The sequence below is a fragment of the Rhizobium sp. BK196 genome (assembly GCF_014193255.1).
GTDB lineage: Bacteria > Pseudomonadota > Alphaproteobacteria > Rhizobiales > Rhizobiaceae > Rhizobium.
In genome coordinates this window covers 1-57,671 of record NZ_JACHZB010000004.1, presented here as the reverse complement: position 1 = coordinate 57,671, position 57,671 = coordinate 1, and the positions used below count along the sequence as shown (strand labels likewise).

The 57,671-nt window shown below is 59.1% G+C and carries 48 protein-coding genes and 1 tRNA gene (1 of these 49 running past the window's edge); 23 read left to right on the top strand and 26 right to left on the bottom strand.

What is annotated here, in order from left to right:
• From FHT78_RS15440 to FHT78_RS15425, 4 genes are all read left to right on the top strand, one after another.
• On the top strand, nucleotides 1-412 hold the final stretch of the coding sequence (locus tag FHT78_RS15440) for an alpha/beta hydrolase (protein ID WP_183745509.1). It extends 440 nt beyond the left edge of the window; the window shows 412 of its 852 coding nt (coding positions 441-852); its start codon lies beyond the left edge, outside the window; it ends in the stop codon at nucleotides 410-412.
• Between the two features lie 151 nt (nucleotides 413-563).
• The gene (rpsO, locus tag FHT78_RS15435; protein ID WP_183745507.1) at nucleotides 564-833 is read left to right on the top strand and encodes a 30S ribosomal protein S15; all 270 of its coding nucleotides are present in this window, start codon (nucleotides 564-566) and stop codon (nucleotides 831-833) included.
• Nucleotides 834-1,164: 331 nt separating this feature from the next.
• Nucleotides 1,165-3,315 (top strand): polyribonucleotide nucleotidyltransferase, encoded by a 2,151-nt coding sequence (gene pnp, locus FHT78_RS15430; RefSeq protein ID WP_183745505.1) that lies wholly within the window; start codon nucleotides 1,165-1,167, stop codon nucleotides 3,313-3,315.
• A gap of 134 nt (nucleotides 3,316-3,449) precedes the next feature.
• Nucleotides 3,450-4,466 (top strand): class I SAM-dependent methyltransferase, encoded by a 1,017-nt coding sequence (locus tag FHT78_RS15425; RefSeq protein ID WP_183745502.1) that lies wholly within the window; start codon nucleotides 3,450-3,452, stop codon nucleotides 4,464-4,466.
• A gap of 45 nt (nucleotides 4,467-4,511) precedes the next feature.
• Here FHT78_RS15425 and fabI read toward each other — a convergent pair whose 3' ends face one another.
• Genes fabI through fabA form a run of 3 tightly spaced genes read right to left on the bottom strand, consistent with a single transcriptional unit; the run spans nucleotide 4,512 to nucleotide 7,118 of the window.
• A complete protein-coding gene (gene fabI / locus FHT78_RS15420; protein WP_183727439.1) occupies nucleotides 4,512-5,318 on the bottom strand; it encodes an enoyl-ACP reductase FabI in 807 nt (268 codons plus the stop codon).
• A gap of 5 nt (nucleotides 5,319-5,323) precedes the next feature.
• The gene (fabB, locus tag FHT78_RS15415) at nucleotides 5,324-6,556 is read right to left on the bottom strand and encodes a beta-ketoacyl-ACP synthase I (RefSeq protein WP_183745499.1); all 1,233 of its coding nucleotides are present in this window, start codon (nucleotides 6,554-6,556) and stop codon (nucleotides 5,324-5,326) included.
• Between the two features lie 46 nt (nucleotides 6,557-6,602).
• On the bottom strand, nucleotides 6,603-7,118 hold the full coding sequence (gene fabA, locus FHT78_RS15410; protein ID WP_007814145.1) for a 3-hydroxyacyl-[acyl-carrier-protein] dehydratase FabA: 516 nt from the start codon (nucleotides 7,116-7,118) through the stop codon (nucleotides 6,603-6,605).
• A 303-nt stretch (nucleotides 7,119-7,421) separates the two neighbouring features.
• Between fabA and irrA the strand changes: the two genes are divergently transcribed.
• Nucleotides 7,422-7,841: an iron response transcriptional regulator IrrA gene (gene irrA / locus FHT78_RS15405; RefSeq protein ID WP_183745497.1), complete on the top strand. Its 420-nt coding sequence runs from the start codon at nucleotides 7,422-7,424 to the stop codon at nucleotides 7,839-7,841.
• A gap of 2 nt (nucleotides 7,842-7,843) precedes the next feature.
• Here irrA and FHT78_RS15400 read toward each other — a convergent pair whose 3' ends face one another.
• Entirely contained in the window at nucleotides 7,844-8,479 is a 636-nt protein-coding gene (locus FHT78_RS15400; protein ID WP_183745495.1) for a trimeric intracellular cation channel family protein, read from the bottom strand.
• Nucleotides 8,480-8,592: 113 nt separating this feature from the next.
• Between FHT78_RS15400 and FHT78_RS15395 the strand changes: the two genes are divergently transcribed.
• Nucleotides 8,593-9,066: a hypothetical protein gene (locus FHT78_RS15395; protein WP_183745492.1), complete on the top strand. Its 474-nt coding sequence runs from the start codon at nucleotides 8,593-8,595 to the stop codon at nucleotides 9,064-9,066.
• A gap of 122 nt (nucleotides 9,067-9,188) precedes the next feature.
• On the opposite strand, the gene FHT78_RS15390 is transcribed toward FHT78_RS15395, so the two are convergent.
• The 3 genes from FHT78_RS15390 to FHT78_RS15380 form a co-directional block, all read right to left on the bottom strand.
• Complete coding sequence (locus FHT78_RS15390; RefSeq protein WP_183745489.1) at nucleotides 9,189-9,911, bottom strand: YoaK family protein; 723 nt, start codon at nucleotides 9,909-9,911, stop codon at nucleotides 9,189-9,191.
• Nucleotides 9,912-10,060: 149 nt separating this feature from the next.
• Nucleotides 10,061-10,136: transfer RNA gene (locus FHT78_RS15385), tRNA-Ala, on the bottom strand.
• A 149-nt stretch (nucleotides 10,137-10,285) separates the two neighbouring features.
• Entirely contained in the window at nucleotides 10,286-10,666 is a 381-nt protein-coding gene (locus FHT78_RS15380) for a TIGR02300 family protein (RefSeq protein ID WP_183745486.1), read from the bottom strand.
• A gap of 274 nt (nucleotides 10,667-10,940) precedes the next feature.
• Between FHT78_RS15380 and aroA the strand changes: the two genes are divergently transcribed.
• The 3 genes from aroA (at nucleotide 10,941) to rpsA (ending at nucleotide 15,025) form a co-directional block, all read left to right on the top strand.
• Nucleotides 10,941-12,293, top strand: a complete 1,353-nt coding sequence (gene aroA, locus FHT78_RS15375; RefSeq protein ID WP_183745483.1) for a 3-phosphoshikimate 1-carboxyvinyltransferase — start codon at nucleotides 10,941-10,943, stop codon at nucleotides 12,291-12,293.
• 207 nt (nucleotides 12,294-12,500) lie between these two features.
• Nucleotides 12,501-13,145, top strand: a complete 645-nt coding sequence (cmk, locus tag FHT78_RS15370; protein WP_183745480.1) for a (d)CMP kinase — start codon at nucleotides 12,501-12,503, stop codon at nucleotides 13,143-13,145.
• A gap of 176 nt (nucleotides 13,146-13,321) precedes the next feature.
• Complete coding sequence (rpsA, locus tag FHT78_RS15365) at nucleotides 13,322-15,025, top strand: 30S ribosomal protein S1 (RefSeq protein ID WP_037100373.1); 1,704 nt, start codon at nucleotides 13,322-13,324, stop codon at nucleotides 15,023-15,025.
• An 88-nt stretch (nucleotides 15,026-15,113) separates the two neighbouring features.
• On the opposite strand, the gene FHT78_RS15360 is transcribed toward rpsA, so the two are convergent.
• The 3 genes from FHT78_RS15360 to FHT78_RS15350 all read right to left on the bottom strand — a co-directional run bounded on the left by FHT78_RS15360 (nucleotide 15,114) and on the right by FHT78_RS15350 (nucleotide 17,800).
• Nucleotides 15,114-16,640, bottom strand: coding sequence for a hypothetical protein (locus FHT78_RS15360; RefSeq protein ID WP_183745477.1), 1,527 nt, complete (start codon nucleotides 16,638-16,640; stop codon nucleotides 15,114-15,116).
• Between the two features lie 222 nt (nucleotides 16,641-16,862).
• Nucleotides 16,863-17,489 carry a ribonuclease D gene (locus FHT78_RS15355; RefSeq protein ID WP_183745474.1) on the bottom strand — a complete coding sequence of 209 codons (627 nt, stop codon included), beginning with the start codon at nucleotides 17,487-17,489 and terminating at the stop codon, nucleotides 16,863-16,865.
• Between the two features lie 101 nt (nucleotides 17,490-17,590).
• Nucleotides 17,591-17,800: a SlyX family protein gene (locus tag FHT78_RS15350; RefSeq protein ID WP_183745471.1), complete on the bottom strand. Its 210-nt coding sequence runs from the start codon at nucleotides 17,798-17,800 to the stop codon at nucleotides 17,591-17,593.
• Between the two features lie 169 nt (nucleotides 17,801-17,969).
• Between FHT78_RS15350 and uxaC the strand changes: the two genes are divergently transcribed.
• On the top strand, nucleotides 17,970-19,385 hold the full coding sequence (gene uxaC, locus FHT78_RS15345) for a glucuronate isomerase (RefSeq protein WP_183745468.1): 1,416 nt from the start codon (nucleotides 17,970-17,972) through the stop codon (nucleotides 19,383-19,385).
• Complete coding sequence (locus FHT78_RS15340) at nucleotides 19,382-20,839, top strand: mannitol dehydrogenase family protein (RefSeq protein WP_183745465.1); 1,458 nt, start codon at nucleotides 19,382-19,384, stop codon at nucleotides 20,837-20,839. The genes uxaC and FHT78_RS15340 overlap by 4 nt, the downstream gene beginning before the upstream one ends.
• An 81-nt stretch (nucleotides 20,840-20,920) precedes the next feature.
• Here the strand turns inward: FHT78_RS15340 and FHT78_RS15335 are convergent, their stop codons facing one another.
• The 7 genes from FHT78_RS15335 to FHT78_RS15305 form a co-directional block, all read right to left on the bottom strand.
• Nucleotides 20,921-23,371, bottom strand: a complete 2,451-nt coding sequence (locus FHT78_RS15335) for an FAD-dependent oxidoreductase (RefSeq protein ID WP_183745462.1) — start codon at nucleotides 23,369-23,371, stop codon at nucleotides 20,921-20,923.
• Entirely contained in the window at nucleotides 23,372-24,247 is an 876-nt protein-coding gene (locus FHT78_RS15330; RefSeq protein ID WP_183745459.1) for a choline kinase family protein, read from the bottom strand.
• Nucleotides 24,248-24,317: 70 nt separating this feature from the next.
• Complete coding sequence (gene ugpC / locus FHT78_RS15325) at nucleotides 24,318-25,394, bottom strand: sn-glycerol-3-phosphate ABC transporter ATP-binding protein UgpC (protein WP_183745456.1); 1,077 nt, start codon at nucleotides 25,392-25,394, stop codon at nucleotides 24,318-24,320.
• 16 nt (nucleotides 25,395-25,410) lie between these two features.
• On the bottom strand, nucleotides 25,411-26,484 hold the full coding sequence (locus FHT78_RS15320) for a Gfo/Idh/MocA family oxidoreductase (RefSeq protein WP_183745454.1): 1,074 nt from the start codon (nucleotides 26,482-26,484) through the stop codon (nucleotides 25,411-25,413).
• Nucleotides 26,485-26,520: 36 nt separating this feature from the next.
• Nucleotides 26,521-27,408 carry a carbohydrate ABC transporter permease gene (locus tag FHT78_RS15315; RefSeq protein ID WP_183745451.1) on the bottom strand — a complete coding sequence of 296 codons (888 nt, stop codon included), beginning with the start codon at nucleotides 27,406-27,408 and terminating at the stop codon, nucleotides 26,521-26,523.
• Nucleotides 27,401-28,360, bottom strand: coding sequence for a sugar ABC transporter permease (locus FHT78_RS15310; RefSeq protein WP_183727402.1), 960 nt, complete (start codon nucleotides 28,358-28,360; stop codon nucleotides 27,401-27,403). Before FHT78_RS15310 ends, FHT78_RS15315 begins: the two co-directional genes overlap by 8 nt.
• Nucleotides 28,361-28,366: 6 nt before the next feature.
• A complete protein-coding gene (locus FHT78_RS15305) occupies nucleotides 28,367-29,653 on the bottom strand; it encodes an ABC transporter substrate-binding protein (RefSeq protein WP_183745448.1) in 1,287 nt (428 codons plus the stop codon).
• Between the two features lie 206 nt (nucleotides 29,654-29,859).
• Between FHT78_RS15305 and FHT78_RS15300 the strand changes: the two genes are divergently transcribed.
• From FHT78_RS15300 to FHT78_RS15280, 5 genes are all read left to right on the top strand, one after another.
• Entirely contained in the window at nucleotides 29,860-30,534 is a 675-nt protein-coding gene (locus FHT78_RS15300; protein WP_183745445.1) for a TetR/AcrR family transcriptional regulator, read from the top strand.
• 133 nt (nucleotides 30,535-30,667) lie between these two features.
• Nucleotides 30,668-31,816, top strand: a complete 1,149-nt coding sequence (locus FHT78_RS15295; RefSeq protein ID WP_029616427.1) for a Gfo/Idh/MocA family oxidoreductase — start codon at nucleotides 30,668-30,670, stop codon at nucleotides 31,814-31,816.
• Nucleotides 31,817-31,819: 3 nt separating this feature from the next.
• Nucleotides 31,820-32,983, top strand: coding sequence for a dihydrodipicolinate synthase family protein (locus tag FHT78_RS15290; RefSeq protein ID WP_183745443.1), 1,164 nt, complete (start codon nucleotides 31,820-31,822; stop codon nucleotides 32,981-32,983).
• 30 nt (nucleotides 32,984-33,013) lie between these two features.
• A complete protein-coding gene (locus FHT78_RS15285) occupies nucleotides 33,014-33,844 on the top strand; it encodes a sugar phosphate isomerase/epimerase family protein (RefSeq protein WP_183745441.1) in 831 nt (276 codons plus the stop codon).
• Between the two features lie 46 nt (nucleotides 33,845-33,890).
• Nucleotides 33,891-35,165, top strand: a complete 1,275-nt coding sequence (locus FHT78_RS15280; protein ID WP_183745438.1) for a Gfo/Idh/MocA family oxidoreductase — start codon at nucleotides 33,891-33,893, stop codon at nucleotides 35,163-35,165.
• Nucleotides 35,166-35,169: 4 nt separating this feature from the next.
• On the opposite strand, the gene FHT78_RS15275 is transcribed toward FHT78_RS15280, so the two are convergent.
• From FHT78_RS15275 to FHT78_RS15265, 3 genes are read right to left on the bottom strand one after another with little or no spacing between them, the layout of a single operon-like run.
• On the bottom strand, nucleotides 35,170-36,180 hold the full coding sequence (locus tag FHT78_RS15275; protein ID WP_183745435.1) for a hydroxyacid dehydrogenase: 1,011 nt from the start codon (nucleotides 36,178-36,180) through the stop codon (nucleotides 35,170-35,172).
• The gene (locus FHT78_RS15270) at nucleotides 36,177-38,033 is read right to left on the bottom strand and encodes a DUF2264 domain-containing protein (protein WP_183745432.1); all 1,857 of its coding nucleotides are present in this window, start codon (nucleotides 38,031-38,033) and stop codon (nucleotides 36,177-36,179) included. Before FHT78_RS15270 ends, FHT78_RS15275 begins: the two co-directional genes overlap by 4 nt.
• 9 nt (nucleotides 38,034-38,042) lie before the next feature.
• Nucleotides 38,043-39,071, bottom strand: coding sequence for a LacI family DNA-binding transcriptional regulator (locus FHT78_RS15265; RefSeq protein WP_183745429.1), 1,029 nt, complete (start codon nucleotides 39,069-39,071; stop codon nucleotides 38,043-38,045).
• A 156-nt stretch (nucleotides 39,072-39,227) separates the two neighbouring features.
• On the opposite strand from FHT78_RS15265, the gene FHT78_RS15260 reads away from it, so the two are divergent.
• Nucleotides 39,228-40,514, top strand: coding sequence for an ABC transporter substrate-binding protein (locus FHT78_RS15260; protein ID WP_183746473.1), 1,287 nt, complete (start codon nucleotides 39,228-39,230; stop codon nucleotides 40,512-40,514).
• 65 nt (nucleotides 40,515-40,579) lie between these two features.
• Here FHT78_RS15260 and FHT78_RS15255 read toward each other — a convergent pair whose 3' ends face one another.
• From FHT78_RS15255 to FHT78_RS15230, 6 genes are all read right to left on the bottom strand, one after another.
• Nucleotides 40,580-41,542: a glycosyl hydrolase gene (locus tag FHT78_RS15255; RefSeq protein WP_183745426.1), complete on the bottom strand. Its 963-nt coding sequence runs from the start codon at nucleotides 41,540-41,542 to the stop codon at nucleotides 40,580-40,582.
• Between the two features lie 20 nt (nucleotides 41,543-41,562).
• Nucleotides 41,563-42,072 (bottom strand): DUF995 domain-containing protein, encoded by a 510-nt coding sequence (locus FHT78_RS15250; protein ID WP_183746471.1) that lies wholly within the window; start codon nucleotides 42,070-42,072, stop codon nucleotides 41,563-41,565.
• Nucleotides 42,073-42,082: 10 nt separating this feature from the next.
• Nucleotides 42,083-43,966, bottom strand: coding sequence for a glycosyltransferase family 2 protein (locus FHT78_RS15245; protein ID WP_183745423.1), 1,884 nt, complete (start codon nucleotides 43,964-43,966; stop codon nucleotides 42,083-42,085).
• A complete protein-coding gene (galE, locus tag FHT78_RS15240; protein WP_183745420.1) occupies nucleotides 43,963-44,946 on the bottom strand; it encodes a UDP-glucose 4-epimerase GalE in 984 nt (327 codons plus the stop codon). The genes FHT78_RS15245 and galE overlap by 4 nt, the downstream gene beginning before the upstream one ends.
• Before the next feature lies 1 nt (nucleotide 44,947).
• Complete coding sequence (locus FHT78_RS15235; RefSeq protein WP_183745417.1) at nucleotides 44,948-45,970, bottom strand: UDP-glucuronic acid decarboxylase family protein; 1,023 nt, start codon at nucleotides 45,968-45,970, stop codon at nucleotides 44,948-44,950.
• Between the two features lie 701 nt (nucleotides 45,971-46,671).
• Nucleotides 46,672-47,454, bottom strand: a complete 783-nt coding sequence (locus FHT78_RS15230; RefSeq protein ID WP_183745414.1) for a response regulator transcription factor — start codon at nucleotides 47,452-47,454, stop codon at nucleotides 46,672-46,674.
• An 870-nt stretch (nucleotides 47,455-48,324) separates the two neighbouring features.
• On the opposite strand from FHT78_RS15230, the gene FHT78_RS15225 reads away from it, so the two are divergent.
• The 6 genes from FHT78_RS15225 (at nucleotide 48,325) to FHT78_RS15200 (ending at nucleotide 57,479) form a co-directional block, all read left to right on the top strand.
• Nucleotides 48,325-49,269 carry a fibrinogen-binding protein gene (locus FHT78_RS15225; protein ID WP_183745411.1) on the top strand — a complete coding sequence of 315 codons (945 nt, stop codon included), beginning with the start codon at nucleotides 48,325-48,327 and terminating at the stop codon, nucleotides 49,267-49,269.
• A gap of 137 nt (nucleotides 49,270-49,406) precedes the next feature.
• Entirely contained in the window at nucleotides 49,407-51,467 is a 2,061-nt protein-coding gene (locus FHT78_RS15220) for a hypothetical protein (RefSeq protein WP_183745408.1), read from the top strand.
• Between the two features lie 25 nt (nucleotides 51,468-51,492).
• On the top strand, nucleotides 51,493-53,772 hold the full coding sequence (locus FHT78_RS15215) for a type I secretion system permease/ATPase (RefSeq protein ID WP_183745405.1): 2,280 nt from the start codon (nucleotides 51,493-51,495) through the stop codon (nucleotides 53,770-53,772).
• Between the two features lie 5 nt (nucleotides 53,773-53,777).
• Entirely contained in the window at nucleotides 53,778-55,127 is a 1,350-nt protein-coding gene (locus FHT78_RS15210; RefSeq protein ID WP_183745402.1) for an HlyD family type I secretion periplasmic adaptor subunit, read from the top strand.
• Nucleotides 55,128-55,207: 80 nt separating this feature from the next.
• On the top strand, nucleotides 55,208-55,696 hold the full coding sequence (locus tag FHT78_RS15205; RefSeq protein ID WP_183745400.1) for a hypothetical protein: 489 nt from the start codon (nucleotides 55,208-55,210) through the stop codon (nucleotides 55,694-55,696).
• A gap of 136 nt (nucleotides 55,697-55,832) precedes the next feature.
• Nucleotides 55,833-57,479 carry a GNAT family N-acetyltransferase gene (locus FHT78_RS15200; RefSeq protein WP_183745397.1) on the top strand — a complete coding sequence of 549 codons (1,647 nt, stop codon included), beginning with the start codon at nucleotides 55,833-55,835 and terminating at the stop codon, nucleotides 57,477-57,479.
• The last annotated feature ends 192 nt before the right edge of the window (nucleotides 57,480-57,671 follow it).

Sequence of the window (57,671 nt, the reverse complement as noted above, 5' to 3'; positions counted from 1 at the left end):
TCCGGAGAAGCTTACGCGCGTCATCGCCCAAGCAGCAAATGTCACGACCGACGGCGTGAAAGCCGACGTGATGAACAACAAGACTTTCAACGACTATATCAATGTCGCCGGCGAATATTACAAGAAGCTGTCGCCGACGCCGAACGAATACGACGCCTTCGTCACCCAGATCTCCGAAATGTGGGCGACACAGCCTGCCTGGACGGCGGCGGATCTCGGAAAGATCACGATACCCATCACACTGGCCATCGGCGATCATGACGAAGCGGTAAAGCTCGATCATACGGAAATGATGGCGAAGGAAATTCCAGGCGCAAAACTCGTCATCTTGAAGGATGCCAGCCATTTCGCCATGCTGCAGGATCCACAGGGATACGATGCGATGATCCGGGACGCTATGGCGGGGCGCTGAAACCGCGGCGGGTGCCCCCTCTTTCCATCGCTGCTTATTTGGTTTATAGGCAGCGCCAGCATCAGGGTATTCCCGATTGCATTCGCGGCCAAGGCTGGACGACATCCCGGCTTTTGGCGACTTAAGCTCCTCTCAACGAAAGGATTGTCCGATGTCGATCACTGCTGAGCGCAAGGCTGCGCTGATCAAGGAATATGCGACCGCCGAAGGCGACACCGGTTCGCCGGAAGTACAGGTTGCGATCCTCACCGAGCGCATCAACAACCTGACGGAACACTTCAAGGACCACAAGAAGGACAACCATTCCCGCCGTGGTCTGCTGACGCTCGTTTCCAGCCGCCGCTCGCTTCTTGACTATCTCAAGAAGAAGGACGAAGGCCGCTACACCAAGCTGATCAACGGCCTGGGTATCCGCCGCTAATGATTTTTCGGCGGGCGAAGCTTTTCGCCCGCCGAATGTTTTTCGGGAGTGCGTCTCCCGGTGACATTTTCCAGGTGCGCGCTATCTGCGTGAATGGAAAGACGGCAGGCCCGGATGGGCCGGATCTGCCAGACCAACCGCTGACCTGTCATGGGGCAGGATTGCCGGATGCTTTCGGCCAAAGTTTCGCAGGAGCTTTGGCCCGATTTCCCAAGGAAATCGTCCGCTCAAAGCTTCCCGTTGTCTTGCCCGTGATACGTCGCACTGATTGCGGTCGACCCTGCGCTGCTCCTGATGGACGAGGCGCGCCGGCCGCATTGAAGGACAGGACATGTTCGATACACATAAAGTAGAAATCGAGTGGGCAGGCCGCCCGCTCAAGCTTGAGACCGGCAAGATCGCCCGCCAGGCTGACGGCGCCGTACTCGCCACCTACGGCGAAACCGTCGTTCTCGCGACGGTCGTTTCCGCCAAGGCGCCGAAGCCTGGCCAGGACTTCTTTCCGCTGACGGTTAACTATCAAGAAAAGACCTATGCGGCCGGCAAGATCCCCGGCGGCTACTTCAAGCGCGAAGGTCGCCCGAGCGAAAACGAAACCCTCGTTTCCCGTCTCATCGACCGCCCGATCCGCCCGCTCTTCCCGGAAGGCTACAAGAACGACACGCAGGTCGTCGTCACCGTCATCCAGCACGATCTCGAGAACAACCCGGACATCCTGTCCATGGTTGCGACCTCGGCTGCGCTGACGCTATCAGGCGTTCCCTTCATGGGGCCGGTCGGCGGCGCACGCGTCGGCTACATCAACGGCGAATACGTTCTCAACCCGCATCTCGACGAGATGGATGAATCGAGCCTCGACCTCGTCGTTGCCGGCACCTACGATGCCGTCCTGATGGTCGAATCCGAAGCCAAGGAGCTTCCGGAAGACGTCATGCTCGGCGCCGTCATGTTCGGCCACAAGGGCTTCCAGCCGGTTCTCGACGCGATTATCAAGCTCGCCGAAGTTGCCGCCAAGGAGCCGCGTGACTTCCAGCCGGAAGACTATTCCGCTCTCGAAACCGAAATGCTCGGCATTGCCGAAGGTGAGCTTCGCGAAGCCTATAAGATCACCCAGAAAGCCGATCGCTACGCCGCCGTCGACGCTGTCAAGGCGAAGGTGAAGGCGCACTTCCTCCCCGAGGAAGGCGAAGCCCGGTACACGGCTGAGGAAGTCGGCGCGATCTTCAAGCATCTGCAGGCCAAGATCGTCCGCTGGAACATTCTCGACACCAAGAGCCGCATCGACGGCCGCGACCTCGAAACCGTTCGTCCGATCGTATCGGAAGTCGGCCTTCTGCCGCGCACGCATGGTTCGGCGCTCTTCACCCGCGGTGAAACGCAGGCGATCGTGGTTGCCACCCTCGGCACCGGCGAAGACGAGCAGTATGTCGATAGCCTGACGGGCATGTACAAGGAGCGCTTCCTGCTCCATTACAACTTCCCTCCCTACTCGGTTGGCGAAACCGGCCGCATGGGCTCCCCGGGCCGTCGTGAAATCGGTCATGGCAAGCTTGCATGGCGTGCAATTCGCCCGATGCTGCCGTCCGCCGAACAATTCCCCTACACGCTGCGCGTCGTCTCCGAGATCACCGAGTCGAATGGCTCGTCCTCGATGGCCACCGTCTGCGGTACCTCGCTTGCTCTGATGGACGCGGGCGTACCGCTCGCAAAGCCGGTGGCCGGTATCGCCATGGGTCTGATCCTGGAAGGCGATCGCTTCGCCGTCCTCTCCGACATTCTCGGTGACGAAGATCACCTCGGCGACATGGATTTCAAGGTCGCAGGTACTGCCGACGGCATCACCTCGCTGCAGATGGACATCAAGATCGCCGGTATCACCGAAGAGATAATGAGGGTCGCTCTTGCCCAGGCCCAGGGTGGTCGCGCTCACATTCTCGGCGAAATGGCGAAGGCCATCACCGAAAGCCGTGGCCAGCTCGGGGAATTTGCTCCGCGCATCGAAGTCATGAACATTCCGGTCGACAAGATCCGCGAAGTCATCGGCTCCGGCGGCAAGGTCATCCGCGAAATCGTCGAGAAGACCGGCGCCAAGATCAACATCGAAGACGACGGCACCGTCAAGATCGCCTCTTCCTCGGGCAAGGAAATCGAAGCGGCCCGCAAGTGGATCCACTCGATCGTCGCCGAGCCGGAAGTCGGCCAGATCTACGAAGGCACTGTTGTCAAGACCGCCGACTTCGGGGCTTTCGTCAACTTCTTCGGCGCCCGTGATGGCCTCGTTCACATTTCGCAGCTCGCTTCCGAGCGCGTCGCAAAGACCCAGGATATCGTCAAGGAAGGCGACAAGGTCTGGGTCAAGCTGCTCGGCTTCGACGAGCGCGGCAAGGTTCGCCTCTCCATGAAGGTTGTCGATCAGGCCACCGGCCAGGAAATCCCGGCCGCAGAAAAGGGCGACAAGAAGAAGGATGAAGCGGCCGAATAAGCCGCGCCTTCTGAACTGATATCCGGGCGCGGGACTGTTTCCGCGCCCTTTTTGTATTCGACCTTTGCGCAATCGCGGACGAAAAAACCGCTGCGCACTTTTTCTGGAATTGCTCCAGACGACGGGACCAGACCATGAGCCGCGAAACGCTAAAAACTCTCTTCCACCCCTTTGTCAGCGAAACAGTAGCATCGCCCGGCGAAGGCGAGCGTGTGCTCTTTCTTGGGGCAGAGGCGGGCTTTGGGTTGCCTGCGGGTTTTACCGCGTCGCTTGCGGCCGTGCAGGGCTTCAAACCGCTCTACAGGCAGCTTCTGGCACAACGTATCGAAGCCAATCCGGAGATCCACGGTGAAGACTACGATGCGGGCCTGGTGCTCTGCACCAAACACAAGGGTGAAAACGAATCCAATATCGCCGCCGCCCTTTCCCGCGTGAAGGCAGGTGGGCTGATCGTCGTTGCCGGCGGCAAGGAAGACGGTATCCAGCCACTGCGCAAACGTGTGGAAAGTTTCGGCCTCGATACCGAACATATGCCGAAATATCATGGCGTCGCCTTCTGGTTCGGCCGGCCGGCCGATGTCAGCGAAATCGTTTCGAAGTTCGGCAAGTCGCCGGTGCGCGTCGACGGCCGCTTCATCGCCTCGCCCGGCATGTTCTCGCATGACAGGCTCGACGCAGGTTCGCAGCTTCTCGCCTCGCGCCTGCCCACCGATTTCATTGGCGATGCGGCCGATTTCGGTGCCGGCTGGGGCTATCTCTCCATCGAACTGGCGCAGAAGTCTCCGAACCTTGCCCGCCTTGACCTCTACGAAGCCAACTACGAGGCCCTGGAGGCCGCCAAGGCCAATCTGGCGGAGAACTGCCCGAACGCGCCTGCGCGCTTCTTCTGGCACGATCTGGCGGGCGAGCCGGTGCGGGATAAGTACGATCTCGTCATTATGAATCCGCCCTTCCATGAGGGCCATGCCGCTGAACCTTCACTTGGACAAGCGATGATCAAGACGGCCGCCTCTTCGCTGCGCGGCGGTGGACGCCTGATGCTTGTGGCCAATCGCGGCCTGCCGTATGAGCCGGTGCTCGCGGAGCATTTCAAGGATAGCGGCGAGACCTGCCGCAATGCCCGCTTCAAGGTGTTGTGGGCACGGAAATGAAAAAAGGCGGCCGGTGTCGCCTTTTCTTTTTAAGCCTGTCCGGCCCTACTCGACGTCTGCCTTGCGCAGCGTCTCCAGTGTCGGCATGGACGTGATGTTGTAGCCCGCATCGACGAAGTGGATTTCGCCGGTCACGCCCGTCGAGAGATCTGAAAGCAGGTAGAGCGCGGAACTGCCGACCTGATCGATGGTGACGGTCTTGCGCAGCGGGGCATTGCGCTGGTTCCACGACAGGATGGCGCGGGCATCGGAAATGCCGGCGCCGGCGAGCGTGCGGATCGGGCCGGCGGAAATGGCGTTGACGCGGATGCCGCGCGGGCCGTAATCGGCCGCCAGATAGCGCACGGAGGCTTCCAGAGCGGCCTTGGCGACGCCCATGACGTTGTAGTTCGGAATGACGCGCGTCGAGCCGTTATAGGTCAGCGTCAGCATGGTGCCGCCATCCTCCATCAGCGGCGCACAGCGCTTGGCGATCTCCGTGAAGGAGAAACAGGAGATGACCATAGTACGGCTGAAATTCTCGCGCGTCGTATCGGCGTAGAGGCCCTTCAGCTCGTTCTTGTCGGAAAAGCCGATGGCATGGACGATGAAATCCAGTTTGCCCCAGCGCTCCTTGATCGTGTCGATGACCGTATCGACCGAAGCGATATCCTCGACATCGCAGGGGAGCAGAAAATCGGAGCCGAGTTCGGCTGCAAGTGGCTTGACGCGCTTTCCAAGTGCATCGCCCTGGAAGGTGAAAGCGAGTTCTGCGCCCTGTGCAGCGAGCGCCTTCGAGATTCCCCACGCGATCGAGTGGTTGTTTGCGACGCCCATGATGAGGCCGCGCTTACCCTGCATGATTCCGGTCATTGTTATTATCCGTTGAAGCGCTGGAACACGAGCGTGGCGTTCGTGCCGCCGAAGCCGAAAGAATTGGAAAGAGCAATATCGATCTTGGCGTTGTCGATGCGCTTGCGGACGATCGGCACACCTTCGAATTCCGGATCGAGTTCCCTAATGTGCGCGCTTTCGCCGATGAAACCTTCCTGCATCATCAGCAGGGAATAGATCGATTCCTGCACACCGGCTGCGCCGAGCGAATGGCCCGTCAGCGACTTGGTAGACTGGATATGCGGCAGCTTTTCGCCGAAAACGTCGCGGATGGCGCCGATTTCCTTGCTGTCGCCGACCGGTGTCGAAGTGCCGTGCGTGTTGATGTAGTCGACATCACCCTTCACGGTCGCCAGCGCCTGGCGCATGCAACGGATAGCACCTTCGCCCGAGGGAGCGACCATGTCATAGCCATCGGAGGTTGCGCCGTAGCCGATGATTTCGGCGTAGATCTTGGCGCCGCGCGCCTTGGCATGTTCCAGCTCCTCGAGGACGAGCACGCCAGCGCCGCCGGCGATGACGAAGCCATCACGGCTGACGTCATAGGCGCGAGAAGCCGATTCCGGCGTGTCGTTATACTTGGAGGACATGGCCCCCATGGCGTCGAAGAGGTTCGACATGGTCCAGTCGAGATCTTCGTGGCCGCCGGCAAACATCATGTCCTGCTTGCCCCACTGAATCATCTCGACGGCATTGCCGATGCAATGCGCTGACGTGGAGCAGGCCGAAGAGATCGAGTAATTGACACCGTGGATCTTGAACCAGGTGGCGAGCGTTGCTGACGCGGTGGACGACATGGCCTTCGGCACGGCGAAGGGACCGATGCGCTTCGGGCTGTTGTTCTTGACAGTGATCTCGGCTGCTTCGATGAGCGTGCGCGTGGACGGACCGCCGGAACCCATGATGATGCCGACGCGTTCGTTTTCGCTGTATTCCTTCTCTTCCAGACCAGAATCGGCGATCGCCTGTTTCATGGCGACATGGTTCCAGGCGCCGCCCTGCGAGAGGAAGCGCATGGCCCGGCGGTCGACCAGTTCGGCGAGCTTGTCGGCGCCGAGTTTGGGGCTTCCCCAGACCTGGCACTTGAAGCCGTGTTCGGCAAAATCGCTGGAGAAGGAAATACCGGACTTTGCCTGGCGCAAGGATTCGGTAACTTCGGCCGCGTCGTTTCCGATCGAAGACACGACACCTAGACCCGTGACAACTACCCGTCTCATCTGATCAAACCCTTGTTGTTTTCGTGAGCCGCTTGAAATGCGGTTTTCAGGCCGTCTTGTCTTTCGAGAGACCGACGCGAAGATCGGTCGCTTGATAAATGGTTTCGCCATCCGCCTTCAGCCAGCCATCGGCAGTGCCGAGCACCAGACGGCCGCGCATGACGCGCTTGAAATCGATACCATATTCAATCAGCTTCGTGTGCGGACGGACCATGCCCTTGAACTTCACTTCGCCGGTCGAGAGCGCCATGCCGCGGCCTTGTTCGCCGAGCCAACCCAGATAGAAGCCGGTCAGCTGCCACATGCCGTCAAGGCCGAGGCAGCCGGGCATGATCGGGTTGCCTTCGAAATGGCAGGGGAAATACCAGTCGTCAGGGCGAACATCGTATTCGGCCCGCAGGTAGCCCTTGTCGAAGGCGCCGCCCGTTTCAGAGATATCCGTGATCCGATGAACCATCAGCATAGGCGGCAAAGGCAGTTGCGCATTGCCAGGCCCGAACAGCTCGCCATGTGCGCAGGCGATGAGTTCTTCATAGGAGTAGCTGGACTGTCTGGTCGTCATAAATCTCTGTTTCCCCCCGCGTTCTTGGCGATGGATGTGTGTCTTTAGTCCAAGTTCTTCAGAAAATGAAGCGCAAGCGTGGCGGCTTCATTTTTTGGTTCCGGACTGGGCCTGAGCCAGTATTTGGTGGTCGCATACAGGAAGGCCAGGGCCGGGACCAGACCTAATTGCTTCAGAAGCCCGTTTTTGCGGCCTTTCGAAGGCTCTTGTCCCCATTGAACTATTGAAAGGCTTTTGCGCAAAAGTTATATCGCTTGGAACAAACATGATTGCTTTTCGCCAGAATAACCGGAGTTGGTGTTAATGACGGGTGAAACCCCGATCGCCATTGAGGTCAGGCTGCGCAGCGCAGGCCTGCGTCCCACACGCCAGCGCGTCGCGCTTGGCGACCTCCTGTTTGCGAAGGGCGACCGGCACTTGACCGTCGAGGAACTGCACGAGGAAGCGGTTGCCGCTGGTGTACCGGTGTCGCTCGCGACGGTCTACAACACGCTGCATCAGTTCACGGAAGCTGGTCTGATCCGCGTTCTCGCCGTCGAGAGCGCCAAGACCTATTTCGACACCAATGTCTCCGATCACCATCACTTTTTCGTCGAAGGCGAAAACGAAGTGCTCGATATTCCGATCAGCAAACTGACGATCGACAATCTGCCGCCGCCGCCCGAGGGCATGGAAATTGCCCACGTCGATGTCGTCATCCGCCTGCGGCACAAGCAGATCTGACATCACATCACGTCGTCGGGGTGCCGGCCAGGCATGTGCTTGTAGGTCGGGAATGTCCAGCCGAACCACAGGGCGCCGCCACGTACTGCGAAGGCTGCCGCGACACCGCAGGCCGATGCGATGTAGAGCTCGGCGCCAAGCGCATTGGCACCGGTAAAGACGCCAGATCCCACCAGGGCCGCCGTCACGTAGATTTCCGGGCGCAACAGCACGGATGGTTCGTTTGCCAGGAGATCGCGCAGGATGCCGCCGAAGGTCGCCGTCAACGCGCCGGTCACGATGGCGATCGTCGGCGAGCCGGTCGCGGCCAATCCCTTGGCGGCGCCGAGCACGCAATAGGCGGCAAGACCGACCGCATCGAGCCAGATCAGCAGGCGATAGCGCGATTCCAGGAGATGGGCCGTAAAGAAAACGACAATGCCCGCGATGCAGCAGATGACAATATAGAACGGGTTCAACACCCAGAAGACCGGCACGCGGCCGAGGATGATGTCGCGCACGGTACCACCGCCCGTCCCCGTCACGATCGCGAAAAACAGAAAGCCTATCAGGTCGAGCTGCTTGCGCGAGGCGGCCAGCGCGCCGGTTGCGGCAAAGAGGGCAATGCCGGCATAATCGAGATAGACGAGCAATGACATCAGGGCCTCCAGACCGGCGGAACGAGACCCACTGAATCATCGCGGCAAGGGCGGCGCAAGGCGGCGCGCCCAGAATGGAAGGCCAGAGAGCCTTTATCCATAAGAGGAAAGCCGTGAAGACGCTGTTGCCCGTACTCCTGAACGTCGTTTTGCTGCTGGTCATGCCAGTCGCGGCCTTCGCACAGCAGTCGCTGATCTCCGACCCGGAGATCTACGAAAAGAAGCATTTCCAGGAACAATGCACGGAGGCATCCTTCGGTAATGGCTTCCTCACCCGCCAGGATATCAACAATGACGGGCTGATGGACGTGGTCATCAACGAGGGCGAACTCACCTGCGACGGCCAGAAGGGTCCGCAATGCAATGAAGACGGCTGCACCTATAATTTTTATCTGCAGGTGGCCGAAGGCGGTTATTTCATGATCGCGACCGCGCAGATCTACGGTTACGACTTCATCAAGCGTTTCGGCAATATGGTACTCGCAATGAAAATGAATCCCCGTTTCTGCGATCGCACCGGCGGCGACCCTTGCCTCGTCACCACCCGCGTGCGGGGTACGAAATTCGTCACCATCTCCAAGAAATAGGCCTCAATTCGGAAAGAGCGCCGGAGTGCGGCCGGCGACATAGTAGCCGACGAGCTGTACCATTCGCGAAGGGCAGTCCCCAGATTCTCAGCGTTCAGGCTCGGCTGGGTGTCATGGGACGGTTATCTGGCACGCGCCGAATGGGGGCCGGAGGCTCCGATCTTTTGATTGAACCGGCGCTGCAGCGGGCGTGGAATAAACAAAGCGACAATCGCGAGTGCCATCGCGAAGACGGAGACCAGCCACAGCGCCTGCGCGCCCACAAGGCGCGTCATGAGCGCCCCGCTGATGGCCCCGAGCACCATGCCGCCCCACGGCACAACCTGAATGGTCCAATCGAGGCGCCGGTCGCCAATGATCCAGCGGCCTATGCCGCGGCCAAAGCGCGACAGTGCGCCGGTCACATAGGTCAGACCGATCGGCAGCCCTTCAATATGCTCAACCGCCGCATTCACCATGCCCATTGCGAAAACGATCAGAAAGAAACGCGCCATCAGCAGATCCTGCAGCGTCATCATCGAAGCGAGCGCAAGCATGAGGCTGACGCAGCAGAGCACGACGAAGATGCGCCTTTCGGCCCGGTGCGCGACGACAATACCAGCGGCATTGCCAAGCACGAAGACGATGATAGCCGACAGCAGCACTGCAGCATGCCTGATATCGCCGCTGCTCAGGGCCAGTGCCGCCCGCGTCGTGTTGCCGGTCATGAAGGATACGAAGTCGCCGGTCAGAAGCAGGCCGGTCGCATCTGTCATTCCCGCAAGAAAGGAAATCGAGCCAACCAGCGCCAGTCCGGTCGCGGTCCTGCGGGTTCTGATAATGCGGCGGCGTCTTGCTCGTGTCATGGTCTGGGTCCGGCAGGCGCCGAATCGGCTGGCCTCAACCGATATAAGAACTCGCTTTCAGCCTTCGACAAGGCTGACAACCGGGCAATTGCTGAAAAATGTCAGTTACGTTGACCTGAATTGCCTATGGAACTGCATTCGGGATAATTTGGTGGAGCTAAGCGGGATCGAACCGCTGACCTCTTGCATGCCATGCAAGCGCTCTCCCAGCTGAGCTATAGCCCCATCAGGGTGGTCCGGCTTGCGCCGGTCCTGGGATGCTCCGGAAGGCGTTCCCTCTGGAGTGGCGGCTTATTACTTGCGGTTTTCGCAGATGGCAAGCCTAAAAAATCCGGCCCGGGAAATTTTTGTCGTCCGGGCCGGTATTCGTTCGATCAGACTTCGTCTTCGTCGCCGGTGACGCCGATGATGTCGCTCATGTCGTCATCTTCGTCATCTTCATCGGCTTCGAGGAAGGTATCGTCGTCATCGCCTTCGATTTCGACATCGTCGTCGCCCATATCCGGGATGTCGTCGCCGCCGGAATTGTCATCGGCGTCCTCAAGCGAAACCAATTCGACTTCGGTGTTTTCGGTATCGACTTCTGCAACCTCATCTTCGTCCTGAACTTCGGCAATTGCCGAGGTTTCTTCGAAGAAGGACAGGGGGTAGGATTTACCGGTGTAAGGAGAAACGATCGGGTCCCGGTTCAGATCGTAGAACTTCTTGCCGGTTTCCGGATCGGTGCGCTTGGTTCCAAGTTCCGCTTTCGCCACTATAAGCCTCGTGAGAATGGCCGAATGCGAGATTCGGCAAATGCCGTCAAACCGGCGTTCTATTCGGAATTTATAAGCCGGTCCCCTTAATCGGTACGGCTTCCCGTGTCAAAGCTAAAGTTCACGGACACTCCAGGCTTTTCGCCAGCATCGCGGATGACCGCTCGGCAAGTTTGTGCTAACCAGCCGCGATTGCCGCAGAATCAACCGAGAAAACATGCCGGCAGCGAGCTGTGAGCGGCGCGAATATGTCGCCTTAGCAAGGGATTAACCCATGTCGCAGGGTTCCGCATCGAAGCCGGCCATCGCCCACAAATCCGCTGGGCTTTCCGGAACCGTCCGCATTCCCGGCGACAAGTCGATCTCGCATCGTGCACTGATACTCGGCGGGCTGGCATCGGGGGAAACGCGCATTACCGGGCTCCTCGAAGGCGAGGATGTGCTCAATACCGGCAAGGCTATGCAGGCCATGGGTGCCGTGATCCGTAAGGAAGACGACGCGTGGACCGTCAACGGAACGGGCAACGGCGCATTGCTTGCGCCGGAGGTTCCGCTCGATTTTGGCAATTCCGGCACCGACGCACGCCTGATCATGGGCCTTGCCGGCGTCTATGATTTCGACACCGTCTTTACCGGCGATGCCTCGCTTTCCCGGCGAACGATGGGCCGCGTGCTTGATCCATTACGCCGCATGGGCGTGCAGGTGAAGGCCGTGGAGGGCGACCGCCTGCCGGTCATGCTGCGCGGGCCTGAAACGCCGGCACCGATCCGCTATACCCTGCCCGTCGCCTCGGCACAGGTGAAATCGGCGGTGCTGCTGGCCGGTCTCAACATACCGGGCGTGACAACGGTTATCGAACCAGCGATCACGCGTGACCATACGGAAAAGATGCTGGCTGGTTTCGGCGCGGAACTTTCGATCAAGACCGACAAGGACGGCACGCGGACGATCCGTCTACAGGGCCGCGGCAAGCTAACCGGCCAGATCATCGACGTGCCTGGCGATCCCTCCTCCGCGGCTTTCCCGCTGGTGGCGGCTTTGCTGGTGCCGGGCTCGGACATCACTATTTCCAATGTGCTGATGAACCAGACGAGAACTGGGTTAATCCTGACGCTGCAGGAGATGGGCGCCGATATCGAGATCCTCGATCCGCGGCTTGCGGGCGGCGAGGATATCGCGGACCTGCGCGTGCGCCATTCGGAATTGACCGGTATCAGCGTTCCGACCGAGCGGGCACCGTCGATGATCGATGAATATCCGGTACTTGCCGTCGCCGCCGCCTTTGCCAAGGGCCGAACGGTCATGAACGGGCTACAGGAACTGCGGGTCAAGGAATCGGACCGGCTCACGACTGTGGTGGAAGGGCTGAAGCTCAACGGCGTCGAATGCGAAGAAGGCAAGGACTGGCTTTCCGTTACCGGCCGGCCGGATGGCAAGGGGCTCGGCAATGCTGGCGGCGAGCAGGTCATCACGCATCTCGACCATCGTATCGCCATGAGTTTCCTTGTCATGGGGCTGGCTTCAGAGCATCCTGTCGGGATCGACGACGGCAGTGTGATTGCAACCAGCTTTCCTCAGTTCATGGACCTGATGGAGAGCCTCGGGGCGAAGATCGAGCAGGCCTGATATGTACCAGCCATACCGTTGCCGCGAAGACGATCTCAATGTGCAGCATGCGCTGATCCGTGCCCATCCACTCGAGCACGAAGGTCATCCGGAAGCGGCAGGTTGCGGGCTGCACGGATATTGCCAAGGACCTTACCGAGATGGCAAAGCGAGCCGAAATTCAGGAATTGGTATGCCGTTATGGCAGCCTTTGTACGGAATGACTCTATGACCGACAGCTTCATCATCGCCATCGACGGTCCGGCCGCAGCGGGCAAAGGCACGCTCTCGCGCCGGATCGCGGAGGAGTACGGCTTTCACCATCTCGACACCGGCCTCACCTACCGGGCGACGGCAAAGGCACTCATAGATGCCGGACTGCCGCTCGACGACGAGACTGTCGCTGAAAAGATGGCGCGGGAGGTTGAACTCGCAGGCCTCGATCGCGATATATTGTCGAAACACGAGATCGGCGAAGCCGCCTCGAAAATTGCCGTGATGCCGGCGGTTCGCCGGGCGCTGGTTGAGGCGCAGCGGCGGTTTTCCGAGAAAGCGCCGGGGGCGGTTCTCGACGGGCGCGATATCGGCACCGTAGTTTGCCCCGACGCACCGGTAAAACTCTATGTGACGGCATCGCCGGAAGTCCGTGCGAAGCGCCGTTACGACGAGATTATCGGCAAGGGTGGATCAGCAGATTTCGAAGCGATCTTCGAAGACGTCAAACGGCGCGACGATCGCGACATGAACCGGGCGGACAGCCCGATGAAACCGGCAGTCGATGCGCACTTGCTTGACACGTCGGAAATGAGTATAGAGGCCGCGTTTCAAGCTGCTAAGTCGTTTATCGACGCCGCCTTGAGCCGAAATGCCTAATCAAGCGCTTTCCGCGTTTCATGCGCGGGACGCTCGTGCGAAAGCAAGCCTGAAATTCCGTCCACGCGCCGGATTGCCTTCTTGAAAAAAGGCGGACTGGGTTCAGGCCCATTCAACTCGAACCAACCGGCGCATACGTGAGCCTTGAAGCTATCGAAGGCCACGCAGGAGATTTTATGTCAGTAGCTACTCCCTCTCGCGAGGATTTCGCGGCCCTTCTCGAAGAGTCCTTTGCCAAGAACGATCTGGCTGAAGGCTATGTTACCAAGGGTATCGTCACGGGCATCGAAAAGGATGTCGCCGTTGTTGACGTTGGCCTGAAGGTCGAAGGCCGCATCGCGCTCAAGGAATTCGGCGCACGTGCCAAGGACGGTTCGCTGAAGGTCGGCGACGAAGTCGAAGTTTACGTCGAGCGCATCGAAAACGCGCTTGGCGAAGCTGTTTTGTCGCGCGAGAAGGCTCGCCGCGAAGAAAGCTGGATCAAGCTCGAAGCCAAGTTCGAAGCTGGCGAGCGCGTCGAAGGCGTTATCTTCAACCAGGTCAAGGGCGGCTTCACGGTCGACCTCGACGGTGCGATCGCCTTCCTGCCGCGTTCTCAGGTCGACATCCGCCCGATCCGCGACGTTACTCCGCTGATGCACAACCCGCAGCCCTTCGAAATCCTCAAGATGGACAAGCGCCGCGGCAACATCGTGGTTTCGCGCCGTACGGTTCTGGAAGAGTCCCGTGCCGAGCAGCGTTCTGAAATCGTTCAGAACCTCGAAGAAGGCCAGGTTGTTGACGGCGTCGTCAAGAACATCACCGATTACGGTGCGTTCGTTGACCTCGGCGGCATCGACGGCCTGCTGCACGTCACCGACATGGCATGGCGCCGTGTGAACCATCCGTCGGAAATCCTGAACATCGGCCAGCAGGTCAAGGTTCAGATCATCCGCATCAACCAGGAAACCCACCGCATCTCGCTCGGCATGAAACAGCTCGAGTCCGATCCGTGGGATGGTATCCAGGCCAAGTATCCGGAAGGCAAGAAGATTTCCGGTACCGTCACGAACATCACCGACTACGGTGCGTTCGTCGAGCTGGAGCCGGGCATCGAAGGCCTGATCCACATCTCGGAAATGTCCTGGACCAAGAAGAACGTTCACCCCGGCAAGATCCTGTCCACGAGCCAGGAAGTCGAAGTCGTCGTTCTCGAAGTCGATCCGTCCAAGCGCCGTATTTCGCTCGGCCTCAAGCAGACGCTGGAAAACCCGTGGGCAGCATTCGCCCGCAGCCATCCGGCCGGCACTGAAGTCGAAGGCGAAGTCAAGAACAAGACCGAATTCGGCCTGTTCATCGGCCTCGACGGCGATGTCGACGGCATGGTTCACCTCTCCGACCTCGATTGGAACCGTCCAGGCGAACAGGTCATCGAGGAGTTCAACAAGGGCGACGTCGTCAAGGCAGTCGTTCTTGACGTCGACGTCGAGAAGGAGCGTATTTCGCTCGGCATCAAGCAGCTTGGCAAGGATGCAGTCGGCGAAGCGGCAGCTTCCGGCGACCTTCGCAAGAATGCAGTCGTTTCCTGCGAAGTCATCGCGATCAACGACGGCGGTATCGAAGTGAAGCTCGTCAACCACGAGGACATCACTTCCTTTATCCGTCGCGCCGACCTCGCCCGCGATCGCGACGAGCAGCGTCCGGAACGCTTCTCGGTCGGCCAGACCGTTGACGCCCGCGTTACCAACTTCTCCAAGAAGGACCGCAAGATCATGCTGTCCATCAAGGCTCTGGAAATCGCAGAAGAGAAGGAAGCCGTCGCTCAGTTCGGTTCGTCCGACTCGGGCGCTTCGCTCGGCGACATCCTGGGTGCTGCTCTGAAGAACCGCGGCGGCGAATAATTTTCGCTGATCCTTTGAAATGAAGAACCCGCCGGAGCGATCCGGCGGGTTCTTTTGTTTTAGGAGATTGTCTGAAATTCCGGTTGGATTATTCCCAGCCGACCATGCGCTGGTAGAGGGCATAGACCGGGTCGGCGACTGTTGCCCGAGCAGTCGACGGATCGGGATCGAACATTTTCGGCTGGCGCCGCTCCTCCCGCGGGGCTTCGCCCTCCCCGGCCTGCTGCTCATCGCCGCCCTGACCGGATTGCGCCTGCTGCTGTTGCTGCTGATCCTGCGAGCCGCCGTTTTCGTGATGGCGACGAGGGGGGTCATCGGCCTTGGTCGCCTTATATTCATCGCGGGCGAACTGGTAAGGCGTTTGCGCGTAGGGAAGCCCTTCCGGCATGCGGGCTGCGAGTGGAACATAGGAAGGCGTCTCGACGACCGGGATGGGAACCGGCTGCGGCTGTGCAGCGGTTTCCCTGATGGGGCGCGCTGTCTGGGCAGCCGCAGCGACTTCTGCCTGAGATGGGCGAGAAGCCTGGGCGGCCTGGGCAGATGCAGGCTCGATCACATCTTCCGGGGTTGTGCGAACCAGGCTCTCCGTCGCCTCGCTGATGACGGCCTCGTCCAGCATAACATCGATTTCGACGGCGGCTTCGACGGGCGTATCCGTCAACAGAACAGTTGCTTCCTGCTCGCGGATGATCGTTGCGATCATTTGCGAAACCTGTTCGGTCATGGAGCTGGCGATGCCGGTCCAGTTGCGCGGGATAACCGGATCAGACTTAGGGGAGATCGTCTGCTGTTCGAGAGCAGGCCCGGCCTGTTCCGGCTCGACCGCTTCCTGTTCTACCGGCGCAGCCTGGACCTCTTCTGTCTCTCTCAAGGTGGTCGCCTGCGATGAAGCTTCATGCGCCGCTGTGGCGGGCTGACTGCCGGTCTGCTGGTCCTCGACGGTTGGATCGGTCGTCATGACAACAACTGCTTCGGCCGAAACGATTTCTTCGGCAGCGGACATCGCCGCACTTTCAACCGGTTTTGCGGCGGACTGACGTGCAGCGGACAGGTTTTCTCCCTGAAGCTTGATTTCCGGCCGCGGCTCGGTGCGCGGCAGCGGCGCGGCATCATTCTGACGATAAGAGCGGACAACGGCGCGGGCTGCGAGATCCCTGTCTTTGTAACTGATAATCTCGAAATAGGCGATGACACGGGTGGCCTCCGGCCCGGTCGGGTCCTTGAGGGCAGCGGCGATCACTCTCAGCGGCAGGCTATGTCCGTCGTCGGAAAGCTGACGCTCGACCGCATCGATCTCGGCATCGGGCATGCGACGGATGGCATCAGCGACACGGGCGGCAAAGGCCTGATCGGATTCGCCCTCACCGCGTTGTAGTGCGATGTTGCGTCCAGTCGCATTGATGATGTCGAGAAGCGCTTCAATCATGCGCTGGCGCGCGGCAATGAGCAGAATATTGAGCTTGCCGGCAATCGCTGCATTGAGATCGGCAGCTTCAACTGCATTCACCGGGGTGGGGGCGACCACCGAACGGCCGAGGCCACCGGCAACGATTGCCGCCGTCTGGCCCTGAGAAGAAAGGCTTGCATTGGACGCTGAACGAATGGGAGACAACACAGGCACGCTCCTTTCGCTAAGTGGCTATGAAAGCAGGTTCTACAAAGAGACCGCGCTCATCCGGTCTCTTGCATCCCGGCAGATCCTCCTGTCCGCATCGGCACTTTTTGTGCCGTCGAGTGCATAAAAATTAACAATAATCTTAACGAAGACGTCTTAATGAATAGCTAACGGCCGCAGACGATGTCCGCGGCCGTGCTGGTATGTCGGATAAAATGCGCCTCAGCTATGGGCGAAGATATCTGCCTCTTCCCAGCCGAGAAGATCGAGCTTGGCGCGCGTCGGCAGGAATTCGAAGCAGGCTGTCGCGTGTTCCAGGCGGCCGTCGCGAATCAGGCGCTCATTCAGCTTGTCGCGCAGCGCATGCAGGTAAAGGACGTCGGAGGCGGCATATTCGAGCTGCGCCTGCGAGAGTGTTTCGGCAGCCCAGTCTGAGGATTGCTGCGCTTTGGAAATATCGACGTCGAGCATCTCCTTGAGATTGTCCTTCAAGCCGTGGCGATCCGTGTAGGTACGGATGAGGCGCGAAGCGATCTTCGTGCAGAAGACCGGTGTCGTGGTGACACCGAACGTATGGAAGAGCACGGCGATATCGAAGCGGCCGTAGTGAAAGATCTTCTGGCGCGACGGATCGGCAAGCAGCGCGGTGAGGTTCGGCGCTTCCTTCTGACCGGCCGCTATGCGGATCACATCGGCAGAGCCGTCGCCCGGTGAAAGCTGAACGACGCAGAGACGGTCCCTGCGCGGAACGAGGCCCAGCGTTTCAGTGTCGATCGCGATCGCACCGGTGTAACGGGCGGCATCCGCCGCGGAAATATCGCCCTGGTGATAACGGATGGTGGCCGCCATGGGATGTCTCTCGTTCAGCTTATCTTTCCGGGCTATATCGCAAAGGGCGAAAACGCGAAACCGCTTTCCTGCTGCAGGCGGCCTTAAGCGCCGCTAAATGCTCAATAGTGCGGTGGCTTGGTGATTGCCGGTGCTTCCAGCGATTGTTCCTCGAGACTGAGGAAACGCTCCGTCAACCTGTCAAGCTTGGCGCGGGTCTGGTCCATTACCTTCCATTGTTCGGCAAGCTGATCGGAAAGCTCATCGATCGTCTTTGCCTGATAGGCCAGCATTTCCTCGAGTCTTGTGATACGGGTTGCCTCATCGGACATCGGTTTTCTCCCCTGAAATCAGGTGGAATTCCAAAGCCGAAATAGGCCGGAGCGTCAATGGGTTCGAGTCCCTACGAAACGATTCCGAAAGTGGACCGTCTGGTTACCAAAAGCCCTTGCCGCATCTGATGATGTGGGGTAGGCCACTATCCATCTGGGAGGAAAACTGATGGATGTTGACAATGGCTTTCTTCATCCGGACCGGCTCTTTCCCGCCGATCCGGCCACGCGGACAATAGCGCGCGATCTCTACGAGACGGTGCGCGCACTTCCGATCGTCAGCCCGCACGGACATACCGAACCGTCCTGGTTTGCTGACGACAAGGCCTTCGAAGACGCCTCGTCGCTGCTCGTTATTCCCGACCATTATCTCTTCCGTATGCTGCACAGCACCGGCACAAAACTCGACCAGCTTGGCGTGCCGCGTCTCGACGGCAAGCGGGTTTCCAGCGGTCGCGATATCTGGCGTGCTTTTGCCGCGCAATATTACCTTTTCCGCGGAACACCTTCGAGCCTTTGGGTCGATCATGCCATGTCGGCCGTGCTCGGATGCACCGAGCCGCTGACGGCGGAGAATGCCGATGCGCTCTACGATCACATCAATGCGCAGCTCAAGCTTCCGGAGTTCCGGCCGCGGGCGCTGCACCAGCGCTTCGGCATCGAAACCATCGCCACGACGGAAGGTGCACTCGATCCGCTGCCACATCACCAGAAGATGGCGGCGGACGGCTGGATCGGCAAAGTGCGCACGACCTACCGGCCTGACAGCGTCACCGATCCCGATGCCGTCGGCTTCCGCGACAATCTGGTCAAGTTCGGAGAGATCACCGCCTGCGACGTCGCCAAATGGGATGGTCTCATTGAGGCGCATCGCAAGCGGCGCGCCTATTTCCGTCAATTCGGGGCGACGGCGACCGACCACGGCGTGCCGAGCGCCTTTACCGCGGATCTGCCGCTTGCCGACAAGCAGGCGCTGCTCGATAAGGCGCTGAAGGGGCCGCTTTCAGCCGCCGATGCGGAACTTTTCCGTGGGCAGATGATGACGGAAATGGCTGGCCTTTCTGCCGAAGACGGCATGGTAATGCAGATCCATGCCGGCTCGCGCCGCAATACCGACCGCACGCTTTTCGAAACGCGCGGACCGAATATGGGCGCCGATATTCCGACACGGACCGACTGGGTCGGAGGCCTTAACGCCCTGCTGTCGAAATACGGTCATGCGCCTGATCTGCGCATCCTGCTCTTTACGCTTGACGAGACGACGTATGCTCGCGAGCTAGCGCCGATGGCCGGCCATTGGGCCTGCTTGATGATCGGCCCGCCCTGGTGGTTCCACGACAGTCCGCTCGGCATCCGCCGTTATCTCGACCAGGTCGTGGAGACGGCAGGTTTCGCCAATCTCGCCGGCTTCAACGACGATACGCGTGCCCTGCTGTCGATCCCCGCACGCCACGACGTCTGGCGCCGCGAGGTCTGCCGCTTCCTGGCGCAGCTGGCGGCCGAGCATCGGATTTCCAAGAAGGAAGCTGAGATTGTCGCGCGCGAACTTTCCTATGACAATGCGAAGAAGGCCTACAAGCTGTGAGCGACAGATTACAGAACGTGACCGGCCTTGCGCCGACGGCGAAGCTTCCTGCCTATGACCGAAATGCGTTGAAGGCCGGCATCCTGCATCTCGGTCCCGGCGCCTTCTTCCGTGCACATTTCGCACCGTTCACGGACGACGCGCTGGCAGCCGCCGGCGGCGACTGGGGCATCGAGGTGGCAAGCCTGCGCACCCCCGATGTTGCGGATAACCTCTCCGCCCAGAACGGGCTCTATACCGTGCTGATCCGCGATACATCGGGCACGACGGCTCACGTCATCGGCTCAATCCTGAAAACGCACGTCGCGCCACGTGATCCGGCGGGCCTTCTGGCGCGGCTTGAAGATCCTAATATCCGCATTGTCAGCATGACGGTAACGGAAAAGGCCTATGGTTTCGATCCGGCTACAGGCGGGCTTGACCTCAAGCATCCCGATATCGTCGCCGACCTGGCCAACCGGCATGCACCGCGCGGTGTCATCGGCTATCTCGTAGAGGGTCTGACACGGCGCCGGCAGAAGGGTATCGCGCCCTTTACGCCGCTCAGCTGCGACAACCTACCGAGCAATGGCGCGGTGCTGAGGCGTCTGGTGCTGGAATATACCGCCCGCATCGATGTGGAGCTGCACTGCTGGATCGAGGCGAATGTACCCTTCCCTTCGACGATGGTCGACCGCATTACGCCGGCAAGCACTGATGTGACCTATGCCGATGCCAAGCGGCTGACGGGCCGCACGGACATGGCGGCAATCGAGACAGAACCCTTTACCCAATGGGTGATTGAGGACCATTTCGTCAACGGTCGTCCGGCCTGGGAAAAAGTTCACGGTGCGCTGATGGTCGAGGAGGTCTCGGCCTATGAAAAGATGAAGCTGCGCATGTTGAATGGCGCGCATTCTCTGCTCGCCTATCTCGGCTATATAGCAGGCTATGAATTTATTCGCGATGTCATGGATGATGCAGGACTGGCAGCGCTTGCGCGCCGGCACATGAATGCAGCGGCGGCTACGCTGGATCCTGTTCCCGGCATCGATCTCGACGCCTATGCTGACGAGTTGATAGCACGCTTTGCAAACAAGGCGATCGCCCACCGCACCTACCAGATCGCTATGGACGGCACACAGAAACTGCCGCAGCGCCTGCTGGAGCCGGCAACGGAAGCACTTGCCAATGGCAGCAAGGCGGAGACCTATGCGATCGCCGTTGCGGCCTGGATGCGCTACGCGACGGGCATCGATCGCAATGGCGAACGCTATGAGCTGCGTGACCCTCGCGCCGGGGAGATTGCGGCCTTGATCGCCGATGTGCCGCGCAATGGCGCGGCGGTGTCGGCTGCGCTGTTCAAGCTGCCGGGGCTGTTTCCAAAGGCATTGACCGAGAACATCGCCTGGACGGAGGACGTGGCGAACAAGCTGGAGATTCTTATCCAGGACAACAGGCTGCCCCTTTATTGAAGCGCGCTGCGCGCCGTTCTCATCCCGTGGCCGCCATGGGATGAGGAAGCGTCAAGGGGAACCGGTTCTCACCGCAATCGTCTAGGCTTTGATCCGCTTCATTTCAGGGTCATAGAGCGGTTTTAGCGAAACCTTGCAAGGCACGCGTTCGCAGGCCACATCGAGCTCATAGGCGCCGGAGAGAACAAAATCCTCCGTTACACCGTCGGGGTTACGGACATAGCCGTAGCCGATCGGCTTGCCGATGGTGTAACCGAAGCCGCCGCTGGAAAGCCAGCCGACGCGATTCCCGTCACGGTAGATGGTTTCACGGCCGAGCAGTACGATATCAGGATCATCGGGCACGAAGCAGGCGAGCATCTTCTTCACGCCGCTTTCGAGCTGCCGCTCGATCGCCGCCCGCCCCTTGAAGGGCGTGATCTTGCGTGTCTTCAGCGCCCAGCCGAGTCCGGCTTCGATGGGCGTATGATCAGGACCGATATCAGAACCCCAGGCGCGGTAGCCCTTTTCCAGACGGCAGCTCTCGATCGCGCGGTAACCGGCGTTGACGAGGCCGAACTGCCCGTCCGCGGCCATCAGCGCATCATAGACAGTCGTCGCATATTCGATCGGCACATGAAGTTCGTAGCCGAGTTCGCCGACATAGGTGATGCGCAGCGCTCGCACGGGGCAGCCGGCGATGCCGATGGTCTTGACCCGGCCGAAGGGGAAGGCCGCGTTGGAGACGTCGCTTGTCGTGACCTTCTCCAGGATCGCGCGGGAATTCGGGCCCATCAGCGCGAGCACAGTATAGGCCGAGGTGACATCCACGAGTTCGGCATGGAGGCCGTCGGGAATGCTGCGCGAGATCCAGTCGAAATCATGCGTGGCAAAGCCGGTGCCGGTGACGATGTAATATTCGTTTTCGGCGGTGCGTGCGCAGGTGACATCACATTCGATGCCGCCCTTGTCGTTCAGCATTTGCGTGTAGATCAGCGACCCCACAGGTTTTGCGACATCGTTGGCGGCAATCCATGACAAGGCAGTCTCGGCATCCCTACCCTTCAGCACGAATTTAGCAAAGGAGGTCTGGTCGAAGATGACGGCTGCCTCACGCACCGCCTTGTGCTCACGGCCGACGGCCCCGAACCAGTTCTGGCGGCCATATGTGTAGATATCCTTCGGCTCTTCATTGGCGAAGAGATCGGCAAACCAGTTCGGCCGCTCCCAGCCGAGTTTTTCGCCGAAGCAGGCGCCCTGCGCCTTCAGCCGTTCATAAAGCGGCGACTTGCGGCATGGACGGCCGCTCGAGTATTCCTCGAAGGGGAAAGCCAGCGTGTAGTGTTTGCCGTAGGCCTCCAGCGTTCTCGTGCGAACCCAATCCGTATCGAAATGCGGGCGGCCGAAGCGGCGGATATCGACCGGCCAGAGATCGTAGGGCGGCTCGCCCTTCGTCACCCATTCGGCAAGCGCCATGCCGGCGCCACCGGCAGATGCGATGCCGAAGGCGTTGAAACCGGCACCGACGAAGAAATTCTTCAGTTCCGGTGCCTCGCCAAGAATGAAGTTGCCGTCGGGCGTAAAACTCTCAGGCCCGTTCAGAAGCTGTTTGATGCCGGCATTTTCAAGCGCCGGGACACGGCCGAGCGCCTGCTCCATGATCTGTTCGAAATGATCGAAGTTGCTGTCGAGCAGCGTATAGTGGAAGCCCTCGGGAATGCCGTCCAGAGCCCAGCCAATAGGGTTCGGCTCGTAGCCGCCCATGACCATGCCACCGACCTCCTCCTTGTAATAGGTCAGCCGATCGGGATCGCGCAGGGTCGGGAGATTGGAGGGCACGCCGAAGGATTCGGTGATGATATACTGATGTTCGACGGAGACGAGCGGCACGTTGACTCCGAAGCGAGTGGCAAAGCTGCGGGTCCATTGGCCGGCGCAGACCACGACCCGTTCGCATTCGATGCGGCCTTGTGCCGTGATGACGGCGCGGATCCTGCCCTTGTCGATTTCGAGATCGAGCACTTCCGTGTCCTCGAAGATCGAGACACCGGCCATGCGAGCGCCTTTTGCCAGCGCCTGGGTAATGTCAGAGGGATTGGCCTGGCCATCCGTCGGCAGATAGGCGGCACCGACGAGATCGTCTGTCGTCATCAGCGGCCAGAGATCAAAGGCCTCCTGCGGATTCAGAAGATGCATTTCGAGGCCGAATGACTGCGCCGTCGTCGCCTGGCGCTTAACTTCGGTCCAGCGTTCCTCATTGCAGGCAAGCCGCAAGCCGCCATTCATCTTCCAGCCAGTGCCAAGACCGGTCTCGGCTTCAAGCTTCTTGTAGAGATCGACGGAATATCCCAGAAGCTGGGTGATGTTGGCGCTGGTACGCAATTGCCCGACGAGGCCGGCGGCGTGGAATGTCGTGCCTGACGTCAGCTTCTTACGCTCCAGCAGCACCGTATCGGTCCAGCCAAGCTTGGCCAGATGATAGGCGGTCGAGCAGCCGATGATGCCGCCGCCGATGACCACGGCCTTTGCCGTTTTCGGTAATTCCTTCGTCATTCAATGATCCTGTTCAAATGCCCGATAGGCGCGCTCGAAGCGGGCAAGGTTTTCGGCAGTATAGGCAGCGTAGTCGAAATCGATGGTCGAATGGATCTCGGAGATCATGCTCCAGAGCGTCTCGCGCAGCAGCGAGGCGCATTTCATGGCCTGGTAGCGGCGGTTGAGATCATCCGTCAGCGGCCGATCGAAATAGGTCTCCAGCATCAGGCGCTCCACCTCTTCCGAAAACTCGCTGTTGGAGGCAAGGCCGCCGAGATCGAAGAGCGGCGTGTTGAAACCTGCATAATCCCAATCGATCAGCCAAAGCCGCCTGCCGTCATCGAGGAAATTGGCTGCTAGCAGGTCGTTATGGCCGAAGGCGATCTCGAAAGGACCTGCGGCTTCTTCGAGACATTCGGCTTTCGCGAGCAGGTCGTCCAGCAATGGCGCATGAGGACTGCCGGCAGCCTTCAGGTTTGCGATGTAATCGCGGATCACATGAAAAACCCAAAAGATCAGCGCCTGACCGCGAAAATGGCGGGCCATGTCGTGGTGGCAGGCGCGGATCAAGGGGATGAGACGGGCAAGCGTTTCCGGTTTTCTGACATCATCGGGCGATAGCGGCGCTGCGTCGATGAAATCGAGAACCAGCACACCCGGCGCATGATGGATAACGGCAGGCGAGATGCCGGCCGCATGGGCGGCGCGGCTTGCCGCAAGCTCGTTCTGCCTGTTGATATGATGAACCGGAATATCTTCGCCCAGGCGAACGACGCGCCGCAGCGCGCCATCCCTCACCAAGTAGTTCCGGTTGGTTAGACCGCCGGTGATCGGAGATATGTCGATCGGACCTTGCCAGATGCCAAGCGCATGAATCCTCTCTTCAGGCGTCACGCGTATCCCCCTCGTAGCCCTCAAGGAAATGATGGGCTTGAGAGGGATCGGCTGTCAAGCCGCGGCTATTTCAGATCGTCTTGCCGGTGGCGTCGAAAACGTGACAGCGCGCCGGATCGAAGGACGCCTTCACGTTGGTGCCGCGCTCGACCTTCTGCTGGCCATCGAGCGCAATGGTAAGCGCCTGATTGTCCGGCGTCGTTGCGTAGAGCATCGTGGCGCCGCCGAGATTTTCGACGAGATCGACATTGACGGTCGAAAGAACCGTGCCGCCTTCCGTCAACGCAAGATGTTCAGGGCGGATGCCGAAGGTGACGTCCTGCCCCGCCTGTCCGGCAAGCCGGCGGCCGAGCTGAATGGCGTTGCCGCAGACATTGAGCGTCGAGCCAGTGTCAGTGACGCTCTCGATCCTGGCATTGAGGAAGTTCATCTTCGGGCTGCCGATGAAACCGGCGACGAAACGGTTGGCGGGATTGTTGTAAAGGTCGAGCGGAGCGCCGACCTGTTCAATGCGACCGGAATTCAGGACGACAATCTTGTCGGCCATCGTCATGGCTTCCACCTGGTCGTGGGTAACGTAGATCATCGTGTTGCCGAGGCTGCGGTGCAGGCGGGAAATCTCCACGCGCATCTGGACGCGTAGTTCAGCATCGAGGTTGGACAGCGGCTCGTCGAAGAGGAAGATGCGCGGCTCACGAACGATGGCACGGCCGATTGCAACACGCTGGCGCTGGCCACCCGAGAGTGCCTTCGGCTTGCGCTCCAGCAGCTTCTCGATCTGCAGGATCTGCGCGGCGCGGCGTACTTTCGGTTCGATTTCCGCCCGCTTGTAGCCTGCGGTTTCGAGACCGAAGGCAAGGTTCTTATAGACGGACATATGCGGATAGAGCGCATAGGACTGGAAGACCATGGCGATGCCGCGCTTGGCGGGCGTCACTTCGTTCATGCGCTCATTGTCGAGCAGCAGCGCACCACCGGAGATTTCCTCGAGGCCGGCGATCATGCGCAGCAGCGTGGACTTGCCGCAGCCAGACGGGCCGACAAAGACCGCGAACTCACCGGGATCGATCGTCAGGTCGATGCCGTGGATGACGTCGAGCTGGCCATAGCGCTTCTCGACCTTCTGAAGAACGACACTCGTTGCCATGTTCCGAAATCCCCTCTTATTTGGTTCTTGCACGCCAGTCGGCGTATTTCGGGCTGTCAGGACCGATCGGCAGGGCAACATCGGCGCCGCTATCGGAGGATTGGTAGATGGCCGTGACCAGTTCCAGCGCGCGCCTTGCATCGGCGCTCGTCACCGGAAGCGGTCCCTTGCCCATCAGATAATCGTGGAAGCGCAGCATCTGCGTGTTGAAGCGCAGAGGTACGGGTTGCCAGTCAGCGATGACGGCATCGATCTTCGCCTGAACTTCGTCATCGGCAGCAATAATCTGCCAAGGATCCTGGCCGGGCGCATAGGCCTCGTGATTGCTCTCGAATGTAATGTTTTCGAAGTGAAGCCTGAGCCGGCTGATCTCGTTCTGCGAGCCGAGCGTACAGGACAACGAAACGAAGGCGCCGTTCTGCATCTGCAGGCTGACCGAAGCGCAATCTTCGACCTCGATCTCGTTGACGCGAGTCGCCACGCGGCCGAAGACGCGGGCAGCAGGACCGGCAAGATAGAAGAGCATGTCGTGCAGATGCAGCGCATGGGTGACGAGTACGCCGCCGAGCTCAGTTGCCCATTTGCCACGCCAGGGAACGGCGTAGTATTCAGGCTTGCGGCGCCAGAAGGTTTCGACGGAGCCCATGTAGAACTTGCCGGCAAGACCGGCATCGATGATGCGCTTGGCCTTTTCGACGCCGTCGCCATACCGATACTGGAAGATCGGCATCAGCGTGCCCGTGGCGGTCTTTTCGGCCTTGATGATTTCGTCGGCACCGGCAAGCGAACCGGTGAGAGGCTTTTCGCAAACGACATGCTTGCCGGCGGCAAGTGCGGCAATGACTTGTTCCTTGTGGATACCGGGCGGCGTGCAGATATCGATGATGTCGATGCTGTCATCGGCAAGCAGCTCATCGAAGGAGGTCGCGCGCCGTTCGATGCCGAATTCATCGCCGATCGTCTTCAGGCGATCTTCGTTCAGGTCGCAAATCGCTACAACCTTGAACTTGTCCGGATGCGGCAGATACCCCTCGACGATATGGGAGCGGCCGATACCGCAGCCGATGATCGCGACTGTCTTGATGCTCATGTCACTTTATCCTGTCTGGCTTTCCCGCCCGATCCATCAACGCTTCATGCCGGTCGTGGCGATGCCCTCGATCAGCAGGCGCTGGAAGAACAGGAAGAAGAAGAATACGGGCACGAGGGTGAGCGTCGACATGGCGAACAATCCGCCCCAGTCCGATGCGCTGGTAGAGTCCACGAAAGTGCGCAGGCCGAGCTGGATCGTGTAAGTGTTCATGTCGTTGAGGTATATCAGCGGACCGAAGAAATCGTCCCAGGTCCAGATGAAGGAGAAGATGGCGGCTGTGGCCAGAACCGGCAGCGACAGCGGCAACATGATCTTCCAATAGATGCGCCAGGCGCTGCAGCCATCCATCATTGCGGCCTCATCGAGTTCGCGCGGGATGCCGCGGAAAAACTGCACCATGAGGAAGATGAAGAAGGCGTCGCTTGCCAGGAACTTCGGCACGACGAGCGGCAGGATGGTGTTGACCCAGCCGAGATCGAGGAAGAGCACATATTGCGGGATGAGCGTCACGTGATAGGGGATCATCAGCGTGCCGAGCATGATCGCGAACCAGAAATTCCGACCGGCAAAACGCAGCCGCGCGAAGGCGAATGCCGTCAGCGAGCAGGCAATGACGTTGCCGGCGACCACCAGCAGCGAGATGACGAGCGAATTCCAGAAGAAGCGGCCGAAGCTGATGTCGAGACCGGTCCAGCCGCGCACATAGGAGGAAAAATCGACTGACGACGGAATGAGCGAAGTCGAGGAGAAGATCTCGTTTTCCGGCCTGACCGACGCGGACACCATCCACAAGAGCGGATAGAGCATCAGGAGCGATGCGGCGATCAGCAGCGCATGGATGACGATCGAAGCCGGCAGGCTGCGTTTGGTGATATCCGATGGCGGCCGGGGCGCGGTGACGGAAGCGGTCATCTCAGTCATCGTAGTGTACCCAATAGCGCGAGGTCAGGAAGGAGAAGGCGGTGAAGATCGCGATGATCACCACGAGGATCCAGGCGAGCGCCGAGGCATAGCCCATGCGGAAATTGCCGAAGGCTTCCTGATAGAGATAGAGCGTGTAGAAGAGCGTCGAATTGATCGGGCCGCCCGTGCCGCCGGAGATGATGAAGGCCGGTGTAAAGGCCTTGAAGGCGTCGATCGTCTGAACGACGGCGTTGAAGAAAATCACCGGCGTCAGCAGCGGCAGGGTGATCTTGTAGAACTGGCGGAATTTCGACGCACCGTCGAGGCTGGCGGCCTCATACATATCCTGCGGGATCTGTCGCAGGCCGGCCAGGAAGATGATCATCGGCGAACCGAACTGCCAGACGGAGAGTGCGACCAGCGTGTAGATCGAATAGCTCGGATGCGAAATCCAGCTCGGGCCGACAATTCCGAAATGCGAAAGTGCCGCATTGACGAGACCATCGCTGGCGAAAAGCTGGCGCCACAGTACAGCAATCGCCACACTGCCGCCGAGAAGCGACGGAAGGTAGAAAATCGCGCGGTAGATTGGCAGGCCGCGCAAGCCTCGGTTCAAAGCAAGTGCGACAAGAAGCGCAAAGGTCAGCTTGAAGGGAACCGACAAGACGACATAGGTCAATGTGACGGACATGGCCGACGCAAATTTCGGATCGGCCGTAGCGATGCGCACGTAATTTGCAGCTCCCACCCAACCCGGCGCCCTCAACATGTCGAAGTCGGTGAAGGAAAGGTAGAGCGAGATCAGGGCCGGGCCGAGTGTCAGGCCGAAAAAGCCTACCAGCCACGGAAGCAGAAAGAGATAGCCGGGAGCATTGGCATTCCACAGCCGCCGGAAGCGTCCGTCAGCCCGTACTCCCTGATATCTTTCCACGGTTACCGTCCCTGCGGACGTGCGCATCGCATTGGTCATATAAGATCAACCCCGCGCGAGAATTCGCGTGATTTCATCCACGAGCTGCTTGCCGGCATCAGCCGGAGTAAGCTGGCCGAAAGCGACCTGCTCCGAGATAGTGCGCAGGACAACCTGGCCTTCGCCGGCACCGGTCGGCGGCGGGGGCGGAAGCGGGCCTGCGAGATCGCCGAGACCGCTGACATATTCGAGCGGGACTTTGCCGGTTTCATCGAGCGTGCCGGCAACGACGTCGCGCATCGCCTTCGATTCCGGAATACCGCGCTCGACATCGAGGATCTTGGCGGCATCGGGGTTCTTGACGAAGAAGTTCACGTAATCGACAGCCTGGTCGATCGCCTTGGATTGTGCGGAAACCGAGAAGAACATCGAAGGCTTGCGGTAGTGGCCGCCCTTGGAGTCCGGCTTGATGCGCATGTAATTGCTGAGCATCAGCTTGTCCTTGACCATCGCCTGATAGCCAACAAACTGGTTGGAGTGGGCGTAGTCGCAGGCGGCCTTCCCGACAGTCAGCGGGCTGGTATCAATCGTATCCTTGTAGAGCGCCTGAATGTCGGGCGTTACGCAGGCGCCGGCCTCACGGAACTTGGCCCACATGTCGAACCATTCGGACGCATCCTCGGCACCGAAAGCAATCTTCGAATCCGCCGTGTAAAGCGCCTTGCCGCGCTGGCGAAGATAGTTTTCGAAGAGTGGTTCGCCGCCACTGCCATCGGCAAAGCCGAAATAGCCCTTGCGCTTGCCGGCCTTGGTGATTTCAGCACCGATCTTGCCGAATTCTTCCCAAGTCGTCTTGTTGGTCGGCACGTCGATGCCGGCTTCCTTGAAGGCGACTGTGTTGATGACGGTCGCTGCCGAGTTTGCGCCGAGGCTGACACCATAGAAATGGCCATCGACCTTGCCGCCTTCGATCTGCGCCGGGTCAAAATCATCGAGCTGCAGCTTCGAGGGCATATAGGATTCCAGCGGAGCAAGAGCGCCGCGCCGGGCATATTCGACGATGTAGCGATAATCCATCTGGATGACGTCGGGGGCGTTGCGGCCGGCCACCTGTGTGGCGAGACGCGGCCAGTAATCGGCCCATCCGAGGAATTCGCCGGTGATCGAAACGCCGCTGTGCTGCGCCTTGAAAAGGTCGGAGACCTTGTTGGTGCGGTCAGCGCGCGGCTGAGAACCCCACCAGATGAGACGCAGGCGGTTTTCCTGGGCAAAAGCGCTGTTTCCGAGCGCCGAAAGCGAAAGAAGCGTTGCTCCACCCGCCATGAAATTACGTCTGCTTACACGAAAAGTCATATTGGTTTTCCTCCTCCCAACAGGAAGCGCCTCCACACGCTTCCGAATTAGCCGCCTTGCAACAAATAACTAATTGGTTACAAGTTATGTTCAAAGCCTCCGGGCTGTCAAGCGGTGTTGCTGGCCCGGTTGCTCTGACCAAATCGGCTTTTTACATTCTTCCGCTTAAGCCTTATGAGCGCAACATGGGAAGTAGGGGAAATCGCATGAACGACATTGGGGAGAGCGCAAAAAAGAAGACCAAGCGCCCGTCCGCTGAGCGAACCGCCCAACGCGATCCGGAGCGCACCCGCGCGGCCATTCTTGAGGCGGCCACACGGGAATTTGCCGAAAACGGCATGGGCGGCGCGCGAGTCGACTCCATCGCAGAGCGCGCCGGTACCAACAAACGCATGCTCTACCACTATTTCGGCGACAAGGAGCAGCTCTATCTACGCGTGCTGGAGGAGGCCTACGTCAGCATCCGCACCGCCGAACGCGCGCTCAACATCAGCACCCGCAGCCCCGAGGAGGGCATTGGAGAACTTGCCCTCTTCACCTGGCGCTACTTCCTGCAGCATCCGGAATTCTTGAGCCTGCTCGGTACGGAAAATCTGCACCGCGCGCGCTGGCTGCGCCAGTCCGTGCGGCTCAAGGAGCTGCATTCGCACCTGATCGGCGAGCTTTCGCAGGTGCTGGAAGAAGGTAAGAAAACAGGTGTCTTCATCGAGACTGCCGATCCCCTGCATGTCTATCTGACAATCGCGTCGCTCGGCTATTTCTACCTGTCCAACCAGTACACGCTTTCGACGATCTTCGGCCGCGATCTCATCACACCTGCCAGTCTCGAAGCCTGGGAACGGCACATCGTTCACGTCACGCTCGCCTCGATAAAGCGCTGATTTTCAAAAAACCGAATTGGCTATTGACAGCAATATTCCTCTTCTGCCATCAAGTAACTGTTTAGTTACCGGCTCGGGAGGGCCGGGCCTGGCTGCCCGCTCCCGACGCATAAAAGCTTCCAGGGAGGGAAAAGTGGCACGTTTGGGGATCATTTTGCACGGCGTTACCGGCCGTATGGGCTACAACCAGCACCTCGTTCGCTCGATCCTCGCCTTTCGCGACCAGGGCGGCATTACGCTGAAATCCGGCGAGAAACTGGAAATCGATCCGATCATCGTCGGCCGCAACGGCGCGAAGATGGAGGAGCTTGCCCGCAAGCATAACATCAAGCGCTGGTCGACCGATCTTGATGCTGCGCTCGCCAATCCCGATGACGCCATCTTCTTCGATGCCGGAACCACGCTGATGCGCGCAGAGCTGCTGTCCAAGGCGCTCGATGCCGGCAAGCACGTCTATTGCGAAAAGCCTATCTCCGACGACTTGCAGGTTGCGATCGACCTGGCCCGCAAGGCGCGTGCCTCCGGCCTCAAGCACGGCGTGGTGCAGGACAAACTCTTCCTGCCCGGCCTGCGCAAGCTTGCGCTGCTGCGCGATTCCGGCTTCTTCGGCAAGATCCTCTCGGTGCGCGGTGAATTCGGCTACTGGGTCTTCGAAGGCGACTGGGGCGTGCCGGCCCAGCGCCCGTCCTGGAACTACCGCAAGGCCGATGGCGGCGGCATCATCCTCGATATGCTATGCCACTGGCGCTATGTGCTCGACAATCTCTTCGGTGAGGTGAAGGCCGTTTCCTGCCTGGGTGCAACCCATATTCCCACCCGTATCGATGAACAGGGCAAGCCCTACAACTGCGACACCGATGATGCAGCCTATGCGACCTTCGAGCTGGAAGGCGGCGCGATCGCGCAGGTCAATTCATCCTGGGCCGTGCGTGTTCGTCGCGACGACCTCGTCACCTTCCAGGTGGACGGCACGCATGGCTCGGCCGTTGCCGGGCTGACGAAATGCTGGAGCCAGCATCGCGTCAATACGCCAAAGCCTGTCTGGAACCCCGACCAGCCGCAGACGATCGACTTCTACAAGACCTGGGACGAAGTGCCCGATACGCAGGTCTTCGACAACGGCTTCAAGGCGCAGTGGGAAATGTTCATCCGTCACGTGGTCGAAGACGCTCCCTGGCCCTATGGCCTGGAAGCCGGCGCCAAGGGCGTGCAGCTTGCAGAACTCGGCCTGAAATCCTGGGCCGAGCGCCGCTGGCTCGATGTCCCCGCCCTGGAGTTTTGAGCCGTGACGACGATCAATCTTCCTCTCGACGGCAAGATCGCTCCTTATAGGCTGACCGGCGCGCCGATCGAACTCAAGAAGCGGGACGCCAAGAGCTTCCCGCGCATCGCCTTTGCCGCCGCCCATGTCGTCGCCGAGCCGCTGGCCGACAACGATCCCTGGTTGACGCCGGCGATCGACTGGGAACGAACGCTCGCCTTCCGTCACCGCCTTTGGGACCTCGGCCTCGGCGTCGCCGAAGCAATGGATACGGCACAACGCGGCATGGGCCTCGGCTGGCCGGAAGCCCGCGATCTCATTCGCCGCGCACTCGCCGAGGCAGCTGGTCGTAAAGACGCGCTGATCGCCTGCGGCGCCGGGACCGATCATCTGACGCCAGGCCCCGACGTAACAGTCGACACGATCATCAAAGCCTACGAGGAACAGATCGAGACGGTCGAGGCCGCGGGCGGTCGCATCATCCTCATGGCAAGCCGCGCCCTTGCCGCCGCAGCCAAGGGGCCGGACGATTATGTCAGGGTCTATGACCGGATCCTTCGCCAGGTAAAGGAACCCGTCATCATCCACTGGCTCGGCGAAATGTTCGACCCGGCTCTGGCCGGGTACTGGGGCAACGGCGACCATCTGAAGGCAATGGAAACCTGCCTGCAGGTGATCGAAGCCAATGCCGCGAAGGTCGATGGCATCAAGATCTCGCTTCTTTCCAAGGAGAAGGAAGTGACCATGCGCCGGCAACTGCCGAAGACTGTGCGCATGTACACCGGCGACGACTTCAACTATGCCGAATTGATCGCCGGCGACGAGCAGGGCCATTCCGATGCGCTGCTCGGCATCTTCGACGCCATCGCACCGGCGGCTTCGGCCGCACTTGACGCACTTGGCCGCAAGAGCAACCACGAGTTCTTCGACTTGCTCGAGCCGACGGTTCCGCTGTCACGCCATATCTTCAAGGCGCCCACCCGCTTCTACAAGACCGGCGTCGTTTTCCTCGCCTATCTCAACGGGTTACAGGACCATTTCACGATGATCGGCGGCCAACAGAGCACGCGTTCGCTGACGCATCTGGCGGAACTTTTCCGCCTGGCCGACAAGGCCCGGGTTCTCGCCGATCCGGAACTGGCGACTGATCGCATGAAGCAGGTGCTTGCCGTTCATGGCGTTCACTGATCGCCGGCACGGCAATGGGAGGAGAATGACATGCAGGTCGAAGGGCTTTCGATCAATCTCGCGACGATCCGCGAGCAATGCGGCTTTGCCGAAGCCGTGGATATCTGCCTGAAGCACGGTATCACCTCGATCGCGCCATGGCGGGATCAGGTCGCCAAAGCCGGTCTCGACGAGGCGGTGAGGATCGTCAAGTCGAACGGCATCAAGCTGACCGGGCTTTGCCGTGGTGGCTTTTTTCCGGCCGCAAACGAGGCCGACTGGCAGAAGAACCTCGACGACAACAGGCGCGCCATCGACGAGACGGCAGCCTTTTCTGCCGATTGCCTGGTGCTTGTGGTTGGCGGCCTGCCGGGCAGCTCGAAGGATATCGTCGCGGCCCGGCAGATGGTGTTCGACGGCATTGCCGCCATGCTGCCGCATGCCCAGGCCGCAGGCGTGAAACTCGCGATCGAGCCATTGCATCCAATGTATGCCGCCGATCGGGCTTGCGTGAACACGCTCGGCCAGGCGCTCGATATGTGCGAGCAACTTGGCGAGGACGTCGGCGTTGCCGTCGATGTCTACCACGTCTGGTGGGATCCCGATCTTGCCAACCAGATTGCTCGCGCAGGACGCATGAAGCGCATCTTTGCCCACCACATCTGCGATTGGCTGGTGCCGACCAAGGACATGCTGCTCGACCGCGGCATGATGGGCGATGGCGTCATCGATCTCAAAGGCATAAGACGGATGGTGGAAGCCGCCGGCTTCCTCGGCGCGCAGGAGGTCGAAATCTTCTCGGCTGAAAACTGGTGGAAGCGTCCGGCCGATGAGGTGATCGCCACCTGCGTCGAGCGCTTCAGGAGCTGCTGCCAAGTCTAGTTTTAAAATCCAATCGTTTCATCACGTATGAAGGAGGAATCATTCGATGGAGAAACGCCGTTTTGCCCTAATCGGCACCGGTAACCGCGGCACCACGATGTGGGGCAAGGATCTGCTTTCCGGCTGGCGCGAGCATGTCGACCTGACTGCGATCGTCGAGAAGAATTCGCTGCGCGGCGAGCGCGCCCGCACCATGATCGGCAGCAACGCGCCGCTCTATGAAAACATCGATGCGATGCTGGCAGAGCAGAAGCCGGATCTGGCGATCGTTTGCACGCCCGACCATACGCATGACGATATCATCGTGCGTGCCCTGGAATCAGGCATCGACGTCATCACCGAAAAGCCGATGACGACTTCGGTGGAAAAGATTCGCCGGATTCTGGATGCCGAAAAGCGCACCGGTCGCCGGGTCGACGTTTCCTTCAACTATCGCTATGCGCCGACCGCGGCAAAGATCAAGGAACTCCTGAATTCCGGCGAGATCGGCCGCGTTACCTCGGTCGACTTCCACTGGTATCTCAACACCAAGCATGGTGCCGACTATTTCCGCCGCTGGCACGCCTATACGGAAAATTCCGGCAGCCTCTTCGTTCACAAGGCGACACACCATTTCGACCTTCTGAACTGGTATCTGGACAGCGACCCCGATGCCGTCACCTCCTTTGCCGACCTGCAGAATTACGGCCGCAAGGGACCTTTCCGCGGCCCGCGCTGCAAGCTCTGTCCGCACACACAAGAATGCGACTACTATCTCGATCTCGAAAAGGATCCCTTCCTCGATACGCTCTACGAGGATCCCTCGAAGATCGACGGCTATTTCCGCGACGGCTGCGTTTTTCGCGAGGATATCGACATTCCCGATACGATGGTCGTTTCAATCCGCTACCGAAACAATGTCCATGTCTCTTATTCACTGAACACGTTCCAGCCGATCGAAGGCCATCACCTCGCCTTCAACGGTACCAAGGGGCGTATCGAAATCCGCCAATATGAGGCGCAGCCGTGGGAAGAGCCAAAGGAAGACACGATCCTGCTGATCCGCAACTTCCCGCACGGCAAGGAGGCCGTCGAGCGCATCATGGTGCCGCATTTTTCAGGCGGCCATTACGGTGGCGACGACCGAATGCGCAACATGATTTTCAAGCCCGATATGCAGGACAGACTCGCGCAACGGGCCGGCACCCGCGCCGGCGCCATGTCCGTGCTGTGTGGCATCGCTGCGCTGACAAGCTCGCGTACCGGCAAGGTCGTCAATATCTCCGACCTCATGCCGGAGCTTGCCAATGACGGTTCGCCCAACTCGCGGAAGGCGTGGTAAACGCTCAGGCGGTATTTTCCAGGCTTTCGAGGGTGAGCCTGTAAAGCAGCGGCTCGCCCTTTATAAAGCGTTCGGTCTCATCCGCTGCCATTTCACCAAGGCGGGTGCGCTCGAGACCGATCGCACCGGCGACATGTGGCGTCAGGAAGACGTTGGGCAGATCGTAGAAGGCCGATTCCGGTCCCGGTATTTCGGGATCGGTCACGTCGATGATGGCGTCGATGCGGCCGGTCTTCAGAACGGCCAGCAGAGCATGTTCATCGATCAGCGCACCTCGGGCTGTGTTGATCAATGTTGCCCCATCCTTCATCAGCGCCAATTTTGCCGCATCGATCATGTGGTAGGTGGACGGCAGTGATGGCGCGTGGACGGATACGATATCCGACTGACGCATGAGATCGTCGAGTTCGACCTTGTGCACACCCATTATGCGCGCCTGGTTGGCATCGACAGTCGGATCTGAGAGCAATATCTTGTATTGGAAAGGCTTCAGCAGATCGATGACGCGGCGACCAATGCGCGAGGCGCCGATAATTCCAACCGTGCGGCGATAGTTGCCGATGGCCTCGCGCTGCATCGGATGGGTGCGATCGCGATCGCGGTCACCAACATAGATGTCGCGGAAACGGAAGACATGTTTGCCGGCAAAGATGATTGCAGCAAGCGTGAATTCCGCAACCGGTACGGCATTGGCCTCGGCCGCATGGCTGACGGGAATGCCGGCCTCGAAAACGCAGGCATCGACGATGCCCTTTACCGTTCCCGCCGCGTGAACGACGAGCTTCAACTTTGGCGCAAGCGCTAGAACCTCCCGGCCAACATAGGGCGCACCCCAGCCGGTGATCAGGATTTCCGCCTCGGAGAGCAGAAGCTTTGCCCGTTCGTCGTCGAAGTGCTGAAGCGGTTCGGCGTCGAGCAGGCGCCCGATGCCATCCAGCCGGCGAAGGACCGCCTCGGGCAGCACATGCTCGGTGCGGGAAGGCTCCATGGCAAGGACGATGGCAGCCCGGTTCATGGCATATGTCCTGGCGCTTCGATGGCGCTAACGGTCATGCCCTCCTCGCTGATCAGCTTCTGGAGCGCAGCAATATCGGGTGCTTTCGGTGGCGTCATCCATGCTCCCGATACGGCAGCCGGATCGTTCAACGCCAACGCAGCCGTGATCAGAATTGTTTCGCCGGCAGAAATTTCACCGCGCAGCTGCGGCACGAGCGTCTTGGAAACGATCATGTTCGTATTCGGCAGCGCTTTCTGGGCAAGGCCGTTTCGCTTGATCGACGAGCCCAAGTCGACGATGCCGGTGAAATCCACTTCGCCGATCGCATGGGCCGAGCCTTCGGCGGCCGAAAGCGTATCCGCATCGAGATCACGTTTGGCAATCGCGAAGCCGCCTTCCGCGGTCTGCAGTGGACGTGGTGTCGTGATGCGGTGAACGCGGACATGCCATGGGGCCGATGGTACGAGCCAGGTTTCGACCTTCACATCCTTGAAGGCCGACCATCTGGAATAAAGGATGTTGCCGGCGATCTTTGCCTCTTCATTGGTTTCGCGGACGCGGTAATGCAGGCCGTCGTCACTGAAGGCGAGCGCGGAATCGAAGGCGCCAAGTGCGAAGGCACGCTCATCGGCTTCGACGCTGAAACCGTAGCGAGCGGAATAGGCGAACTTTGCGTATTTCTCCGTGCCGAAGCGCATCTGCAGGTTTTCCTGGCCTGAAGACAGCGCCACGACATCATTTCCGGCACGCATGACCACCATGCCTGGATGACGTTGCGGAACGACCTCGGGGGGGTGTTCAGGCGCCTTTTCCTCTGCGGTCCAGAAGGGATGATCCTCAGCAATGGCGAGCGGCAGGAAGGCCTTGAAGGCCCAATAGGGTGAGCCGGCAGAATTATAGCTCTCCGACATCAAGAGGTTCGGATAGCCGAAGCCGATGGAGAGAACGCCGTCGTGGCTGGCGATCGGCTTATCCCGCCACCAGCGCAGATGCTCGAGGCAAAGATGCTTGACCTCGCCCCAGGGCAATGCCTCCAGATCGGCAAAGGCAAGCGCCGACCAGAAACCGGCACAGGCGAAACGATAGGTCAGGCTGCGGCCGAAGGGGATCGTTGCGCCATCGGGCGCAAACCAGTGGCGGAAATCCTTGGCGAAGAGAATGGCTCGCTCACGGTAGCGCTTGGCATAGTCGTCATCGACCAGCTTGGAATAGATCAAGCCGTAGAAATGCATGGCGAAGGGAATGTAATGGTCGATGCGGCGGATATTACCGTCACGGTACCAGCCGTCGCCGATGTAAAAGCCTTCGAGTTCCTCGAGATATCGCCTGGTCAGGCTGCGGTCGAAATCGGCGCCGAGGCGGTCGAGGGCTATATCGACGAAGATGCGGAAGAATTTCCAGTTATTGTCGGCATAGTCGAACTGCCGGACATGCTTGAAATAGGCGATGATGTTGTCGCGGGCGCGCTTGTCGAGTGGCTCCCAGATCTTGTCGGGCACCAGCGCCAGGGCAAAACCGAGGGCGGCGAGCTCCACCATACGCTGATCGCGGGCATTGACGGTGCCCCAATATTCGGGATGGGCCGGATCGCAGCCGTTCGCAAGGCCCTCAGCAAAGCGGTGCCAGTGGTCGAAAGCGGTCTTGCCGGCGCCGAGCGGTGCAAGACCCCAGAGCGGACGCGCGAAGCCTTCGAGATCGGCAGCGGCCCGGTCGAAATGGGCGCCGGCGCCGTCGAGGCGAACACGGGCATTGCCATCGGAGAAGAAGGGCAGCAGCGGGTTGAAGAGATCGTTGACAGCACGGATCATATCGGCGCGGTTCTTCAGCGGATTGCCTGCAAGCGGATTGGCGCTGGCGGGATCATAGGTCATCGGCATCACTCACAGCTTGTCGGTATCGGGAACGGTGCCTCCAGCAACGGGGACAACCGCCTGGCAGATGTGGCGGGCGGGAGCAACCCTGTCGCGGTAGCGGGAAATCATCAGGGAAATGGCCTCGCGGCCAAGCGCTACGCGGTCGACGCGCATGGTGGAAAGCCTGGGATTGGTCATGACGGCACAGGGCAGGTCATCGAAGCCGACGATCGCGAAATCCTGAGGAACGCGAAGGCCTGCTTCGGTGACGGCTTCGAGCACACCTACGGCAATGAAATCGTTCATGCAGAAGGCCGCCGTATAACCTGGATCCTCGGCGAGCATCGCGACCGTGCGCTCGTGCGCTTCGCGGCTGGCGCTCCCCTGGAAGGTGAGCGGAACAAGCCGGCCCTCGGCACCGGGAATCGCGGCAATCGCCGCTTCGAAGCCACGCACACGCTCGCGGATCGTGTGACGATGGGAGCCGGTGAGATGCAGGATGCGGCGATGGCCGGCTTTCGTGAGCCGGCTCGTCGCCTCGTAGGCGCCAAAGAAATTGGAGGGTGAGACGCCATCGAGGCGCAGGCGCGGATCGGTACCGTTGACGAGAACGGTCGGCGTTCCCGTCTCTTCCAGCCAAGCCCGCAGCGCATCGCCGGGATCGATGCCGACGAGGAAAAGCCCTTCGGCTTCCGCCGTCTGCATATATTCGCCGACGACATCGGGCATCGTGCGGTCTTCACGCACGAGCCGCACCTCGAAAGGCATGCCAGCATCGGCGGCGCCGGCACGAAGGCCCTCCACGATCGATTCGTAGAAGACGCTGAGGCCGCCGGTCGCCCCGTCGCTGGCAATCAGAGCAAGTCCGCCCGGAACGCTTTCCGAAATAGTCTTCACCGGATAGCCATGTTCGGCGGCAACCTTCAAAATGTGCCGCCGCACGTTTTCGCTGATACCAGGCTCGTTGGCGAGCACCCGTGAGACCGTGGAAACGGAAACGCCCGCCAGACTGGCAATGTCGGCCTGACGTGGCTTTCTGGTCCTAGTCTCGTTCATCCTGACCTCATTCATGCAGCAGAGATTATGCAAATTATGCAAATTTGCAAGCAAACTATAATTCTTGCAAACAGAAATTTTTTGCGTACTCTACCTGCCGAACGCTCGAAAAGACCATTGGAGGATGGCATCGGGCATCAGACAAAGGAGGAAATGATGCAGGTCAATCGCCGTTCATTCTTGATGGGAACCGCGGGTGCCGCGGCCGGCCTTGCTTTTGGCGCCGGCAGCTCGATCCCCGCATTTGCCGAGGAGGCTTCGCTTCGCGCCATGTGGTGGGGCTCCAACGACCGCGCCAAGCGCACGCTCGATGTTGCCAAGCTCTACCAGTCGAAGACGCCCGGCGTCACCATCGTCGGTGAATCCCTTTCGGGCGACGGCTACTGGACCAAGCTCGCAACGCAGATGGCCGGCCGCTCGATTGCCGATGTCTTCCAGCTCGAGCCGGGCACGATCTCCGACTATTCCAAACGCGGCGCCTGCCTGCCGCTCGATGAATTCGTTCCCTCGACGCTGAAGGTCGACAGCTTCGGCGCCGATATGCTGAAACTGACCACGGTTGACGGGAAGCTCTATGGCGTCGGCCTCGGCCTCAACTCCTTCGCGATGTTCTTCGACACCGTCGAATTCGAAAAGGCCGGTATTCCGCTTCCTACACCCGATCTCACCTGGGATGAGTATGCCAAGCTCGCCGTGGAACTCGCGAAAGCCTCCGGCAAGGGTGGCGGCCCCTACGCGGCGCGTTACAATTATGTCTTCGACGCCTGGCTGCGCCAGCGCGGCAAGAGCGTCTTCGCCAAGGAGACCGTAGGCCTCGGCTTTACGGTCGACGACGCCAAGGAATGGTTCGACTATTGGGAGAAGCTGCGCAAGGCGGGCGGCACGGTTGCCGCTGACGTGCAGACGCTGGACCAGAACACGATCGACACCAATTGCCTTGGTCTCGGCAAATCGGTTATCGGCATGGCCTATTCCAACCAGATGATCGGCTATCAGCTGATCATCAAGAACAAGCTCGGCATCACCATGCTGCCGCGCGAGAAGAAGGGCGGCCCGTCAGGCCATTACTATCGTCCGGCTCTGATCTGGAGTGTGGGTGCTACGACCAAGCAGGGCGAAGCCGCCGCAAAGTTCATCAGTTTCTTCGTCAACGATCCGGAAGCCGGCAAGATCCTCGGCGTCGAACGCGGCGTGCCGATGTCGCCGGTGGTTCGCGAAGCGATCCTGCCACAGCTCAACCCGACGGAGCAGGAAACGGTCAAATACGTCAATCTGCTCAAGGATCAGGTCGGCGAATATCCGCGGCCGGTACCGATGGGCGCGACCGAATTCGACCAGCGTGTTCTCCGTCCGACCTGCGATGAGCTCGCCTTCGAACGCGTCTCTGTCGCCGATGCGGCAGCCAAGCTCGTCGAAATCGGCAAGGCTACGCTCAAGGGTTAATCATACCCCCGCATGAACAGGTTAAGGCCCGCCGCAAGCGGGCCTTTTCCATTGGCGCTATCGGCTCAGTTGCTGGCGTCATCGATAACCCGCCAGTCGGGTCGACCGAGATTGAACGGCCATGCGTGTACGTCGCGATCATTGAAGTAGACGACTTCCTGCAGCTCGGGAAAATCGCTCTGCCTGAGCGTCACTGTTTCCATCCATGGCTTGATGTACCCGTCACTACCCTCATAGCCGAGTTCGGCCACCCAGACCGGCTTATGATACTGCGCGACAAGGTCGTAGCCAGGCTTTAAAGCCTCGTTGAAAGTCCGTGGACCATTGTGAACGATCCGGTCATAAGGCTCCAGACCGAAGACCGAGAGGCCGACGAAGTCGACATAGGTGTCGCCCGGGTAATAGGCATCGAGACCAGGCAGTCCTTTCGGCGACCACATGAGTTTCGTACCGGGCGCTTCCTCCCGCACGATGTCCATCATCCGCCTATAGGCAGCTATATAATCTGAAGGATTCCAGCCGGACCACGAAAAGCGGCCGGATTTGTCTTCCATTTCCTGCCCCCAGCGGACGATGACCGGGCTTTTCAACTGGGCGATCATACTGGCGATCGCCCGCATATTCACATCGTAATCGCCGCGGAACAGCTTCCAGCGCAGTTCATCGGAGGTCAGCCGCCAGTCTACATCCCATGACCAAGGTTCCACCGTGATCAGCAGGTTGCGGCCTCTTGCCAGCGCATAGGCATCCGCTACACGAAGCGTTTCGAGATCGACATCTTCCCATGGAAGGAAGAGGTGCTCCGTCGCCACGCTCTGCTGCGCGCCGAAATCGCCATGCGGATCGTAGGCACCGAATTTGACGCCATCGGCATGAATGGCGGGCCGCTTGTCTGTGATCGTCTGCGCACCCGCCGCATTCATGACGGCGGTGGCGTTTTGCGCCTCGCTTCGGTGCGAAATGTCGGCAACACCGAGCATAAGGATCGCGATTGTTGCTGCCGAGATTTTCTTCGCCAGGGTTTTCATCGTCTTGTCCTCCCTTTCGGCTATTTATTGGTCGCGAGAACCTGCTTCAGCTCTTTGGCTTTCAGGCTCACCGTGTCTGCCGGCACCAGCTTTCGAAACTCGTCGTCGGCTTTCGTTGAAGCGTGCCGGAACACGTACCAGTCCCCGCTCGGCTGACGCCGCTGGTAGATCGTGTTGCCGATCCTGCGGTGGCCGAAGCAGGTACTGGCACGTGCCGCCCCCTCATTATTGGTCCAGGTCGCACGCATGCACATCTGGCCGAAATCGTCGACGACCCAGCGGCCTTCGGCGAAAGACTGCTTGCCGTCATTGTCAACCCAAGCGACGAGGCGCCTGCCCTCGCCAATAAAACGACCGCCGCCGGTATTCCAGGTCCAGGTTTTGTCGGCGTAGATCGCATACAGTTCGCCCGCGCTGAGCGGTATTGGTGTCGGCGCCTTCTTCTGTTCCGCTGCGCGTGCGCCTATCGGGAGGATAAGGCTGAGGCACAGAGCCAGCGCTCCTCCCGTCAATCGTGCTGCCATGCTCATTTTTTCCTCCTCACGCATTTCTGCTCTCCCAAATACCCCTGCCCCTATGGCCGGCTTCGGCAAAGCCGTGCCATCTGAGATGGAATTTCACGATCCTGGTCTTGCCGCCGCCGAGGCCCGCACCTGCCACAGCAAATTGCGACTGGGTAAAGGTGACGAAGGGCTGGCCGTGCGAAAGCGCTTCCATGGCGGTTAGCCCATGGTTGCCGAGTTGCGCCCCGCCGACCAGGCAGGCGACGAGAGCGGCGACGGCCGCAAATCGCAGGCTATACGCCTGCGGCAAAAAGGGCTGACCGTTCTCGACGGCATGGCGGGCGATAACCAGGGTTGCTAGCGATACATAGATCAGCAGGTTGATCGCCGCGAAGATCTGGAAGCCACGCGCACGGTCGCCCTCGGCGGCAAAAACCATGGCCGCGGCACAAATACCTGCCAGGGCGACGTAGGGTGCGATAATCTGCACCGGCAGTTTGCGCTGCCCCTGATCACCCTTCGGAGTGATGCGGAAATCCACGAACGAACCGGTCACGTGATCACGCGCGGCGGCGAGGCTGCCCGCAAGCGACCAAGGCCAGCGCAACAGGATGAAGACCACCCCTTCCCAGCCGAAGAGCTTTGCATCGTACGGCCGGAACGTGCCAGACGCACGCCAGAAGATGGCGAAGACCGTCAGTACGATCGAAAGCGGCAGAGAATGCAGCAAGAATGCCGGATAGGTGACGTTGGCGAAAACATGGCCCGTGAGCAGTGCTGCGACCGGCAGCAGGAACATCACTGCCATGAAAGTCGAAAACAGCGGATACCAGAGCTGCGAAAACAGGAACTGAAACTTCAACTTCAGCGGCAGCCGGGCGACATGCCGGCCAGAATGCTGCAGGAGGATGGTGACCAGGCTCCGCGACCACTGGAACTCCTGCACCGCCAGATCGGCAAAGGTCGCCGGCCCGTCGCCATGGGCGATGGCATTGACCGCGTGGACCCCGCGCCAGCCGCCTGCATTCATCATCAGCGTGGTCGAATGGTCTTCTGCAAGCTCGGGGCCGAGCCCGCCGATCTTTCTCAGGGCTGCCGTTCGAACGGCATAGTGCGAGCCGATGCAGAGCGGTGCCCAGCCGTTGTTGTATCCGGCCTGCAGTGAACCATGCAGGCTCGCTTCCGCATAGAGCCTGCCACGGGCGGCCCAGCTTTCGGCGGCATTGGCATCGCAGATGCTGGGCGCCGAGACATAGCCGACTTCGGGATCTGAGAAGGGTCGCAGGACTTCGCGAAGATAGGTCGGCGTCGGCACATGATCGGCATCGAACTGGGCGACGAAATCATAACGGTCATAGCCGAAGTGATCATAGAAATAGGCGAGATTGCCTTCCTTGCAGCGCGTGCGGCGCGGCCAGGTGGAGCGGTGATATTCGCTCACGCCTTTGCGGGATGAGATCATGATGCCATGCTGCCCGCACCATCTCCTCGTCTCCTCGGACGGATCTTCGTCGGCGAGCCAGATATCGAACTCGACGCCCTTCTGATCGAGCATCGCAAGAAGCGTTTTGCGCACGACGGCGAAAGGTTCCGACGGCGCTTTGGTGACCACCATGGCGACCCGTCCCCTCGGCAGGTCGGCGGACGATCTGACCTGCTTTGCATCGAGGAAGATCAGTATGAAATAGGCCGGAATCAGGGTGACCCAGGCAAGGATGAGGGTGACGAGCAGAAATGCCGGCCATGAAACAACGTGCGCGGGCTGAGCCCACCAGAGCCAGAAGTAGGCGAGCGCTGCCAGCCAGGAGGCGATGCCAAGACCATAGGCAGCTCGATTCCAACCGGCAAAGACGGGCTCGAACATCTCGGGTTTGGCGGCAGAAGACTGAGGTATGCGGGTGATTTCGGCTCTGGTGTTCATGCGATCACCTCCAGTCCGAAAGTCGGGCCGGCCGTGCGGATGATTGTGTCGATATCCGAAAGCACAGGCATGAAATCCAGCTCCAGGCGAGCCTTTTTCGTATCGGCGAAAAGCGCAGGCGGATCACCCGCGCGGCGCGGCTGACAACGGATCGGCACCCTGCGGCCGGTCTTTCGTTTGACAGCATTGAGGATCTCGCCGACCGACGTGCCGCGGCCGGAGCCCAGATTGAGGCTCAAGGAATTGCCGCCAACGAGAAGATGGCGAACGGCGGCAAGATGCGCTTCGGCAAGATCGCTGACATGGATGTAATCCCTGACGCAGGTGCCGTCTTCCGTCGAATAGTCGGTGCCGAAAATGTCGAGGCTCTCGATCCGCCCGCTTGCGGCGAGAAGCGCGCGCGGGATCAGATGGGTTTCAGGATAGTGCCGCTCGGCAAGCTGGCCTTCCGAATCGGCGCCGGCCGCATTGAAATAGCGAAGTGCGGCGAAGCGGATGCCATAAGCGGCGGCATAATCCTCCAAGGCCATTTCGAAGATCAGCTTGGTCCTGCCATAGGGGTTGACCGGCTGTTGCGGCGTTTTCTCGCCGATCGGCAGCATTTCCGGAATGCCGTAGGTCGCGCAGCTGCTGGAAAAGACGATCCTGTCGATATTGCAATCGAGACAGGCGTCCAGCAGTGACAGGCTGCCGATGACATTGTTGCGGTAATAGATGCTCGGCTTTTCGACGGACTCACCGACATAGGCGTTAGCGCCGCAATGGATGATACAATCCGGCGCATACTCGGCCATGACGTGGCGCAGCCTTGCCCCGTCGCCGATATCTGCCTGGATTAGCGGTCCCCACCGGACGCTGTCGATATGTCCGGTGGAAAGATTGTCATAGGTGACCGGAACCATGCCGGCACGCGCAAGCGCCTTGCAGATGTGGCTGCCGATGAAGCCGGCGCCACCCGTAACCAGGATGTAGCGGGGCATCTCATACGGCCTCCGCCACTTCCTTGCCGGCAAGCAGCGCATCGAAATAGGCTATCGTACGCTTGAGCCCGGTCTTCAGCTCCGTCGTCGGCCACCAATTCAACTCTTCTCTCGCTTTGGAAATATCCGGACGGCGCTGCTGCGGATCGTCCGCCACGGCCGGCAGGTAAACAATGCGCGAGCGCGAATTGGTCAGATCAAGGACGATTTCGGCCAAATCCCGCACAGTGATCTCCACCGGATTGCCGAGATTGATCGGACCGACGCAGTGTTCGCCGGCATCGGCGAAACGCAGGAAACCAGCGACGAGATCGTCGACATAGCAGAAGGAGCGGGTCTGCCGGCCATCACCGTAGATCGTTATGTCGGTGTTGGAGAGCGCCTGGACGATGAAATTGGATACGACGCGTCCGTCATCAAGGCGCATACGCGGCCCATAGGTGTTGAAGATCCGGCCAACCTTGATATCGACGCCATACTTGCGGTGGTAATCGAAAAACAGGGTTTCGGCTGACCGCTTGCCCTCGTCATAGCAGCCGCGCGGGCCGATTGGGTTGACATTGCCGAAATAGGTTTCGCGCTGCGGGTTCTCGTGCGGATCCCCATAGACTTCCGAAGTCGAGGACTGGACGACCGTTGCGCCGCAGCGACGCGCTGCATCAAGCGTATTGACGGCTCCAAGCACATTGGTCAGTAAGGTGCCGACGGGATCACGCTGATAGTCCGGCGGCGAGGCTGGCGAGGCAAAGTTGAAGATGATGGAAGCCTCGACGTCATAGGGCTGGCGCACGTCATGTTCCAAAAGCCGAAAGCGGACGTTCTGCAGCAGATGCTCGATATTGAAATGGCGGCCGGTGTAGAAATTGTCGAGACAGATGACCTGATGGCCGCGCTCGAGAAGTCGCTCGCAAAGATGGGAACCCAAGAAGCCGGCGCCTCCGTTGACCAGCACGGTTTCTGACCGCTGCCGTGGTGATCCGAATGCAGATCCTGAATATCCTTCTGTGGGAATGAAACTACGCATTACAAACTCCTTCCCAAGTCGTGTGGTCTTTCTTAGACCCTTCTATACTTTAGGCTCCCTCTTCTTCCGCCTCCATAACTTCAACGTGAAGTGGCGTTAACGAATAACCATCCCAGTTATTCTTCGAAAAATTGCACCTATGGTCGAAATGATAGGAGGATATCAGGGAAGGTCAACTTCAAAACACGGGAGCAATTCTAAATAGCTACAGTATTAAACTTAGGAATTCGCTTGATTAATCCTTCTCTATGACTATGGTGCCATGCTTTCCGTCCGGCCGCTCCAGCTTCAGTCAATGAAGCCGATGTATGGAGTTTGTCGGACATTTGTGTTCGAGGGCGCGTCGCTATTGCCCTGACGATAGAGGGGTTCTTCAATGACGACTCGTGACCGCATGCATGGTCGAGTGCCATGCAGTTTCAGCTCTCTGGCTTCGGCTGCGACGATTGTTCTTTCAGCCATAGGACCGATGTCATGCGCGGTCGTCGATACGGCGATCGTGGGAAGCACGGAGAAGAGTGTCCTTGTAGCAAGCGTGCCGCATGCCGCGAAGGACTTCGCCTATTCCTCCGAACCGAAGACCGCCTCGGCTAGAGTGACCGCCGCGGTCTATCCCGGTTCCGGGCCATACATCTGCTCACCGAGCGGTTTCGGCCAGAAATCACGCTGCTTTGCTCGCTCGTCCCGGATGGATTGATGGTCTAGTGCGGCCACCTGCCGGAGAGATCGCCGCTGTCCGACGTATCGTTGAAGAAACGTGAGGCCGCTTCCGTGCGATTTCTCACATTCATCTTCTTATAGATATTGCGGACGTGGACCTTAACCGTGTTTTCGGACAGGTGAAGCTTGTCGGCAATGATCTTGTTCTGCGTGCCCTTGCAGATGAGGTCGAGGATCTGCACCTCGCGCGTGGTCAGAGCCGCCATGCTGTTGCGGCGAAGCTTCAGCGCATTGGCACGCGCTGCGTCGACGGACTTCGTCTGGTATAGCGAGGGCTCAAGTTGTGCCGTCGCGCGATTGGACAGGCGACCTAGAAGTGCGGATGGAAAATGCTCGCCGCCCTTCATCAGCAGGTCGATTGCCGCCATGAAGACATCCAGCCGCAGATTGAGCGGAAGGACGCCATCGACGACGCGCGCTTCGACAAGACGGCTGATATAGGGTTCCATCATGTCGATAGCTTCGACGACAAGGCCGATGGATGCGTCCGGACGGCTTTCACGAACGACCTGCAGCGCATCGTGCAACTCGGCGCCGGCGACATGATAGAAAAGAACAAGCCGCATGTCTTGAATATCCTTCTCGGATATGGACTGCGCGCTCGATACGCTTACGACATCGAAATTCGGGAATTTCTTTGCCAATGCCTCAACCATGCATTCGGAGAACAAGTCCGCCTTAGCGATTACCAGGACTGTTTCTCCGTTCGGGCTCAGTCTTCTTGCCTGATCCGAATTTCCTACTTCCGACCCAACCATGAACATATACGCCTCCCCTAGCGCTACACTTTACAAAACTCGGAGCATCTACTCCCATTGGCGCGATGGCGGGTATTACATGCCGACGAACATTGCCCCTAGGCATGTGACCGCCTTATCTTTTAGGCATTTCTTAATTATGGTAATATGAATTACGAAGGAAAGAAATGGCCCAAATGGGTTAGTTGTCACAAAGTTATATTTATTTTTTGCCACTTTATGGTTGTATTTCAGACAAGAAACATACCAGCGGGCGGTATTTCAACTAAATCACGATATAAAGCCGCGTGTATTAGTTCGAGACATACGAAAGCAACGTCGTAATGGACAGATGATATTTCAAAATAAGAGAGAGAACCTTACGGGCTTAACTTCGCTATATCGCTATCATTCGAAGCAGCCTGATTCCGAGGTACGAAGTGCTGTCCCGAATTCGTACACAGCTTCACCGGGTCTGCGATCCGGCGCGGCTTAATCAGTGTGCTGAAGCCGCCTCTCGGATGCCTTAGCCCGAATTGATATCTATCGGGACCCATTTTTTTCCATCAGTCTGCGATAGTCGCCCAAGCGGTGACGTGAAAATCAAGTATCGGCATGTGTTTTTGATACTTGGTCTTCTTTCGAGGAAACTCAAAAAGAAGTTCGACTGTCTTGCTCGCGCTCATATCGAGTCCGGGACCGGATCTGTGCGTCTTTGTACTGAGTAGGCACTATCCCAATACAGAATTTGGCCAACAAATCGCGATAATCTGCAGGTGAAAAGGTACCAAGTACATCTGCCCATATTAGCGCAATGGAGCAAGCGCGAGCAAAGATCCCATTTGAGATGAGAGGGACTTCGAAAGCTGCTCCAGTTTTTTTCTGGAGGGAACTGTAATGCCTTATGATTCCAAGGGTTCGGATGACGACACCGTCAAGGTGGGCGCTTTGGCCGATGGCTTTTCCAGCGCCATAAACTCGACCGAAATCGATGACGATTCCACAGGTTACGTCGGCGGTATCGCCAATGGCGACAATCGCAATAACACCGACAACAGCACGGACGTCAACGTCAATGCCGACGTGGACGTGAAGGCCGACAACGGCGACAACCGCGACAATGAATACGACTGGTCCTACAAGTCGGACGACGACACCAAGACGACCACCATAAATGACAACGACACAACCACCACCACGAAGTCGGACTACGACTGGAGCTACGATTCCAAGTCTTACAGTGACAACGATACTACAACGATCAGCGACAACGACACGTTCACCAAGACCGACACTGACATTAAGACGGTCACGGATACCAAGACGACCAGCGACAGCTTCAACAAGACGGACACGGATTTTGCCGTCGTCGATGATGTCAAGGACTTCGGAAACCTCGGCGTTGCCGGCCACGACCTTACCTTTGACATCGGCGATGACTTCTCCTTCACCCTCGATGTCGACAGCATTCTCAACAATTCGCTGAACGGCGAGGGCAACGACACCGGTTTCAGCATCGTCCAGGCGAACCATCTCGCAGATCAGGATCAGGCCTGGAATGTCAGGATGGACAACGCCGGTGCTCAGAATCATCTGAATGCGGATGCCGGCACCGCTCATGGTGCTGACGGCGTCGATATGGACGGCAAGAGCTGGGATCTCAAGACAGGCGACGACGTCGCAGGCACTTCGACGGCAGATGCTTCCGCGATCCTTGCCAACTCGGGCTTCCATCTGGAGCTCGTGCAGGGCGCCAACATGCTCAGCAATACAGTCGACTCCAGTGTCATCGGCGGCAACTCGCATGTTTCCGATGTCGGCGACGACAGCAGCGGACACTAACCTCCTAGACCAAGAAAGGACTGCACCGGCCTCGGCCGGTGCAGTTTGAATGCTTGCGTGCGAATTGACGAACAGCGCGGCTCGCCCAGAAAGACGCCGCATGGCCGGTCGTTTCTTCGATAGGGAGGGCCAAGGCAATGCAAATCGAGAAATTCTCAGAAATCATCGCCCATTTCATCGGTATATTCGAAACGACGACCGAAGAAATGAGGCTGCGCGCGGAGCTGACCGAGGGCACGGGTCCTGCGGAAAATGATCCGGCGCTAGACGATCTGGTCAACAGCACTCCCGCCTTCGCTTCCGATCTCATGCTCAAAGACTACGATCCCGACGTCGACTACAGAAGTGTGAGCTATGATATCCTCTACGGCAGTCCCCATCGGTTCGGCCGTCCCTTCGAGGAAAGCCTCGAAAAGCTCTCCGAAATCGCCCACCGCGACGTGCCGCTGCCCCGGTTCGGCAGCCCGCAGGACATTGATGTCGAAGCCGAGGAAAAGCTGGAAGTTTTCAATGGTCCCGGCTCGGCGAGCGGATACGCCACGCAAATAAACATGCTCGATGACGGTGATTTCCTCGACATGACGAATGGCCACCATGCCTCCCGTGATACGAGCTTCGTCACCGAACGGCTGGCCGAGTTCAGTGCAGATGCCGAAATCTTCACTCCCTTTGCCAGCCTGCAACGGACCGACACTTTCGAAGGTGTCAAGCAAACTGCCGATGAGATGGAAGCCTATATTCGGGCGGTAAAGGATTCCGGGCGAGCCTCGATCGGAACGACCGAACCGCCGGCAGACAATCCAAATAATCAGGCCCATGATTTCGTGCTGGCGGGTGACGAGATCTCCGGAACCTATATGAACAGCAAGCTTGTTTCCGAGGTTTCGGCGCTCAATGACTTGCTGCCGGACCGTGATCTTGCCAAACCGCCCGAAGATCCAGACGAAAGCCAGGCATCCGTCGAGCAGCATGACCCAGCTTCAAATAGCCTGGAGGTCACCGCTGGCGCGAACCTGCTCGCGAACATAGCTTCCGTCGTCACCACTGCAGTAATCTCCCCCGTCACGGCTGTCATGGGTGACCATCACCAGATCGACGCCATCACACAGGTCTATGTCTACAGCGACAACGACGACATCGCCTCCGTATTCCATTCCTCGGCCGATGGCGCAGAGAGTGCCGGTGTCTCCGCCTATAATATTGCAAGCTTCGAACGCAGCACTTTCCAACACGACCAATCCCTGACAATCGTCGATGCTCAAGGCGATCCCATCTTTCCAACGGCCTGGCGTGTCAGCGTCATCGATGGTGACATCTCCTTCGTAAACTGGGTCGAGCAATATCATTTCGTCAGCGACAACGACACGATGATCGTCACGACGAGCGGTTCGGAGACGACGGTTCTGACCGGTGGCAATACGACACTGAACTTTTCGTCGTTTTTCCAGATGAGTTCGCAGTACGATCTGGTGATCGTCGGTGGCAGTGTCTACGACATCAACAGCATCACACAGATTTCGCTTCTCTACGACAACGACTGGGCTCGCGCCGAAGACGGCGTGGACGGCAATGCCACCATCCAGTCCGGCAACAATCTCATCTGGAATTTTGCCGCGATCCACAATGTCGGGGCTGCCGACCGGTTCGAAACCATGCCGGACTATATGCACGAGGCGGAGAAGGGAATCCAGGAGCGTGATCCGACAATGCCCGAAGGCTTGTCCAACGATCTCAACTTCCAGGGCTACATCGGCCTGAATGTTCTCTACATCACCGGCAATCTTTTCGACATGACGATCATTAAGCAGGTCGCAGTCCTTGGAGATTCCGACGACGTAACCCAGGCCGCAGCCGAGCTTCTTAAGGATAACCGGGACGCCGTGGTCACGATCGATACGGGAAGCAATACCATCGCCAATATCGCTGAAATCATCGACTACGACAGCTTCGGCAGTACCACCTATGTTGCCGGTCAGCTCTATTCCGACGCTATTCTCATTCAGGGTGGGATCATCGAACACGATACCACCCAGCCCGAAATGGCGGGCCAGAAACTGGCCAATGAAGTCATCGCCTTCCTCAATGACGATGACGCCCACGACAGTGCGGACAGCGGCGACGGCATCATCAACGGCGGGCACGACCTTTCATGGTCTTCCGCCCACCCGTCTGACGTCATGCAAGCCGTGGTCGCGTGACCGACGTATCCTGGGAGAGGCCGCGATGAACCAGATCTCAAATTCAAAGCAAACTTTTGCCGATGGCAGCGTACTCGACCTGCGCGCAAACAAGCCTTCCTCAAGGGAGCCGGCTGCCGAGGACTTTCTGACGCAAACCTGCATTTCGGTGATCGACGATGCGGTCGGCCGTCTTCGCAGATTGTCGGGCAAGCCGAAGACCGATTCTCAAGAGGTCGAGGTTGTTGACGCGGAGAAAATAGATGGAGCGCAAGCCGTCATGCCTGTCACACAGCCCGAACCGAAGCCGGCGGCGGTGGCAATACCCCTCGTCGATCCGATAGAGCGAAAAGCAAAATCGCAGCCCATTGAAGAAATGCGGGCACCGGCGGGGCCGGAAATCGAAGCACGGCGCACGCCCGAAGACACTACCGAACTCAAGGTCAATCCTGATATTCCTTTCGCCAAGACGATCGATGGCGACAGCGGCCCCGTGAAGGAGAATGAGCGCCGCCTGCGTTCCGGCGGTGACGGTGGCAGCAAGGATCCGGATTTCGCCGGTGGTGGCGGGGGCGGTGGTGGCGGAAGCAGCGGCTTTCACAAACGCAGCGAGCCGGTGAATTTTGCGTTGAGCCTTTCGCACGGTATCGCCGTCATAAGGCGCAACCTCGCAATCGTCATGGTCTTCACCATCGCGATCAACGTGCTCCTGCTGGCAATCCCGCTCTACCTCTTCCAGATTTCCGACCGTGTGCTGACGAGCCGTTCGATCGATACGCTGGTTATGCTTTCAATCGTGGTGGTGGGAGCCGTTCTCTTACAGGCCTTCCTCGATTCCGTCCGGCGCTTCGTTCTGATGCGGACTGCCGTCGAACTGGAAGTCCAGCTGGGCGCCCCGATCCTCAGTGCGGCCGCACGCGCCTCGCTGCATGGAAGCGGCAAGGATTACCAAATCCTGCAGGACCTTCAGCTTCTGCGAAGCTTCCTGACGTCAGGCACGCTGATTGCCTTTCTCGATGCACCGTTGATGCCGCTCTTCGTGATCGTGGTCTATCTGGTGCATCCGCATCTCGGCATCATCATCATGACCTGCTGTGCGGTGCTATTTATGATCGCTTTCCTGAACCAGAAGTTCACGGCCAAACAGTTTGCCGAGTCCAACAGCTATCTCAGCCGCGCGAACTTCCATCTCGATTCCATGTCGCGTAACTCGCAGATCATCAACGCGCTCGCCATGATTCCCGAGGCGGTGAAGATGTGGGGCAGGGAAACCGCCGGCTCGCTGAAATCCCACGTACAGGCGCAGGATCGCAACATCATGTTCACGGGCGTTTCCAAAGCCTGCCGCATGATCACTCAGGTCGGACTTCTCGGCTGGGGCGCGCATCTGTCACTCTCAGGAGAGCTGACCGGCGGCATGGTCATCGCAGCTTCGATCATTTCCGGCCGCGCGCTGGCGCCGATCGAAGGGGCAATCGAAGGCTGGCATCAGTTCAACCGGTCGGCCGCCGCCTATGGTCGCATCAAGAACCTGCTGCTTACCTCGCCGCTCAACTTCCCGCGTCTGCGCCTTCCCAATCCGGAAGGGCGGCTCGATGTGGAGCGGGTCCTTTTCGTTCCGCCGCCGCAGAAGAAAGTGATCCTGAACGGTATCTCCTTCTCGCTGAGGAAGGGTGAATCGCTGGCGATCATCGGCAATTCCGGTTCCGGAAAGACGACGCTCGGCAAGATGCTGGTAGGCTCGATCCTGCCGACCTCCGGCAATGTGCGCTTGGACCTCATGGATCTGCGCAACTGGGACCAGCGACAGTTCGGCGAAAGCATCGGCTATCTGCCGCAAGATGTGCAGCTCTTTCCAGGTACCATCAAGGCCAATATCTGCCGAATGCGCGATGACGTCGAAGACCGGCAGATATACGAGGCAGCCGTCCTGGCCGACGTGCATGAACTGATCGCAGGCTTTCCCCAGGGCTACGAGACCGTCGTCGCAGCCGATGGCGCGCCGCTTTCGGGCGGCCAGAAGCAGCGCATCGCATTGGCCCGCGCCTTCTTCGGCGATCCGAAATTCGTCGTGCTCGACGAGCCCAATTCCAACCTCGACACTCAGGGCGAAGCCGCGCTGGCTAAAGCGCTAATCCACGCCAAGAAACAGGGAATCACGACTGTCACGATCACACAGCGCCCGGCACTTCTGCAATGCGTGGACAAGATCATGGTTCTCAAGGACGGCACGGTCGCGATGTTCGGCGAGCGCATGGAAGTCCTGCAGGCGCTCTCCAAGGGTAACGGTCGCAACGAACAGCAGACATCGCATATCGAAAGGTGACGGCAATGCGAAAAAAGAAACAGGAAGGAGCCGGCCCGGGACAGCTCGAATGGTATGACGACGTCCCACGCTCCATCCGTTCCCACAGCCTTGTTGGCCTGACAGTACTTTTCGCTTCATTCGGCGGTTTCGGATATTGGGCGGCAACCGCGCCGCTTGCCTCGGCAATCATCGCCCAGGGCAGCTTCGTTGCGACCGGCAACAATAAGGTCGTCCAGCATCTTGAAGGCGGCATCATCAAGGAAATGATGGTCGGCGAGGGAGCAAGCGTCAAGGAGGGCGATGTGCTGCTGACGCTCGACCAGACGGCTGCCCTGACCAACGAACGTATGCTGAACTTAAGGCGCCTGCGCCTGGAAGCTGTCGTGGCGCGGCTGAGAGCCGAAGCCCAGGGAACGCATGAGCTCAAACTCCCTGATACCGTGATGGAACAGGCAAGTGATCCCGACGTCAACGCCATCATCCAAAGCCAGAACGTTGTTTTCCATAGCAAGCGTGTCAAGCTCGAAGAGCAACTCAACCTCATCGAGAAGAACATCAAGTCGCTGGAATACCGCTTCGAGGGCTACAAGGGTCAGCGCGAATCTTTCGAACGGCAATTGGCACTCCTGTCGGACGAGCGCGATTCCAAGGAGCGGCTCGTCAAGGTCGGCTATATGCGCAAGACCGATCTTCTAGCAATCGAACGCGCCATTGCCGATGCTATGGGCGACATTTCCCGCCTGAACGGCGAGCTGAATGAGAGCGAGGCGGAAATCGCCAAGTTCCGCCAGGAAGCGGTCATCGCCGTCAACTCCAACAAGCAAGCGGCACTCGATGCACTGGAGACGGCTGAATCCGACCTCGACGGCGTTCGCGAACAAGCACGGGAGGCATCCGGCGTTCTGGAACGCACAACCATCCGCTCGCCTGTCACAGGTACTGTGGTGCGCTCCTACTATCATACGGCCGGCGGCGTCATCACCACTGGAAAGCCAATCATGGAGATCCTGCCGGCGCATGTGCCGCTGATCCTGGAGGCGCAGGTATTGCGTACTTCCATCGATCAGTTGCACGAGGGACAGACGGCCGCGATCCGCCTGACCGCCCTCAATAGACGCACCACACCGGTTCTGGAAGGAAAGGTCTTCTATGTTTCGGCAGATTCCGTCGAGGAAAATGCCGGCTTATCCGTAAAGGACGTGTACATCGTGCGCGTGCAGATTCCGGACTCGGAAATCGCCCGTGTTCACAACTTCCACCCGGTTCCCGGCATGCCGGCCGAAGTGCTGCTCCAGACCTCGGAACGCACCTTCTTCGAATATCTGAGCAAGCCGGTTGTCGACAGCATGTCGCGCGCCTTCAAGGAGCGTTAAGTTCAGAAATTTCCGAAGCGTTCAACGAAATGATCTGATATAGTTCATGTATTATCGGCCTTGATCTGAAGGAGTTCAGCATGCCGGCCATGTCAGATGTCTTATTGAGTGTTGGCCGGCTAAACTATGTCTGGACGAATACAGAAAGCCTTCTGATCTATATTATCGCCCACCTTCTCAAGGTGGAGAAGGATGCGGCGATCGTGGTTTTCCTGACGCTTAATACGACGCGCGCGCGCATAGATCTCGTCGAGCGCCTCGCAAAGCTTCCTTCGACGCCAGCTGCGGACCGCAAGGCAGTTCTCTCCGCCATGTCGCGCCTGAAGAAGGAATCAAAGATGCGCAACAAATACAATCATTGCATCTATTCCTTCGATGAGAAGGGCGAAATCTCAAGCACGCAGCTCATGCGCCTCGTCGAGGACGATAAGGAAATCCGCTACGGCAAGATCGAACAGATGGACGATCGGGAAATGGAGCTTCTGGACAAATCGATTGGCGAAATCGTCAATATCAGCAAGGCGCTCTGGGCTTTCATCCATGCAAGCCCACGGATTGTAGCACTCTAATATTGCGGGCCGAAAACGGCTGCCGTGGGCTAATCCCATTTCGTCTCAAGGAATCACCCGCACGGTTTATTTGAAGATCGATGTTTCCCACTAAACTCGAATCTCCCGAATTGCGTACGGAGTATTGGGAGGGGGCATGCACATCGATATCATTGATACCGTCGCCGGCTTCGACGCGGTTCGCGACAATTGGGATCAGGTTTATCGGGACGATCCAGACGCCCAACATTTTCTCTCCTGGACCTGGCTCAAGGACTTTCTTGGGCATCGCGGCCGCTGGTTCGTCCTGGCGCTGCGCGATCGGAAACCGGGTGCTTCCTATGTCGCCTTTTTGCCGCTGAGATTGCTCACGAAATTCGATGAGCAGAGCGGGCTTTTCTACGATGAAATCGTCATGGGCGGGAATTATTCGGCCGACTATACCGGCCTCATCGTCATGCCCGGCTACGAACAAAAGGCGATCCACGGCTTTGCGGCTTACCTCAGACAGCAGAACTGGACACATCTCCGGCTGGACCATTTCAGCGGGCCGCCGGAACGGCGGGAGAAGATGATCCTGGCGCTGCAGGGGCCGCTCGTCATGTTCCGCGACAGCGCCCCGACCACCCATGACAATATCGACAATACGATCTGTCCGGTCGTCTCTCTACCTGCAAGTTGGGACGACTACCTGGAGCAGAAAATGAGCAGCCAGACACGTCGGAAGCTGCGCCGCTTTATGCGCAAGCTGGATGGCGACGAAGGCTACCGGATCACCATGGCAACGCCTGAGACCATTGACCGAGATCTCGCCATTCTGTTCGATTTCTGGCGCACGCGATGGACGGAGCGCAAAGGGCCGGAGCGGACGGAGCGGCTTATCAATTCCACCCGTGAGATGCTGATGGACTGCTTCAAGAGCGGCACACTCGATGTCCCAGTCTTCTGGTTCGGCGAAAGGCCGCTCGGCGCCCTCGCCAACATCATCGACCATCCGAAAAAGACGATCCTCTTCTATATTACCGGTCGTGACGAGAGCTGGAAGACGCCGTCTTCCGGTCTGGTGCTGCATGGATACTGCATTCGCCGGGCGATCGAAGACGGCTTCCGGTTCTATGATTTCCTGCGCGGAAACGAACCTTACAAATATGTTTTCGGTGCTGACGAGCGTCGGATCAGCTATACGCTCTTCAGGACTCGCGACGGACGCAATCTCGGCGGCGTTCTACATCCCCGCAGCGTCAGCTACGTCTATCAGCAGGCACTCGAAATGTATCGAAAGGGCGAGAGAGGAAAAGCCGAGATCGTCTTCACCCAGGTTCTGCAATCCTCTCCAGGTCATGTCGGTGCCGAATTCGGCCTTGCCAACCTGCTCTTCGACCGAGGAAAGCTGATCGAAGCCCTTGCCTCCTACCAGTCGCTGCTGGAGCGCACCGCCGAACCACTGCCGGTTGCACTTCGCCTTGGAGATACGCAACTGGCCCTGAAACTCTATGGGGACGCGGCCGAAACCTTCCGTCGCATCGGCGAGCAGGCGCCCCATGTGGTGCAGGCCCGTTACAAAGAAGGTGTCGCTCTCATCGCAACACGCCGTCTCACGCAGGCCGAGACAGTTCTTGCGGCGATCCAGGATATCCATACCGACGATCCGGCGGCCATTCCCTATATCCAGCTTGCTTCCGTGGCACTGGAACGTATACGCCAGCATAATGCGGCACTGGCAGCCGATGAACAGATCCCTGAAGGCATGATGGGATCGCCCGGAAAGCGCGGCGGCGAGAAACGTCGCCCCCGTATGCATTAGAGCTTTGTTTTATGCATGTCGTTATCGCAAAAACCGCTGTACGGTTTTGTGCTACCTAATACTGGGGAGAGACGCAAGAAGCTCCTCGACGCTTACGCGGAGGAGCTTTTGTTGAAGCGACTTGAATGGCAAAATATTCAGGTGTCGGTGGTTGCGGGGTCAGGATTTGAACCTGCGGCCTTCAGGTTATGG

Excerpts from the sequence above, each read along its gene's own strand:
- rpsO (WP_183745507.1), top strand. The coding sequence starts at position 564 with ATGTCGATCACTGCTGAGCGCAAGGCTGCGCTGATCAAGGAATATGCG.
- pnp (WP_183745505.1), top strand. The coding sequence starts at position 1,165 with ATGTTCGATACACATAAAGTAGAAATCGAGTGGGCAGGCCGCCCGCTC.
- FHT78_RS15425 (WP_183745502.1), top strand. The coding sequence starts at position 3,450 with ATGAGCCGCGAAACGCTAAAAACTCTCTTCCACCCCTTTGTCAGCGAA.
- fabI (WP_183727439.1), bottom strand. The coding sequence starts at position 5,318 with ATGACCGGAATCATGCAGGGTAAGCGCGGCCTCATCATGGGCGTCGCA.
- fabB (WP_183745499.1), bottom strand. The coding sequence starts at position 6,556 with ATGAGACGGGTAGTTGTCACGGGTCTAGGTGTCGTGTCTTCGATCGGA.
- fabA (WP_007814145.1), bottom strand. The coding sequence starts at position 7,118 with ATGACGACCAGACAGTCCAGCTACTCCTATGAAGAACTCATCGCCTGC.
- irrA (WP_183745497.1), top strand. The coding sequence starts at position 7,422 with ATGACGGGTGAAACCCCGATCGCCATTGAGGTCAGGCTGCGCAGCGCA.
- FHT78_RS15400 (WP_183745495.1), bottom strand. The coding sequence starts at position 8,479 with ATGTCATTGCTCGTCTATCTCGATTATGCCGGCATTGCCCTCTTTGCC.
- FHT78_RS15390 (WP_183745489.1), bottom strand. The coding sequence starts at position 9,911 with ATGACACGAGCAAGACGCCGCCGCATTATCAGAACCCGCAGGACCGCG.
- aroA (WP_183745483.1), top strand. The coding sequence starts at position 10,941 with ATGTCGCAGGGTTCCGCATCGAAGCCGGCCATCGCCCACAAATCCGCT.
- cmk (WP_183745480.1), top strand. The coding sequence starts at position 12,501 with ATGACCGACAGCTTCATCATCGCCATCGACGGTCCGGCCGCAGCGGGC.
- rpsA (WP_037100373.1), top strand. The coding sequence starts at position 13,322 with ATGTCAGTAGCTACTCCCTCTCGCGAGGATTTCGCGGCCCTTCTCGAA.
- FHT78_RS15355 (WP_183745474.1), bottom strand. The coding sequence starts at position 17,489 with ATGGCGGCCACCATCCGTTATCACCAGGGCGATATTTCCGCGGCGGAT.
- FHT78_RS15350 (WP_183745471.1), bottom strand. The coding sequence starts at position 17,800 with ATGTCCGATGAGGCAACCCGTATCACAAGACTCGAGGAAATGCTGGCC.
- uxaC (WP_183745468.1), top strand. The coding sequence starts at position 17,970 with ATGGATGTTGACAATGGCTTTCTTCATCCGGACCGGCTCTTTCCCGCC.
- FHT78_RS15335 (WP_183745462.1), bottom strand. The coding sequence starts at position 23,371 with ATGACGAAGGAATTACCGAAAACGGCAAAGGCCGTGGTCATCGGCGGC.
- ugpC (WP_183745456.1), bottom strand. The coding sequence starts at position 25,394 with ATGGCAACGAGTGTCGTTCTTCAGAAGGTCGAGAAGCGCTATGGCCAG.
- FHT78_RS15320 (WP_183745454.1), bottom strand. The coding sequence starts at position 26,484 with ATGAGCATCAAGACAGTCGCGATCATCGGCTGCGGTATCGGCCGCTCC.
- FHT78_RS15315 (WP_183745451.1), bottom strand. The coding sequence starts at position 27,408 with ATGACTGAGATGACCGCTTCCGTCACCGCGCCCCGGCCGCCATCGGAT.
- FHT78_RS15310 (WP_183727402.1), bottom strand. The coding sequence starts at position 28,360 with ATGACCAATGCGATGCGCACGTCCGCAGGGACGGTAACCGTGGAAAGA.
- FHT78_RS15305 (WP_183745448.1), bottom strand. The coding sequence starts at position 29,653 with ATGACTTTTCGTGTAAGCAGACGTAATTTCATGGCGGGTGGAGCAACG.
- FHT78_RS15300 (WP_183745445.1), top strand. The coding sequence starts at position 29,860 with ATGAACGACATTGGGGAGAGCGCAAAAAAGAAGACCAAGCGCCCGTCC.
- FHT78_RS15285 (WP_183745441.1), top strand. The coding sequence starts at position 33,014 with ATGCAGGTCGAAGGGCTTTCGATCAATCTCGCGACGATCCGCGAGCAA.
- FHT78_RS15280 (WP_183745438.1), top strand. The coding sequence starts at position 33,891 with ATGGAGAAACGCCGTTTTGCCCTAATCGGCACCGGTAACCGCGGCACC.
- FHT78_RS15275 (WP_183745435.1), bottom strand. The coding sequence starts at position 36,180 with ATGAACCGGGCTGCCATCGTCCTTGCCATGGAGCCTTCCCGCACCGAG.
- FHT78_RS15270 (WP_183745432.1), bottom strand. The coding sequence starts at position 38,033 with ATGACCTATGATCCCGCCAGCGCCAATCCGCTTGCAGGCAATCCGCTG.
- FHT78_RS15265 (WP_183745429.1), bottom strand. The coding sequence starts at position 39,071 with ATGAACGAGACTAGGACCAGAAAGCCACGTCAGGCCGACATTGCCAGT.
- FHT78_RS15260 (WP_183746473.1), top strand. The coding sequence starts at position 39,228 with ATGCAGGTCAATCGCCGTTCATTCTTGATGGGAACCGCGGGTGCCGCG.
- FHT78_RS15255 (WP_183745426.1), bottom strand. The coding sequence starts at position 41,542 with ATGAAAACCCTGGCGAAGAAAATCTCGGCAGCAACAATCGCGATCCTT.
- FHT78_RS15250 (WP_183746471.1), bottom strand. The coding sequence starts at position 42,072 with ATGAGCATGGCAGCACGATTGACGGGAGGAGCGCTGGCTCTGTGCCTC.
- FHT78_RS15245 (WP_183745423.1), bottom strand. The coding sequence starts at position 43,966 with ATGAACACCAGAGCCGAAATCACCCGCATACCTCAGTCTTCTGCCGCC.
- galE (WP_183745420.1), bottom strand. The coding sequence starts at position 44,946 with ATGCCCCGCTACATCCTGGTTACGGGTGGCGCCGGCTTCATCGGCAGC.
- FHT78_RS15235 (WP_183745417.1), bottom strand. The coding sequence starts at position 45,970 with ATGCGTAGTTTCATTCCCACAGAAGGATATTCAGGATCTGCATTCGGA.
- FHT78_RS15230 (WP_183745414.1), bottom strand. The coding sequence starts at position 47,454 with ATGTTCATGGTTGGGTCGGAAGTAGGAAATTCGGATCAGGCAAGAAGA.
- FHT78_RS15225 (WP_183745411.1), top strand. The coding sequence starts at position 48,325 with ATGCCTTATGATTCCAAGGGTTCGGATGACGACACCGTCAAGGTGGGC.
- FHT78_RS15220 (WP_183745408.1), top strand. The coding sequence starts at position 49,407 with ATGCAAATCGAGAAATTCTCAGAAATCATCGCCCATTTCATCGGTATA.
- FHT78_RS15215 (WP_183745405.1), top strand. The coding sequence starts at position 51,493 with ATGAACCAGATCTCAAATTCAAAGCAAACTTTTGCCGATGGCAGCGTA.
- FHT78_RS15210 (WP_183745402.1), top strand. The coding sequence starts at position 53,778 with ATGCGAAAAAAGAAACAGGAAGGAGCCGGCCCGGGACAGCTCGAATGG.
- FHT78_RS15205 (WP_183745400.1), top strand. The coding sequence starts at position 55,208 with ATGCCGGCCATGTCAGATGTCTTATTGAGTGTTGGCCGGCTAAACTAT.
- FHT78_RS15200 (WP_183745397.1), top strand. The coding sequence starts at position 55,833 with ATGCACATCGATATCATTGATACCGTCGCCGGCTTCGACGCGGTTCGC.